Source organism: Mycobacterium sp. 852014-52450_SCH5900713 (assembly GCF_001667075.1).
Taxonomy (GTDB): domain Bacteria; phylum Actinomycetota; class Actinomycetes; order Mycobacteriales; family Mycobacteriaceae; genus Mycobacterium.
Genome location: NZ_LZIL01000032.1, coordinates 1 through 57,671 on the forward strand (window position 1 = coordinate 1; position 57,671 = coordinate 57,671).

Consider the following 57,671-nt stretch of genomic DNA (forward strand, 5'->3'; position numbering starts at 1 on the left):
CCCCCCCCCCTCTTTTTTTTTACATGCACAATCCGCCTTCCGCGATGCAGCGTAGTCTCGTGGGCTGGGAGATGTGTATAAGCCACAGGCACCGGAGGCGGCGCCGGTGCCGGGCTGGGGGGCGGGGTCACCGCCGGCGACTTGCCCATCGCCAACAGCATTTCGCCGGTTCGCCGGGACAACTGCCAACCCCCTTGGAAGGGCGTGAATTCCATGGGGAAGTGAAAGCTGGCGTTTGCCGGCTGGGCGGTGTTGACGTCGATGGTCGCCACCACGTCGGCGGGGGTCTTGTCCGACCAGGCGATGTCGTGCGCGACGAAGTTCATGGGTAGGTAGCCGTTGTCGCGCAACGCGTTGGAAAACTTGCCCAGGGTGTCCGCGCTTTCGGGGGTCGCGCCTTCGACCAGACCCACCTTGTTGATACCGGATACGTTCGGGTCGACGAGCCGGGTCAAGATGTCGGTAAGGGCTTCAGGCGTCGGCAGCGGGGTAGTCGGAAAACTAGCGACCGTGCTCGACGTGGCTGGGGCCGCCGCGGGCACGGAGGAGGCAATTCGGGGTTGCTGATGCGACGAACATCCCGAGAGTCCGACCGCCGCCAGGATGGTGGCGGCGCTCAACGTTGCGGACAGGTGTCGGTGCATCCCGTCGATCAGGCCGGCTGCGGGGTCGGGACGCTGTGCGGAGGGGGCACCCGGCGCGCGGTCGGGCCAACGGGTGCAACTGAACTCACACCCGCGCTCGCCGCGCCGACGTCGGCTGAGCCGACTAGGCCGGTGGCGAGGCTTTTTGCGGTCACAGCGGCCCTTTCGATCAGCGAGATTAGTGGCCGAGATTACCAGCGAGACGAAAATCTTAACTTTTCGTGGGTATTTGACTCCGCACATCATTGGTCAATCGCCGGTAGCTTTGAAGTATCCACCGCGCCAATTCGGTGTGGGAAAGGAGCGCAACATGGGTGGCTCAGAGCGTTCTGAATCATTCGGTACCCCCCGTGAGTCAGGCATGTCCCCCGGCGATGCTGCCGAATTGGAAGAATTACGCCGCGAGGCAGCGCTGCTGCGCGAGCAACTCGAGCATGCGGCCGGGCAAGGCGGCGCCCGCTCCGCGCGCGATGTGCATCAACTGGAAGCCCGCATCGACTCGCTTGCGGCCCGCAACTCGAAGTTGATGGAGACGCTCAAAGAGGCGCGCCAGCAACTACTGGCGTTGCGGGAGGAAGTCGATCGGCTCGGGCAGCCGCCGAGTGGTTACGGCGTATTGTTGGGCGCGCACGAGGACGACACCGTCGATGTGTTCACCTCGGGCCGCAAGATGCGCCTGACCTGCTCGCCGAACATCGAGGTCGCGTCGCTGCGCAAGGGCCAGACGGTTCGCCTCAACGAGGCGCTGACGGTCGTCGAGGCCGGCACCTACGAATCGGTCGGCGAGATCTCCACGTTGCGTGAGCTGTTGGCCGACGGGCACCGCGCGTTGGTCGTCGGTCACGCCGACGAGGAGCGCATCGTCTGGCTGGCGGAGCCGCTGGTGGCCGAGGACCTGCCGGAGGGACACCCCGACGCCCTCAACGACGACACCAGGCCGCGCAAGCTGCGGCCGGGCGACTCGTTGCTGGTCGACACCAAGGCGGGCTACGCGTTCGAGCGCATCCCCAAGGCCGAGGTCGAAGACCTGGTGCTGGAAGAGGTGCCCGACGTCAGCTACCAGGACATCGGTGGCCTGACTCGCCAGATCGAGCAGATCCGCGATGCGGTGGAGCTGCCCTTCCTGCACAAGGAGCTGTACCGGGAGTACGCGCTGCGCCCGCCCAAGGGTGTGTTGCTGTACGGCCCGCCCGGCTGTGGGAAGACGTTGATCGCCAAGGCGGTGGCGAACTCGCTGGCGAAGAAGATGGCCGAGGTGCGTGGGGACGACGCGCGCGAGGCGAAGTCCTACTTCCTCAACATCAAGGGCCCGGAGCTGCTGAACAAGTTCGTCGGCGAGACCGAGCGGCACATCCGGCTGATCTTCCAGCGGGCCCGCGAGAAGGCGTCCGAGGGAACACCGGTGATCGTGTTCTTCGACGAGATGGACTCGATATTCCGCACCCGCGGCACCGGCGTCTCCTCCGATGTCGAGACCACCGTGGTCCCGCAGCTGCTGAGTGAGATCGACGGGGTGGAGGGGCTCGAGAACGTCATCGTGATCGGCGCCTCCAACCGTGAGGACATGATCGACCCCGCGATCCTGCGGCCCGGCCGTCTGGACGTGAAGATCAAGATCGAGCGGCCCGATGCCGAAGCGGCGCAAGACATCTTCTCGAAGTACCTGGTCGAGACGCTGCCGGTGCATGCCGACGATCTCGCCGAGTTCGGGGGCGACCGTTCGGCCTGCATCCGGGCGATGATCGAAAAGGTCGTCGAGCGGATGTACGCCGAGATCGACGACAACCGGTTCCTGGAGGTCACCTACGCCAACGGTGACAAGGAAGTCATGTACTTCAAGGACTTCAACTCCGGAGCCATGATCCAGAACGTCGTCGACCGGGCGAAGAAGAACGCGATCAAGTCGGTGCTGGAAACCGGGCAACCGGGTCTGCGCATCCAGCATCTGCTCGACTCGATCGTGGACGAGTTCGCCGAGAACGAGGACCTGCCCAACACCACCAACCCCGATGACTGGGCACGGATTTCGGGTAAGAAGGGCGAGCGGATCGTCTACATCCGCACGCTGGTCACCGGCAAGAGCTCGAGCGCATCGCGGGCCATCGACACCGAATCCAACCTCGGCCAATACCTGTAAGGCGGCGCGCCGGCGCGGTGCGGTTCAGCGTCAGTCGGTCACCAACGAGTAGCTGTTGGTCAGATTGTCCTGCAGCACTTGGGCCGCCCGGGTCCGGGTGTCCACGCGCAGCTCGTCGGTGAGGACACGGGGCTGGTAGGTCCACCCCGCCGGCAGGTCGAGCCGGTCGGCGAGTCGCGGCAAATCGGCTTGCGACAGGTTGGGGTCGGCGACTTGGCTCAGGGTCTGCATCACCCAGTGCTGTCCCTGGGGGTCGATGAGTTCGTAGATCTGTTGTCCGGCGTTGAAGACGAAGACGGTGTGGCGATTGACCTTGTTGGGGACATAGGGCGCGGGATTCATCGAGGACAACAGGACCGTCGCCTGCTGGATCATCTCGATGCCGCCGAAGGTCTTGGTCACCTGCGGACCTTGGGCTTGTTTCTCGATGGCGTTCATCAGCCAGTACCGCGGACCGTTGAGCAGCGCTGCGGCCACGCCGTTTTCGGCGGCGATGGCGTGCGGGTCGAGCGCGGACCACAGTTCGGCGGGGCAGTCGTTGAGCGGAAAGCTGTTGTAGACCGTTGCCTGCGGGCCGGCCTCGCCGGAAGTTACCAGTAGCACTTCGCCGTAGCGTTTTCCGGCCAGGTCGAGCGAGTGTTTACCGACGTGGTCGGATTCGGGGGCGGACACACGGTGAAGTTAGTCACTACCGTCGGTGCCGTCAACAGCAAGCGCGGACGGCGCGACCGCGCCGCGGTAGCGGTTGCGGGCCGCCAGGGCGGTGTGTAGATCGTCGATCAGCGGGTCGAGGAACATCCCCCGATACTCGGCGTCGTCGACCGCGCGGGCGCTGATGTACATGAACGTCAGCGCGCCCAGGAACAGGCACATGTGGATCAGCGAATCTGGCGCCGGGAACGTGAAGCCGAATACCGTCGAGGTGGTGGCCGTGTTGTGCGCCCATTCCTTGAGTAGTGGTGGCGTCAAGATAATCAGGCCCAGCACCAGATACATCGTCGCGCCGACGGCGGCCACCACCAGGATCTCGATGAGTTGTGAGGTCGCAAGCAGGAACACCACGTTGAGGCGTTCTGCGCGTTTCAGGGGGGTGCCGGCCGCGGGGTCATGCATCGTCGCAAACGGTGTGCCGTCGAGGTTCTCACTACCTTGGGGCAGCGACGCCGTCGACTTCAACAGGGGTCGCACTCGTTCCACGGTCTTGGACACGACGAAGGTCCCCGCAATGCCGAGCAGGAAAACGATTGCCAGCGAAAGTCTTTCGCCGTTGATGTTCGCCGCCATCAGCCAGACGTAGGTGTTGAAGAACACCAACGCGGTCAGCAGCACGATGGGCAGGGCGCGGACCGCCAGCGTGCCAACCGTGGACAGGTGCTCCATCGTCATGCGCACCGCCCACGCGAACACCGACCCAACGCCGCTGCCGGTCAGCACCAACACCAGGACCAGGATGACGGCGTGCCGGGTCAACTGCATGGGGCCGGATTCGATGACACCGCACGCGATCGCGAGGCCCAGTGCCACGGTCGCGACGGTCGCGCGGTTGCGCCCGCTCGACGTCCGCGATACCAGCCAACCGGCCAGGGCGGCCAGCGGGAGAGCGACCGCGAGCAGCGCCAGAATCACCCACTGGTGAGTCGTCGGCGTTCCGCTGATGAAGACCTCTTTGCCGTCGCTGACGAAATAGACGCCCAGCAGGCAGACCTCCACCGCCGCCCAGGCCGCCAGCGCGGGAGCGCACCGCGGCCACAGCCGCCGCCACCGGCCGCGCCGGGTCAGCACCGACGGCAACCCACGCTCTAAGAACCACTGTTCAGCCGCGGCCGCCTGCCTGCGGTCCGGCGTGCGGCGCGGAGTTGGGTCCACATCCGGTCACCCTAGTGGCGCGGCAACCTCGTGCCGGGCGTTTTCCCCCTGCGCGAGGACGGATCGTCGCCCGGCCTACGCTGAACGCATGCAACGGATTATCGGGACGGAGGTCGAGTACGGCATTTCGTCGCCGTCCGACCCGACCGCCAACCCGATCCTCACCTCGACCCAAGCGGTGTTGGCCTATGCGGCCGCCGCCGGCATTCAACGCGCCAAGCGCACCCGATGGGACTACGAGGTGGAATCGCCACTGCGCGACGCCCGCGGTTTCGACCTGAGCCGCTCGGCGGGTCCGCCCCCGGTGGTCGACGCCGACGAGGTCGGCGCCGCCAACATGATCCTGACCAACGGGGCGCGGCTCTACGTCGACCACGCCCATCCCGAGTACTCGGCGCCCGAGTGCACCGACCCGCTCGACGCGGTCGTCTGGGACAAGGCCGGCGAGCGGGTGATGGAGGCCGCCGCCCGGCACGTCGCCAGCGTGCCCGGGGCCGCCAAGCTGCAGCTCTACAAGAACAATGTGGACGGCAAAGGCGCCTCCTACGGCGCGCACGAAAACTACCTGATGTCGCGGCAGACGCCGTTTTCGTCGATCATCGCCGGACTGACCCCCTTTCTGGTGTCCCGGCAGGTGGTGACCGGCTCCGGCCGGGTCGGCATCGGGCCGTCCGGTGACGAGCCCGGCTTCCAGCTGTCGCAGCGCTCCGATTACATCGAGGTCGAGGTCGGCCTCGAAACCACGCTCAAGCGGGGCATCATCAACACCCGCGACGAACCGCACGCCGACGCCGACCGGTACCGCAGGTTGCACGTCATCATCGGCGACGCCAACCTGGCCGAGACGTCGACCTATCTGAAGCTGGGCACCACGGCGCTGGTGCTGGACCTGATCGAAGTCGGCCCGGAGCACGGGATCGACCTGAGCGACTTGGTGCTGGCCAGGCCGGTGCACGCGGTCCACGCGATCAGCCGCGATCCGTCCCTGCGGGCCGTCGTGGCGCTGGCCGACGGTCGCGAATTGACGGCCCTTGCGTTGCAACGGATTTACCTGGACCGGGTGGCGAAGCTGGTCGACAGCCGCGACCCCGACCCCCGCGCCGCCGACATCGTCCAGACCTGGGCCCAGGTGCTCGACCAACTCGAGCGGGACCCGATGGAATGCGCCGAGGTGCTCGACTGGCCGGCCAAGCTGCGGCTGCTGGAGGGCTTCCGGCAGCGGGAGAATCTCAGCTGGTCGGCGCCGCGGCTACACCTGGTCGATCTGCAGTATTCCGATGTCCGGCTGGACAAGGGCCTGTACAACCGGCTCGTCGCGCGTGGCTCGATGAAGCGTCTGGTCACCGAACACCAGGTGCTGGAGGCCGTGGACAACCCGCCGACGGACACGCGCGCGTACTTCCGGGGTGAATGCCTGCGCAGGTTCGGCGCCGACATCGCCGCGGCCAGTTGGGACTCGGTGATCTTCGACCTGGGTGGCGACTCGCTGGTTCGGATTCCGACGCTTGAGCCGCTGCGCGGCAGTAAGGCGCACGTCGGAGCACTGCTGGATTCGGTGGATAGCGCCGCCGAACTGGTGGAACAACTCACCAGCTGAGCCGGTTAAACCGGGGAACGTCGGGGTTGACCGGTAGGGTAGAGATACCAGCGGGGCAGTGTGGCTGACGAACCAAGCAAGCCGCTGAACAAGTTCACATGAAGCAGGAGGCCGGCGATGGCTCAGGAGCAGACCAAGCGTGGCGGTGGTGGTGGCGACGACGACGATTTCGCCGACAGCACGGCCGCGGGCCAGGAGCGCCGCGAGAAGCTAGCCGAGGACACCGACGATCTGCTCGACGAGATCGATGACGTCCTCGAAGAGAACGCTGAAGACTTCGTCCGGGCATACGTCCAAAAGGGCGGACAGTGACCTGGCCCTTCTCTGACCGTCTCTCCGCTAACTCCCCCCTCCCGGCAAATCCCGCCGTAGACCTGTCGTCGTTTGCTGACTTCCTGCGCCGTCAAGCGCCGGAGCTGCTGCCGGCGACTCTCGGCGGCGCGCAAGCCGGCGGGGCCGGCTCGCAGCTGCCGCACGGCACGACCATCGTGGCCCTGAAATATCCCGGTGGCGTTGTCATCGCCGGCGACCGTCGCTCTACCCAGGGCAACATGATCGCCGGGCGTGACGTGAAAAAGGTATACGTCACCGACGACTACACCGCCACGGGCATCGCGGGCACCGCGGCCATCGCCGTCGAGTTCGCCCGCCTCTACGCGGTGGAACTCGAGCACTACGAGAAGCTCGAAGGTGTGCCGCTCACGTTCGCCGGCAAGGTGAACCGGCTCGCGATCATGGTGCGCGGAAACCTGGCCGCCGCGATGCAGGGACTGGTGGCGCTGCCGCTGCTGGCGGGCTACGACATCCACGCGGCCGACCCCGAGGGAGCCGGCCGGATCGTCTCGTTCGACGCCGCCGGCGGCTGGAACGTGGAAGAAGAGGGCTACCAGTCGGTGGGGTCGGGGTCGATCTTCGCCAAGTCGTCGATCAAGAAGTTGTACTCGCGCGTCGTCGACGCCGATTCCGCGGTGCGGGTGGCCGTCGAGGCGCTGTACGACGCCGCCGATGACGATTCCGCCACCGGCGGACCCGACTTGGTGCGCGGTATTTACCCGACGGCGGTCACCATCGGTGCCGAAGGGGCGGCCGAGGTGCCCGAGCGGCGGATCGCCGAGCTGGCCCGCGAAGTTATCGAAAGTCGCTCGCGCGCCGATACTTTCGGCCCCGATGGCGGTGAGAAGTGAGCTTTCCTTATTTCATATCGCCCGAGCAGGCGATGCGCGAGCGCAGCGAGCTCGCACGCAAAGGCATCGCGCGCGGCAAGAGCGTGGTCGCGCTGGTCTACGCCGGTGGTGTGCTGTTTGTGGCGGAGAACCCGTCGCGGTCCCTGCAGAAGATCAGCGAGCTCTACGATCGCGTGGGCTTCGCAGCCGCGGGCAAGTTCAACGAGTTCGATAATCTGCGGCGCGGCGGAATCCAGTTCGCCGACACCCGGGGCTACGCGTACGACCGCCGCGACGTCACCGGCCGCCAGCTGGCCAACGTCTACGCCCAGACTTTGGGCACCATCTTCACCGAGCAGGCCAAGCCGTACGAGGTGGAGTTGTGCGTCGCCGAGGTGGCGCACTACGGCGAGACGAAACCGCCTGAGTTGTACCGCATCACCTACGACGGGTCGATCGCCGATGAGCCGCATTTCGTGGTGATGGGCGGTACGACGGAGCCGATCACCACCGCGCTCAAGGAGTCCTACGCCGAGAACGCCGACCTGCGCGACGCGACGCAGATCGCTGTGAAGGCGTTGCGGGCCGGCAGTGCCGACGGTTCCAACGGGGATCTTTCTCCGGATGTGGGCAGCCTGGAGGTTGCCATCCTGGACGTCAGCCGGCCGCGGCGGGCGTTCCGGCGGATCAACCGGGCCGCCCTGGAAAACCTGTTGCACGAGGGAGATTCGAAGCAGCCGGAAAGCAACGGCGAAGCGCCGGATTCCAACGGCGACTCCGCGGGCTGAATCGGGCGTGTCCGCGCGTGTTCGCTATCGGCAGAACACCGAGCGCACGGGTGCGGTTCTGGGACCGCTGGTACCCAGGGTGCTGGTGAGCCGTCGCCGGAGGCGCTAGCGGGCCGCGGGAAAGTCGTCGGGACCCGTAGGCGCGGCTTCCGCGCCCTCCCGGTCGGACAACCAGTACCCTCGATTACGTGCAGCGACGAATTATGGGCATCGAGACCGAGTTCGGTGTCACCTGCACCTTCCACGGCCATCGCCGCCTGTCCCCGGACGAGGTCGCCCGTTATCTCTTCCGGCGCGTCGTGTCCTGGGGGCGCAGCTCCAACGTTTTCCTCCGCAACGGTGCCCGCCTGTATCTCGACGTGGGCAGCCACCCCGAGTACGCGACGGCCGAGTGCGACAGCCTGGTACAGCTGGTCACCCACGACCGGGCCGGCGAATGGGTGCTGGAAGACCTGCTCATCGACGCCGAACAGCGGCTCGCCGACGAGGGCATCGGCGGCGACATCTACCTGTTCAAGAACAACACCGATTCGGCGGGCAACTCCTACGGCTGCCACGAGAACTACCTGATCGTGCGGGCCGGCGAGTTCTCCCGGATCTCCGATGTGTTGCTGCCGTTCCTGGTCACCCGCCAGCTGATCTGCGGGGCCGGCAAGGTGCTGCAAACCCCCAAGGCGGCGACGTTCTGCCTTTCCCAACGTGCCGAGCACATCTGGGAGGGTGTCTCCTCGGCCACCACCCGCAGCCGTCCGATCATCAACACCCGCGACGAGCCGCACGCCGACGCCGAGAAGTACCGGCGGTTGCACGTGATCGTCGGCGACTCCAACATGTGCGAGACCACCACCATGCTCAAGGTGGGGACCGCGGCGCTGGTGCTGGAAATGATCGAGGCCGGCGTTCCCTTCCGCGACTTCTCGCTGGACAACCCCATCCGCGCCATCCGGGAGGTCAGCCACGATGTCACCGGCCGCCGGCCGGTGCGGCTGGCCGGCGGGCGTCAGGCCAGCGCGCTGGACATCCAGCGCGAGTACTACACCCGCGCCGTCGAACACCTGCAGACCCGCGAGCCCAACGCCCAGATCGAGCAGGTCGTGGACCTGTGGGGGCGTCAGCTCGACGCTGTCGAGAGCCAGGACTTCGCCAAGGTCGACACCGAAATCGACTGGGTGATCAAGCGCAAGCTGTTCCAGCGCTACCAGGACCGCTACAACATGGAGCTGTCCGACCCCAAGATCGCCCAGCTGGACCTGGCCTATCACGACATCAAGCGCGGGCGCGGCGTGTTCGACCTGCTGCAGCGCAAGGGCCTTGCGGCGCGCGTGACCACCGACGAGGAAATCACGGAGGCGGTCGACCATCCGCCCCAGACCACCCGCGCCCGGCTGCGTGGCGAGTTCATCAGCGCCGCCCAGGCCGCGGGCCGCGACTTCACCGTCGACTGGGTGCACCTCAAGCTCAACGACCAGGCCCAACGCACCGTGCTGTGCAAAGACCCCTTCCGGGCGGTCGACGAGCGGGTCAAGCGGCTGATCGCCAGCATGTAGCTCCACCGCTCACCATTGGTCGCACCAGTCACACCAGTCCCGCCAGGGCGGCCCATGCTCCCGCCGGAAACGTGATAGCGCCGGCGCTATCAAATTCTCGAAGGCTGTGGTGCTCGCCGGCTCGTGACTGGTGTGGCGATTGTTAATGGTGCGACTCGCCAGCCGGTGCAGGCGCGGCGCGAGCGCCAGCTATAACCTGGTGCGAATGGCGACCTCGAAAGTCGAGCGGTTGGTCAATCTCGTCATCGCCCTGCTGTCCACCCGCGGCTACATCAGCGCGGAGAAGATCAGGTCCAGCGTGGCCGGGTACGCGGACAGTCCCAGCGCCGAGGCGTTCTCCCGCATGTTCGAGCGCGACAAGAACGAGCTGCGCGATCTGGGCATACCGCTGGAGGTCGGCAGGGCGTCGGCCCAGGATCCCACCGAGGGCTACCGCATCAACCGCGACGCCTACTCGCTGCCGGCAGTCGAGCTGACTTCGGACGAGGCGGCCGCGGTAGCCGTCGCGACGCAATTGTGGGAGTCGCCCGAGCTGATCACCGCCACCCAGGGCGCGTTGCTCAAGCTGCGTGCTGCCGGGGTGGACGTCGACCCCGACGCGCCGGTGGCCATCGCCTCCCCGGCCGGCGTGCCCGGGCTGCGCGGGTCGGAGGAGGTTCTCGGAGTCCTGTTGTCGGCCATCGATTCCCGGCAGGCGGTGCAGTTCCCGCACCGGCCGTCGCGGGCCGAGCCGTACAGCATGCGCACCGTGGAACCGTGGGGCGTCGTGACCCAGAAGGGTCGCTGGTATCTGGTGGGCCACGACCGCGACCGCGACGCCACTCGCACCTTTCGGCTGTCGCGAATCGGCGCCGAGGTCAGGCCGATCGGCCCACCCGGGGTGGTCGTCGTGCCCGAGGACGTGGACCTGCGCCAGATCGTCGCCCGCACGGTGGCCGAGATCCCGACCGGTGGGCAGGCGCGGGTGTGGGTCGCCGACGGGCGGGCCACCGCGTTGCGGCGCGCCGGGACGTCGACCGGCACGCGGCAGCTGGGCGGCCGCGACGGCGACGTGGTCGAAATCGACATCGGATCCAGCGACCGGTTGGCCCGCGACATCGCCGGCTATGGGGCCGACGCCATAGTGCTCGAGCCGCAGTCCCTGCGCGACGACGTGCTGGCGCGGCTGCGCGCCCACGTGGAGGAGGCGAACCAGCCATGACCCCCATATCCACGCGATTGATCCGGCTGCTCAACATGGTGCCGTATTTCCAGGCCAACCCGCGGGTCACTCGGGCCAAGGCGGCCGCCGACCTCGGGGTATCCGCCAAGCAACTGGAAGAGGACCTCAACCAGCTGTGGATGTGCGGCCTGCCCGGTTACTACCCGGGTGACCTGATCGACTTCCAATTCTCCGGCGACACCATCGAGGTGACGTTCTCCGCGGGCATCGACCGGCCGCTCAAGCTCACCTCACCGGAGGCCACCGGTCTGTTGGTGGCGTTGCGGGCACTCGCCGATATCCCGGGCGTCGTCGACCCGGAGGCGGCACGCAGCGCGATCGCCAAGATCGAGGCCGCGGCCGGCGCCATCGGGCACGACGCCACCGGCTCGGTGGCAGCGGTCGACGAGCCCGCGCCCGCGGAAAGCCGCGCGGCGGCCGCGGTCCGCACGGCCGTCCAGCACAAACGCGCGCTGGCCATCGACTATTACTCCGCGTCGCATGACACCCTTACCAGCCGGATCGTCGACCCCGTCCGGGTACTGCTGATCGGTGGCCACAGCTACCTGGAGGCCTGGTCGCGGGAATCGGACGGTGTGCGGCTGTTCCGCTTCGACCGGATCGTCGATGCCACCGAGTTGGACGAGCCGGCGGCCCCGCCCGAACTGGCGCTGCAGGCCCCGCCGGACACGTCGTTGTTCGACGGAGATCCGTCACTGCCGTCGGCCAAACTGCGGGTCGCGCCCTCGGCGTCGTGGATGTTCGAGTACTACCCGATGCGTGAGGTGCGGGAGTTGCCGGACGGATCCTGCGACGCGGTGATGACCTACGCCTCCGAGGACTGGATGACGCGCCTCGTGCTGGGCTTTGGGTCGGACGTGCGGGTGCTTGAACCGGAATCACTCGCGAGACGTGTCCGGGATGCGGCGGCCGCGGCGTGCGAGTCCTATCAGGCGCTTACCCACTGAGGTCACGGCGCGGGCGCCCCGGGGGACCGTCGCACTGCGGTAGCATCGGGTAGACGTCTGGAGGTAATCAAAGTGGGCAGTCTTAGTCCGTGGCACTGGGCGATCCTCGCCGTGGTGGTGATCCTGCTTTTTGGTGCCAAGAAGCTCCCCGATGCAGCACGTTCGTTGGGCAAGTCGATGCGCATCTTCAAGTCTGAGCTGCGCGAAATGCAGAGCGAGAACAAAGCGGAGTCGTCGGCCCTGGAGACGAACAGCGCGACCAACAGTGCCCCCTCCGCCGCGAACCCCACTCCCGTGCAGTCGCAGCGGGTCGACGCCCCGGCGGCGGCTCCCGAGCAGGGGCACTCCGAAGCTCGCCCGGCGTAGCCGGCCATCGTCGTCGCGGTGCCCGAACGCCACTGAACGAGCGTCGTGAAAGTTTTCAAGGTTTCAGCGCGCACTGCCGGCGTGCTGAGGCGCCTCAATCCGCGTAACAGGCGCAGCCGCACCAATCCCGACGCGACGATGTCGCTCGTCGACCACCTGACGGAGCTGCGCACGCGTCTGCTGCTCTCGCTGGCCGCCATCCTGGTCACCACGATCTTCGGGTTCGTCTGGTACTCGCATTCGATCTTCGGGCTGGAAAGCCTCGGCGAGTGGCTGCGCCATCCGTACTGCTCGCTGCCTCAATCCGCACGCGCGAGCATCAGTGCCGACGGTCAATGCCGGCTGCTGGCCACGGCCCCGTTCGACCAGTTCATGTTGCGGCTCAAGGTCGGGCTGACCGCCGGGGTCGTGCTGGCCTGCCCTGTGTGGTTCTACGAGCTGTGGGCGTTCATCACGCCGGGGCTCTACCAGAAGGAGCGGCGCTTCGCGGTCGGGTTCGTCGTCCCCGCGGCCGTGCTGTTCGTCGCTGGCGCGGTGCTGGCGTACTTCGTGCTGTCCAAGGCGCTGGGCTTCTTGCTGACCGTCGGCAGCGACGTGCAGGTGACCGCGCTGTCCGGGGACCGGTATTTCGGATTCCTGATCAACCTGTTGGTCGTGTTTGGGGTCAGCTTCGAATTTCCGCTGCTGATCGTCATGCTCAACATGACGGGCATGCTGCCCTACGAGCGGCTCAAGTCGTGGCGGCGCGGCCTGATTTTCGCGATGTTCGTGTTCGCGGCCGTCTTCACCCCCGGGTCCGACCCGTTCTCGATGACCGCCCTCGGCGTGGCGCTGTCGGTGCTCCTCGAGTTCGCCATCCAGATCGCCCGCCTGCACGACAGGCGGAAGGCCAAGCGCGAAGCCCAGGCGGTGATCCCGGACGACGAGGCATCGGTCATCGAGCCGCCCGCACCGGTACAGGACCCGGTCTGGGAGCCGTCGTTCACCGGCCAGCATGACGATGTCACCTAACCCGTCGGTGCCACAGGACGTGACGGAGCTCGTCGAGCTGACCCGATTCACCGCGGAACTGCCCTTTGCGCTTGACGGCTTTCAGCAGCGGGCGTGCGCCGCGCTCGAGCGCGGTCACGGCGTGCTGGTCTGCGCGCCGACGGGGGCGGGCAAGACGGTGGTGGGCGAATTCGCCGTGCACCTGGCGCTGGCCGCGGGCGGCAAGTGCTTCTACACCACGCCACTCAAGGCGCTGAGCAATCAGAAGCACACCGACCTGACCGCGCGCTACGGGCGCGACCGGATCGGCCTGCTGACCGGTGACATGTCGGTGAACGCCGACGCTCCCGTGGTGGTGATGACCACTGAGGTGCTGCGCAACATGCTCTACGCCGATTCGCCTGCGCTGCAAGGGCTTTCCTACGTGGTGATGGATGAGGTGCATTTCCTGGCCGACCGGATGCGCGGCCCGGTATGGGAGGAAGTGATCCTGCACCTGCCCGACGAGGTGCGAGTGGTCAGCCTGTCGGCGACGGTGAGCAACGCCGAGGAATTCGGCGGCTGGATCCAGACGGTGCGGGGCGATACGACCGTAGTGGTCGACGAGCATCGGCCGGTGCCGCTGTGGCAACACGTCTTGGTGGGCAAGCGCCTCTTCGACCTGTTCGACTACCGCGGCTCCGAAGCCGGCGGACAGCCGATCGCCGGCCACGAGTCGCGCGTGAGCCCGGACCTGGTGCGCCACATCGCGCATCGCCGGGAGGCGGACCGGATGTCGGACTGGCAGCCGCGCAGGTCGCGGGGCGGGCGCGGTGCGCCTGGCCGGCCGCGGTTCTATCGTCCGCCCGGCCGGGCGGACGTGATCGCGACGCTGGACTCCGAGGGGCTGCTGCCGGCGATCACGTTCGTGTTCTCCCGCGCCGGCTGCGACGCCGCCGTCCAGCAGTGCCTGCGCTCGCCGCTGCGGCTGACCACCGAGGAGGAGCGCGCGCAGATCGCCGAGGTGATCGAGCACCGGTGCGGTGATCTTGCCGACGCCGACCTGGCGGTGCTCGGCTACTACGAGTGGCGCGAGGGGCTGTTGCGCGGTCTGGCGGCCCACCACGCCGGGATGTTGCCTGTTTTCCGGCACACCGTCGAGGAGCTGTTCACCGCCGGGCTGGTCAAGGCGGTCTTCGCTACCGAGACCTTGGCGCTCGGCATCAACATGCCCGCCCGCACGGTGGTGCTCGAACGTCTGGTGAAGTTCAACGGCGAGCAGCACATGCCGCTGACGCCGGGGGAGTACACGCAGCTGACCGGGCGCGCCGGGCGGCGCGGCATCGACGTCGAGGGCCACGCGGTGGTGCTGTGGAATCCCACCGACGAGAACACCGAGCCGGCCGCCGTGGCGGGCCTGGCGTCCACCCGCACCTTCCCGCTGCGCAGCTCGTTCGCCCCGTCGTACAACATGACGATCAACCTCGTGCAACAGATGGGTCCCGAGCAGGCCCATCGGCTGCTGGAGCAGTCGTTCGCCCAGTATCAGGCCGACCGCTCGGTGGTCGGCCTGGTCCGCGGCATCGAGCGCGGCACGGCGATGCTCGGCGAGATCGCCGCCGAGCTCGGCGGGCCGAAGGCGCCGATCCTGGACTATGCCCGGATGCGTGCGCGCATCACCGAGATGGAGCGCGCGCAGTCCCGCGCGTCGCGGCTGCAGCGGCGGCAGGCGGCCAGTGACGCGCTGGCCGCGCTGCGGCGCGGGGACATCATCAACATCACCCACGGCCGGCGCGGCGGGCTGGCGGTGGTATTGGAATCCGCCCGCGACGGCGACGATCCGCGCCCGCTGGTGCTCACCGAAAACCGCTGGGCCGGCCGGATTTCGACGGCCGACTACTCGGGAGCGGCGGCCCCGGTCGGTTCGATGCCGTTGCCCAAGAGGGTCGAGCACCGGCAACCGCGGGTCCGTCGTGACCTGGCGTCCGCGCTGCGGTCGGCGGCCGCCGGGTTGGCCGTTCCGGCGAGGCGGCGCAGCGGTCGCGGCGACGACGACGGCTTCCACGACCCCGAGCTGGCGTCGTTGCGCGAGGAGCTTCGTCGGCACCCGTCGCACAACGAACCCGGCGTGGAGGCCCAGGTCCGGCAGGCCGAGCGCTACCTGCGCATCGAACGCGACAACGCCCAATTGGAGAAAAAGGTTGCCGCCGCGACCAATTCGCTGGCGCGGACGTTCGACCGGATCGTCGGCCTGCTCACCGAGCGTGGCTTCATTCGAGGCCCGGAAACCGATCCCCACGTCACCGACGACGGCCGGCTGCTGGCTCGCATCTACAGCGAGAGCGACCTCCTGGTCGCCGAATGCCTGCGCACCGGCGCGTGGGCCGATCTGAAGCCCGCCGAGCTGGCCGCGGTGGTCTCGGCGGTGCTGTACGAGAGCAGGGGCTCTGAGGGCCCGCGGGCGGCCTTCGCCGCCGAGGCGCCCACCCAGCACGTGCGGCAGGCGCTGCAGCAAACGTCGCGGTTGTCGTATGCGTTGCGCACCGACGAGCAGACACACCGGATCGCACCCAGTCGGGAGCCCGACGACGGTTTCGTCAACGTCATGTATCGCTGGGCCAAGACCGGCGACCTGGCCGCCGCGCTGGCGGCCGTCGACCCGGCCGGCACCGGCTCGCCGCTGCTGGCGGGGGATTTCGTGCGCTGGTGCCGGCAGGTGCTCGATCTGTTGGACCAGATTCGCAACGCCGCCCCGGACCCCGAGCTGCGCGCCACCGCCAAGCGCGCCATCAACGACGTTCGGCGCGGCGTCGTCGCTGTTGACGCCGGGTAGGCTGAGCCGAAGCTACCGTAGATGCGGAAATCACAACGCCGATGATTCGTGCCGAGACACAAGGGGCTGAGGAGAGACGATGAGCGGACCGCAGGGACCGGAACAGCAGTGGCAACCGCCCGGCCAGGGCGATCACTCCTCCGAGCCGACCCAGGTCGGCTCGCCCTGGCAGCAGCAGCCGGGCCAGGAGGCGACCTGGCAGGCCCCGGCTTACACGCCGCCCGCCGATTACCCGCAGTACCAACAGCCGGCCGAGCAGGCCTACCCTCAGCAATACCCGCAGCAGCCCGGATATCAGCAGCCCGGGCAATACGGGCAGCCCGGTCAATATGCGCAGCCCGGCCAGTACGGGCAGCCGGGGCAATACGGCCAGCCGGGTCAGTACCAGCAGCCGGGGCAATACGGTCAGCCGGGACAGTACGGTCAGCCCGGACAATACGGTCAGCCGGGCCAGTACCCGCAGCAGTACCCGCCGTACGAGCAGCAGCCGGCCAAGAAGCGGTCGGTCGGCGTAATCGCCGGCGTGGGCGGGGTGATCGCGTTCCTGCTCATTGCGGTCGTACTGATACTCGGCTTCTGGCAGCCCGGGTTCTTCGTCACCACCAAGCTGGACGTCAACAAGGCGCAGACCGGTGTGCAGCAAGTCCTGTCCGACGAGACCAACGGCTATGGGGCCAAGAACGTCCAGAACGTCAAGTGCAACCACGGCCAGAACCCCACCGTCAAGAAGGGTGCCACCTTCGACTGCGACGTCAGCATTGACGGCGCCCCCAAGCACGTGACGGTGACCTTCCAGGACAACAAGGGCACCTACGAGGTCGGCCGCCCGCAATAGCCGGCTACGTCGGCAGCGCGTCGAGCGCTTTCTGCAACCGGGCTATCGAGGACCCGACGCCCAGTTTGGTCGCCAGCTTCGCCGTGCGTTGCGGGTCGTCGGCCACCAGTGGTAGCGCGTCGGTCGGCGTCGACAAGCTGACGGGCGCGTCGGTGGCCACCCGCACCACCTGCCCCGCGGCCTCGATGTAGTCGGTCGCGCCCAGCAGTTTCGAGCGCAAACCCTTGGCCATCTTCGATTTCGGATCGTAGGCGGCCGCCAGGATTTGTTCCAGCGATCCGTGCTGAGCCAGCAGGGTCGCCGCCGTCTTCTCGCCGACGCCCGGGACGCCCGGCAGGCCGTCGGACGGATCGCCGCGCATCAGCGCGAATTCGGCGTAGGCCGGCCCCGCCCGATCCTCCGGCACACCGTAGTGTTCGGCGACCTCAGGCGGCCCGAACAGGGTGGCTTTGGTCAGCCCGCGGCCCAGGTAGAGCACCCGGACCGGAACGGGATCGTCCGACACCACCTGCAACAGGTCGCGGTCGCCACTGACCACCACCACCGGGTCACGGCGTTCTCGGGCGGCGAGCGTGCCGAGCACATCGTCGGCCTCGAATCCTTCGGCGCCCGCGGTCGGGATCCCGAAGGCGTCCAACAGGTCCATGATCATGTCGATCTGCGGTGTCAGGTCGTCGGGGACCTCCTCGACGTCCGGCTCACCTGCGGGCTCTGGCTGCGCGACACGATGCGCCTTGTAGGAGGGGACGAGGTCCACCCGGAACTGCGGTCGCCAATCCAGGTCCAGGCACACCACCAGCCGACTGGGGCGTTGTTGGTTGATCACCACGGCCATCGAGTCGATGAATCCGCGCACGGCGTTGACGGGCCGGCCATCTGGGGCGGTGATCGAGGACGGCACCCCGAAATACGACCGGAACCACATGCTGGCCCCGTCGAGTAGCAGTAGCGGCGATCGCAAGCGCGGCGAAGCCGGGCGTAGCGGGTCGCCGCTCGTAGCTGAGGCCGCAGGCATGCTGGCTATCCTGCCAGCGCCGACGCCAACCGGTTAGCCTGGCTGCCATGGAATCTCATCGGTTCGGCGCCGGGGTGTATGCCCGCCGGCTGGCGGCGGCGGCCGCGGCGACCGCAGACGCGGGGTTGTCCGGGCTGGTAATCACGCCTGGGTACGACCTGCGTTACCTCGTCGGTTCGCGCGCCCAGACCCACGAGCGTTTCACGGCACTGGTTCTGCCGGCGTCCGGTGACCCGACGGTGGTCGTCCCGCGGCTCGAGCTGGCCTCGCTCAAGGGGTCGGCCATCGCGGAACTGGGGCTGGCGGTGCGGGATTGGGTGGACGGGGACGACCCTTACCAACTGGTCGGAGCGGCGTTCGGCGGCGGTCCCGCGGCCGCAGCCGTCACCGATTCCATGCCGGCCCTGCACCTGCTGCCGCTGGCCGGCGTGCTCGGAGTGCTGCCCGTCCTGGCCACCGACGTGATGCGCACGCTGCGGATGGTCAAGGAGGAAGGCGAAATAGACGCGCTGCGCAAAGCAGGCGCGGCCATCGATCGCGTGCATGCCCGGGTGCCGGAGTTTCTGGTCCCCGGCCGCACCGAGACCGACGTGGCCGCCGACATCGCGGAAGCGATTGTCGCCGAAGGGCATTCAGAGGTATCTTTCATCATCGTTGGCTCCGGACCGCACAGCGCCGACCCGCACCACGGCTACTCGGATCGCGAACTGCAAGTCGGTGACATCGTCGTCGTCGACATCGGCGGGGCGTACGAGCCCGGGTATCACTCCGACTCGACCCGCACCTACAGCATCGGCGAGCCGAAACCCGAGGTGGCGCAGCGCTATTCGGTGCTACAGCGCGCCCAACGCGCGGCCGTCGACGCGGTGCGTCCGGGCGTGACGGCCGAGCAGGTCGACGCGGCCGCACGCGACGTGCTGGCCGACGCCGGGCTTGCGGAGGCTTTTGTGCACCGCACCGGCCACGGCATCGGGCTGTCCGTTCACGAGGAGCCTTACATCGTCGCGGGTAATGACCTGCCGCTGGCCGCGGGCATGGCCTTCTCTATCGAGCCCGGCATTTACTTCCCGGGCCTATGGGGTGCCCGCATCGAGGACATCGTCGTCGTGACCGACGACGGCGGCCTGGCCGTCAACAACCGGCCGCACGACTTGATCGTGGTGCCGGCGGCTTAGCATCCGGGCCTCTGCGGCGCGTACGTTTGGGCTTGATGTCACTTCTCGATTTGACTCTGCTTCCGATTCGCATCGCACGCCACATCGCCGACACACTGGTGCATCCCGCCGCACCGGCACCCGCGCCACCGGGTGAGCTCGTCGCGGTCGGCGGGATGCCCGAGGGGGTGCCGCCGGCGGCCCTACGCCCCGAGCCGCAACTTCCGGTGCCGTCGGGATGGCCGTTCGGCGAGGAGTTTCCGCGGACCTGTGGCACCGGCCGCATGGCCGGCGGTGCCCTCTTTTGGACCGATTTCCTGTACGACGACCACGGGGCGACCGGCCTGCCGATCGGCGACCTGAAAGTGCAGGCGCCGCCGCGCGGCACCTACATCTATCCCGATGGTCCCGCTGCCCGCAACGGCGCCGACATCTTCCGGGTCGCGATCGGGCTCACCGCGACCCACACGTGGTGGCGGATCGACTGGAACACCTTGCTCGACGCGTCGGTTCCCATCGCGCTGTTCACCCTCGACACCGACCCAGCCCGAAACGCGCCCCAGCAGTGGCCCGCCGGGGCCGGGGTGCGCTCGGCCGGAATCGACATGGCCCTGCTGATTTCGGGCAGTGGCGCCGCGCTGATCGACCTGACCACCCAGTCCGCCACGCCCGTACAGCACAGCGTCGACATGGGCTCGCGATCGTTTCTGGCGCAGGTGCCGCGGACCTTGCTGGAGCCGGCCGGCACCTGGACGGTGCGGCTGGCATCGGGGCTGGCCAATGGGTCGGGTGACGCGTTCGTCGACGTGCCCGCCGAGCATGGTGCGCTGCCCGGGCAGCCCAACGTCTACAACGTCGCGTTCCGCACCGACGAACAGGAGCCGCCGCACCTGAACTTCTGGTCGGATTCCGCCCAGGCCGAGGCCTTGACCGGCGGCGACGTGTCGAAGTTCGCCGTTAAGGTGGCGTGGGATCGGCTGGCGGTCGGCGAGACCGCCGCCGAGCCGGTGATCACCGGCCCGTCGACGCGGTGGTACGTGTCCTCGGTCGAGTTGGGCCAGGGTGTCGCCGCGGACGACATCTTGAGCACCAAGCCGCAGTTCCTCGGCCGGGTGCAGCCGTATTCGGTATGCCTGCCCTCGACTTTCAAGCCGGGCCGCACGCTGCCCTTGACCCTGTTGCTGCATTCGCTCGCCCTGGGACAGAGCCAGTTCGCCGCCATCGACCCCCGTTTGCTGCATCAAGTGTGCGAGGGCCGCGACTCGGTGGTGGTCACGCCGCTGGCCCGAGGCCCGTCGACGTGGTATTTCGACACCGGAGAACTCGACGTATGGGAAGTGTGGGCGCGCGTCGCCGAACAACTGGGCACCGATCCCAATCGCACCGTGATCTCGGGCTACTCGATGGGTGGTTATGCGGCCTACAAGTTGGGATTGACTTATCCGCAAGTGTTTTCGCAGGCGGTCGTGCTGGCCGGTCCGCCGGCGTGCGGGGTGCGGCTGCTTCCCGACGTCGACATCCCGGCCGATCTCGACCCGGACTCGCCGTGTGCCCGCGAGGGCGATACCTGGAAGCTGCTGGTGAACGCCCGCTGGCTGCCCTATGTCATCGCGCACGGGCTGGTCGACGAGCTGGTGCCGTTCCCGTCGGCCGCCGAACAGGTGCTCGAACTCGACAGGCTGGGCTACCGGCACCGATTCACCGTGTATCCGCTCGAGGATCACATCGCCTGGGTGTTGCAGGACAAGTTCGAAGACCCGATCGCCCACATGGAAACCGGCTTACGCCAAGCGGATCCGGGACACATCACGTTTGCGTGGCATCCGCAATTGGTGCGCGATGACCTGGGTATCGGGCCGCATCGGGTGTGGTGGCTGTCGGATCTGACGGCGGACCCCGCTGTGACGGCGCGGCGCGGGGCCGTCGCCGAAGTCGACGCACGTTCGTATGCGCGCCCGGACCCCACCCACACCGTTCGGCATCATCGCGGGTTCATCCTGAACTTCGACCCGACCCCGGGTGTGTACAGCGAACTGGACTGGCGGGTGGGCCCGCCGGTCGGTCCGTTGCCGTATCTCACGCTGCGGCTCACCGGCGTAGCCGGGATCACGGTTGATGTCCAGCGGGCCGGACTGGCCGCCTTGCCGGCATCGACGATCACGGTGGCCACCGACACCGCCGCCCGGATCACCCTGCATGGGCTGCCTGGCGGGCTCAGTGTGCAATTTGACGGTCGGCCAGCCGGACCGGCCTTCGCGGTGCCGGCGGGACGGCACCGCATCACGTTGGCCGCACGGGTTGTTGACGAATGAGTTGTGGCTCCGTTGTGAGCGCGGCTAGCTTGGCAAAGCCATCACTGGGTGAATAGCGCCTGCGTGCGGGCTGGACGAGAATTTCGCGCGTGGCTCCGTTAGCGGTGGATCCCGAGGCGTTGTACGCCGCGGGTAGCGCGGTGGCAGCCGCTGGCGACTCTCTGGCGGCGAACCTGTCGATCTTGACGGCCGGCTTTTCGGCCCACACCGGTGTTGACCGAGCCGGCGAGGTGTTCGGCTTGACGTATCAGGAGAAGGCCGAGTCGGTGCTGAAGGCGGCCGCTGCCGCCGTCAACGCCTGCCGGAAAAGCGGGGCCGTCATACAGCAAGGCGCGTCGAACTACTCCCACGTCGACGCGGCGTCGACGCTGGGCGGCGGACGTGGTGCTTTGACGCCACCGTCCCCGCCGGCCGAGCTTGCCGCGCCAGGGCCGCCTGGGACGTGGGGGCCCGGCCAGCCGCCTCCTCCGCTGTGGGCGCTCGTGCAATCGTTTGTCCTCGAGGCATGGCCCGACGGCGACGTGGCGGGTCTGCGTGCGGCTGCATCTCGTTGGCGCGCCTTCGGTGCGGCAGCCACCGGTGTGAAGGGGACCCTCAACGCGTCCAAGATGCTGTTCGACGGCCAACACATTCCTGAAGGCGAGAAGATCGACCACGCGTTGACCGAAATCGGCTCGTCGACAGCGACTATCGGCGACCTGTGCGACGCATTGGCCCGCACCATCGACACGTTCGCGAATAAGGTCGACCACGCCCAAACCGCGATCCGGGATCTGTTGCGTCGCATCGAGTCCCTGGGCGACCTCGGTCACGACGTGATGCTCATCATCGACGGCGACGCGTGGGACGAGATCAAACAGATCGTCAAGGACATCAATGCAGTGCTGCAGCATCTTGGGCAGGAAGCCAGGGCCTGCGAGGACGCGATCAGGTTCGTCATGCAAGAGGCCGATCGCGCGGTCACCACATGCGAGAAGTACGCGCGCCGCGGGCTCGTCCAATTCCTCGGGGACGACGTCGGTAACCCCATCGCGACGATAGCCGACACCTGGATCAATGCCCCGGAGGGCGTCCTCAAAGGTGTGGTCGGCATGGGGTTGGGCCTCGTCGACCTGAGCCCGCATTGGATCGCCGCCGATCCCCAGGGTGCGGCCGCCACGTGGACCGGCTTGGTGAAAAACGCCTGGAAAGAAAGTTTGATCAATGCCGCGGTCAATCCCAACGAATTCGCAGAAGCGAGGCTGCAGGAGCTGAAAGGCCTTGTGCATGCGAAGGATTGGAGTACGGCTCGGCCGGGATTGGCCGCCGGTGAAGTCGCATTCGACGGCTTCACGCTGATCGCCCCAGGCCTCGGCGAGGCAGGTGCAGCGGCCGATGGTGCGGGAGCGGCTGCACGTGGCGCAGGGGAAGAGGCCGAGGCCGCGGGTGGCGCTGCTGGGCGCGCCGGTGGGGAAGGCGCAGCGGGAGCGCGCGCCGCGCTGACTGACATCACCAAGGCCGGCGGCGACGTGACCAAGAACCTCGAAGGCGTTGCGGGTGATCTGCCGGAAATCAAACCGCCCGCTGGTGGTACGCCGGTGGGTCTGCCATCCGGCAAACCGTTTGAGCCGCCGGTCGAGTCGGCGCCACGGCCGCCCGACGTCGCAGCGGGTGCGCCAGGACCAACTGCCGCGCCCGAGCCAACGCCCTCGGATGCTCCGGGACCGGGGACTGGTCCGCATGATCCGGCGGGGGGTGGACCACACGATCCCGCAGTGGCTCCACCAGCAGCACCAGCGCCGGCGGGTGGTGTTCCCGATTCGCCCGGTGAGCCGGCACCCGCTGCGGCGCCAGCGTCAGCTCCTCCGCCTGGCGACCTCCACGAGCCGTTGTTCGCGCCGGCGGAGTCTGCGCCGGCTCCGGCGGCGGGTGGTCCCCACGATCTGCCGCCGATGGAAGCTGCGCCGGCTCAGCCAACGGGCGCGGATAGTTCGCACGAAGGGGTATCGGTACCGGCTGAGGCTCGCGTTCATTCAGCTGATGCTGCGCCTATGGGCGGTCCGCATGAACCAGGATCGGTTCCTGCCGGCGGCCCCCATGACCCGACGTCGGCGCCGCAGAGTCGTCCCCATGAGCCAGTGCCGGCGCCGGTGAGTGATCCGCGGGAACCGGTACCGGCCGGCTCAGCTACGGCCGCCGTACCCGCTGCAGCGGGCGATCGAGTGCCAGCGAACGTGGCGCAACTGGCCGAACATTCACCCGCGCGTGCGCCGGTAGCGCCGTGGGGACCGCCAGTGGAGTCCGCGCCGGTCAGCGCCAGCGCGCCAAGACCCGCGCTTGCTGCCGCCCCCGCGGCTTCTACACCACATTTCAGCGCACCGGCAGGCCGCCCGGTCGAGATGCCAGCGCCGGGTCGCGCATGGCATAGTCCTGGCGACGGGGAGCCGCCAATCGGTGAGCCGCCGCATGACGGAAGACCGAGCGGTCCCGGCGACGGCCATCCGGCCGGCGGTAAGACAGATGGGCAGCCACACGACGGCGGCGGTCGGCGAGGGCATGGCGACGGGGATGCACCTGGTGGCCGCAGAGAAGGGCACCCGCCGGACGGCGAGGGTCCAGCAGGACCGGAGAGTGGAGATTCTCCGGGTGGCGAACGTCAGGACCCCGTACATCCACATGAGCCCGCTGGTGATGGATGGCATCGGTTATCGGACGAGGCGCTTGACCCCAACTACGGAAATCCGCTGGACGACCACTGGGATTTCGGTGACGATCCGGTCGATCCCACGAAGATCGACGATGCCGTCGCCAAGCTGGTTCATGACCCTCGAGCACCATATGGTCGTGATCCAGAAGGGCGCCCGTATACCGAGCAAGAGTATGCAGAACGCTTCAATCAGCTAGGCAAGGACGGACAACATTGGGCTAACTTCCCGCTGAATGACGGCGCGGTTCCGGGAACACGGGTTTCCTATGAAAATCTCAGATCCTTCGTACGCGACTATGGCTCGCTTCTTGATCGGGTCGGCAAGACCAATGGTAAGTACTTAGCCGTGATGGAAGATGGCCTACCAGCTTCATGGCAGGAGCGTGCGCTCCACGTCATGAATCTCCGCGATCCCTACCACAGTTATGCCTTAGGAGAACTCCCGGAAGGCTGGACTATCGAAGTATCGGAGGTGGCGCCCGGAGTCGGTCAACCGGGTGGATCGATCCAAGTCCGAATATTCGATGCTGATGGCAAAGCGCAGATAATTGACAAGCTCAAGGTCCGAGGAGTGCTTAAGTAATGGCAAGCGTCGTCGATCTTTCTCCTGATTTACAACGGTGGGTCCGTGTCGCCGGATTAGACATGCTTCAGGGCAGTCAGACGAATGACGGTCGAACCATTATCTGGAACACCGGTGGGGAGTCACGTTACTTCATCGGAGGTGTCGACGAATGGTTTGTCGTGACTTCATCTGATCGCATGGGACCTGAGGCATTCGAGTTTGCCGGGCGAACAATGGCGACAGTAGAAAAGTATCTCTACGGACTGTTCGGTTTATCTGCCCGAGGTGAAGAATTACCTATCGTAAGAATCCCTTTTCAGCGTAGCCAGTTACGTGCAGGCTATAGCATCGGTAAACAGACATTCGCCGGACGAGAGCGCCACGCGCTGATTGATGACCGGGGTATCTATGTCGCTATCGCAGGAGTAGAGGATCTCGTCGAGCTGTCTCATTACATCGATGCTACGGGAAAGGCGATAGAAGAATCTTTTTTGTCCGCCGACGGCGAACCTCTGTTTGGGCATAGGGATTGATGGTGATAAACGGTATCGATGCTCCATCTTCTGTCAAGCAGGTGAGGCATCGTTCATCAGAGGTCTGATCATAGTTCATCACGGGTTCCTGGTCCCCGGTGCGAGAGGTTGAGACGAAATATTGGTCGTCAGGCGGCACAGCGAGGAAGAAATGGATGCGGACACGCTTAATGCCGCAATTGTAGCGGCCATCAAAGATACGGTTGTACCGCATGTCGACAAAGAAAAAGTGTCGGAAATCTTCGGAGCTGCTGAGGCTGAGCTCATCGCAGCACGAGTTTCTGATTTGGTTCACGAGGCGGCCAGCACGCCTATCGTATGGGGAGATGTGACCTTGCAGGAAGGAGTGAACGAAATTCTCCGTCGATTTCACGACAAGCATCCGGATTTGACTCGGGAGGCGCTGCATGAGATTGGACGTTGCGTCGGATGGAACCTGCGCTGATGCCGTCATTCAGTAGCGGCTTGCGGCCTGCCCGACTCGGCCGCTACTGCTCGCCCCGGTCCAGCAATCCCGACGATCCCAACACCCGCTCCACCCGCACCTCGATAACCACCCGCCGCGGGTTGGGACGCGGGGTGCGATACCGCTGGGCGTACCGCAGTTCGGCATCGCGGACGGCGTCGCCATCGCTGTTCACCTTGGACCGGCCCTCGAGCGACAGCCACCGCGCGCCGTCGACCTGACTGAGTACCGCCACCCCGCCACGATCGGCGTTTACCGCCTTCTGCGAACCGCCGGTGGTGATGACCCGCGCGATGTGCGTCTTGGGATCGAACGTGAAGCCCACCGCCACCACATGGGGCGAATTGTCGGCTCGCAGCGTGGTCAGCATGGCCAGATGCCGTTCGGACAGAAACGCCAGCGCATCGTCGGTGAGCCGGGTAGTGGTATTCGCCATCACCGCCCACGCTAGCGCAGGCGATAATCGCACCCGTGGACGACACGGGCGCAGGACCAGTACTAATCCTGGGCGGACGCAGCGAGATCGGCATCGAGCTGGCGCGGTTACTGGCGCCCGGGGCGACCGTGGTGCTGGCCGCCCGCAAGGCCGATCAACTCGACGAGCAGGTCGCTGCGCTCAAAGCCGCCGGCGCGACGGCGGTGCACACCGAGGAGTTCGACGCAGACGACCTGGGGTCGCACGGGCCGCTGGTCGCCTCCGTCGTCGCCGATCACGGACCCATCGCCACGGCCGTGCTGGCGTTCGGAATCCTCGGCGACCAGTTCCGCGCCGAGACTGACGCCGCGCACGCGGTGGCCATCGTGCACACCGATTACGTCGCCCAGGTCAGCATGCTCACCCACTTGGCCACTGCCATGCGCAAAGCCGACAAAGGCGAACTGGTGGTGTTCTCCTCGATCGCCGGCGCGCGCGTGCGTCGCGCCAACTACGTCTACGGCTCGGCCAAGGCCGGCCTGGACGGCTTCGCCAACGGCCTGGCCGACGCCCTGCATGGCACCGGGGTCAAACTGCTGATCGCCCGTCCGGGCTTCGTGATCGGACGCATGACGCACGGTATGGATCCGGCGCCGCTGTCCAGCACCCCCGCGCAGGTGGCCAAGGCCACGGCGCGAGCGCTGGCGAAGGGCCGGCGGACCGTATGGATCCCGTGGGCGCTGGGGCCGGCCGCCGCCGTGATGCGGCTGCTGCCGCAGTTCATCTGGCGCAGGATGCCGCGATGATCATCGTGGTCGGCATCGGAGCCGACGGCATGGCTGGGCTCGCTGAAACGTCGTGTCGTGAATTACGAAGGGCCACAGTCATTTACGGGTCCAAGCGGCAACTCGACCTGCTCGACGACACCATCACCGCGCCGCGCCGGCAGTGGCCCTCCCCGATGCTGCCCGCCCTGCAGACCCTGCGAGACCGCCACGCCGAAGACATCCACGTGGTGGCCAGCGGCGACCCGCTCCTGCACGGCATCGGGGGCACGTTGATCCGGCTGTACGGACCGCAACAAGTCAGGGTGTTGCCGCATGTGTCCTCGGTGACGCTGGCCTGCGCGCGGATGGGCTGGAACCTTCACGACACGGAGGTGATCAGTTTGGTCACCGCGCAGCCGCACACCGCGGTTCGCCGCGGCGGCCAGGCCATCGTGCTGTCGAAAAACGCGGCCACACCCCAAGAACTCGCCGCACTCCTCGACGTGCATGGCCGCGGCGACTCCGAGTTCACCGTTCTGGAAAACCTCGGCGGCCCAACGGAACACCGTCGTGACGGCACCGCACGCCACTGGGCAGACAGCGCGTCGGCGGACGTCGACGACCTCAACGTCGTCGCCATCCGCTACCTGCCCGACGATCGCCTGTCGCCGCTGCCAGACGACGCGTTCGCCCACGACGGGCAGATCACCAAGCACGGAATCCGCGCGGTGACGCTCGCGGCGCTGGCCCCACGTCCGGGCGAACGGCTCTGGGACGTCGGTGCGGGCTCGGGCAGCGTCGGCGTCGAGTGGTGTTTGAGTTGGAGCGGTTGTAGCGCGGTCGCATTCGAACGTGACGAACAGCGGCGCCGCAACATCGGTTACAACGCAGCGGCGTTCGGCGTCGACATCGAAGTCCGCGGCGACGCCCCGGGAGCGTTTGACGGGCTCGAGCCACCGGCGGCCATCTTCATCGGCGGCGGCCTCACCCAGCCCGGTCTGCTCGATGCATGCCTCGACCACTTGCGCACCGGTGGTCGCCTCGTCGCCAATGCGGTCACCGCGGAATCCGAAGCGGCTCTAGCGCAGTCATATTCGCGTCTGGGGGGTCGGCTGCGGCGCTTCCAGCACTATCAGGGCGAGCCGCTCGGGGACTTCACCGGATGGCGCCCGCAGATGCCGGTCACCCAGTGGGCGGTGACGACATGACCGTGTATTTCATCGGTGCGGGTCCGGGCGCGGCCGACCTGATCACCGTCCGCGGCCAGCGGCTCCTTCAGCGATGCCCGGTGTGCCTGTATGCGGGTTCGATCATGCCCGACGACCTGTTGGCCCTGTGCGCACCCGGGGCGAAAGTCATTGACACCGGCCCGCTGACGCTGGAGCAGATCATCGCCGAACTGGCCGACGCCGACGCCGACGGCCATGACGTGGCGCGGCTGCACTCCGGTGACCCGTCGCTCTACAGCGCGCTGGCCGAGCAATGCCGCCGGCTCGACGCGCTGGGCATCGACTACGAAATCGTGCCCGGTGTACCGGCGTTCGCCGCGGCGGCGGCCGCGCTCAAGCGCGAGCTCACCGTTCCCGGTGTCGCGCAGACCGTAACCCTGAGCCGGGTCGCCACCCTGTCGACCGCCATGCCGCCCGGTGAAGACCTGATCGCGCTCGCCCAATCCGGCGCCACGCTGGTCCTGCATCTGGCCGCGGCCCAGATCGATGCCATCGTCCCGCAACTCCTTGAAGGCGGCTACCGACCCGAAACACCGGCTGCCGTTGTGGCTTTCGCCAGCTGGCCGCAGCAAGTGGTGCTGCGCGGCACGCTCGCCGACATCGCCGGGCAGATGCGGGGGGCCGGCGTCACCAAGACGGCGGTGATCGTCGTCGGCGATGTGCTGGCCGCCGAGGGATTCACCGACAGCTATCTGTATTCGACTGGGCGATCGCGGGGGAGCGGGCACTGATGCGGGTACTGCTGCTCGGCGGCACGGCCGAAGGGCGTGCGCTGGCGAAGGTCCTGCACCCACGCGTCGACATCGTCAGTTCCCTCGCCGGCCGGGTGCCCGACCCCGCGCTGCCGGTCGGCCCGGTCCGCGTCGGCGGCTTCGGCGGCGTCGACGGGCTACGGCGATGGCTGCTCGATGAACGCGTCGGCGCCGTCATCGATGCAACCCACCCGTTCGCGGCCACCATGACCGCACACGCTGCACAAGCCTGCGCTGAGCTGCAGATCCCGCATCTGGTGCTGGCCCGACCGGCGTGGGATCCCGGCGACGCAATAGTCGTCGACTCGGACACCAAAGCGGCGGAAGCCGTTGCAAAGCATGACTTCTCGCGGGTGTTTCTCACCACGGGACGCTCCGGGACGAGGGCATTCGCGGGCAGCGACGCATGGTTTCTGATCCGGGCGGTCACCGAACCCGACCCCGCGTCGCTGCCGCGCCGCCACCAGTTGGTGCTCTCCCGCGGCCCGTATCGTTACGACGACGAGCTCGCGCTGTTGCGCGAACACCGCATCGACGCCCTGGTCACCAAGAACAGCGGCGGGCAGATGACGCGGGCGAAATTGGATGCCGCTGCGGCACTGGGCATTCCGCTGGTGGTGGTGGCGCGCCCGCCGCTACCGGCAGGGGTGACGGCGGTCGGCAGCGTCGACGAAGCCGCGAAATGGCTAGCGGCGCTGCACAACTAGCCCGTCAGATCGTCGCGCTCGGCGTCGGCGGCCAGCAGCGCGTCGCGGGCGCGCGCGACGCGGGACCGGATGGTGCCCACCGGGCAGCCGCACACCGCGGCGGCGTCGGCGTAGGGCAGTCCGAGCAATTGGGTGAGCAACAAAGCTTCTCGTTGCTCGGGGGTGAGGCTCGCGATCATCGTCGTCACCTCGACCAGGTCTTCGAACCCCCGGGCGTGGCGGTCACCGCGCAGAACGTGTTCCGGGTCGGCGCCGAGGGCGGCGCGCGGCCGCGACTGCACGTGGCGGATGTGGTCGGCCACGACGCGGCGCGCAATGGAGAGCAGCCAGGTCCGGGCGCTCGAGCGCCCGGAGAACCGTTCGATGGCGCCAATCGCGCGCAGGAACGTCTCCTGGGTGAGGTCGTCGGCGCTGCCCGCGTCGGACAGATATGTGACAAACCGCCACACGTCTTGCTGGGTGGCTTTGATGAAACTCTCTAGCGCCCGGTCATTCCCACGCGCGGCGGCCAACGCGAGTTCGGTAACGGCCTCGTCATCGCTGGGCGCGACCATGGCGAACCACCTTTGTTTCGCGGGCGGACTGAGTCTACGACGGCCTGTCGTAGGGGCTGCGGTGGGGTCGAGGGCCGCCCGGTTGATGGGCCAGAGGTGACCGCGTCGCCGGGCGACCGGGGAGTCCGCCGACCAGTCGGCGTCGTCCGCCGTGTCGGAGGCGCCGGCTCGGTCTGATCGGACCCGTTCCCGCGCCACCAGCAGCGCGAACGCGAGGCCCAGGAGCAAGGGCATGTGGCTGGCGATCCGCGTTGCCGTGACGTCGCCCGCGAAGGCGTCGACGATTACGTATCCCAACAGTGCGACGGAATAGACCCCCGTAATCGCCGCCACGCCAATCGCGGTGACGGGCCAGACACCCGCGGCAACCATCGCCAGGCCCAGGGCCAGCAACCAGGCGGTGGACTCGTGCATCAGGTGCTCACCGGACATCGCGCCGTGCATGTGGCTAGACACCATCCCGAAATCGATGCCGCTGATCTGGGCGGCAGCGATCGCCACCTGGAACACGCCGACACCGATCAGGCCCCATCGCCGGTAGTGCGAGCGAAGCCAGCGCATCCGGCGCTGGCGCCCGGACGACTCCTCGCCGATGCTCGCCATGATCTTCGTGACCAGGTCGGGCCCGTCGGCCGGCTCGACCGTGGCCAGCCGGCGAGTCTGGGCCGCGGCGCCGATGAGCCAGGAGCGGCAACGTCGGCACGATTCGAGATGGGCGTCGACCTGCTGCGCGAGCACCTGGGGACGTTCGCCGTCCAGTCGAGCCGAAAGCGCCTCACGCACCGCGTCACACCGCATCCCTGCATCGTTGCGCATGCCCGGTCCGCGCGCAAAGACCAGGGAAATCAGACGGCGGGAACTAAACCGTCCGGCAAACCGACCACTGAACGTCAACAGCCCCGACATTCACCGAAGAGGTATTCGTGTTCGTGCCCGAAGGCCACCGACGATGACCGCCCCGATCTGGATCGCCTTCCCGCCTGAGGTGCACTCGACGTTGCTCAGCAGCGGCCCCGGACCCGGGCCGCTGCTCGCCGCCGCCGCGACATGGTCGGAGATGGGCACTCAATACGGCGAGGCGGCAGACGAACTCACCGGCTTACTGGGCGCCGTGCAGGGCGGTGCATGGGAGGGCCCCAGCGCCGAACAGTACGTCGCGGCCCACGCCCCGTACCTGGGCTGGCTGCTTGAAAGCTCCGCCAAGAGCGCGACCGCGGCAGCGCTGCACGAGACGGCGGCCGACGCTTACACCGCGGCCCTGGCCGCCATGCCGACGATGCCTGAGCTCGCCGCTAACCATGCGACCCACGCGGCGTTGGTGGCGACGAATTTCTTCGGCATCAACACCATCCCCATCGCCGTGAACGAAGCCGAATATGCGCGCATGTGGGTGCAAGCCGCCGCGACCATGACCACCTACCAGGCCGTCAGTGAATCGGCCCTCGCGGCGGTTCCTGCCACCGCGCCGGCGCCGGCGATCGTCATCCCGGGAGCGGAGGCGAGCGTCGCGAGTCTGCAGGCGGCCGACACCCAGCAGCAGGCGACGCAGACCTATCCGTCCTGGCAGGACCAGCTCACGGCGTGGCTGCAGCAGTACACCAAGAATTTCGCCTGGCCGGTGTCCAAAGACCTCAATCCCGGTGGCTGGCCGTTCCCGCCGATGCCTTTCGTCAACGGTCTCGCCTCCTTCTTCGGTCAGTTGGGTTTCTCGCCGGCCCTCTCCAGCGCGCTCGGCTGGGCGATTTTCCACACGCTGATGATCTTCTGGCCCTTCATGCAGGCCGCGATCCAGATGGCCGTGGTGCTGGCCCCAATGGTCGTCTCCGTCCTGGGCGCCGCCGCGGCAGGGGGAGCGGCGGCGGCGGTCACCGCGGTCAGTGTCGCGGCCCCGCTCTCGGTCGCCCCGCCGCTGCCCGCTTCCGGGCCGGCACCGGCGCCGATGGCGTCCGCGGCGAGTCCGACCATCAGCACCGCGCCGGCAAGCGTGAGCAACGCTCCGACGATGTCCAGCTCGCCGGCACCGACGGTGGCCTCGCCGGCCGGCGCCGGACCCGTCGGCGGCGGGCCGGGCGCCGGTTTCAGTCCCACGGCCACGGACGGCATCGGCGCGGGCATGTCCGATGCCTTGTACGCGGTGGGACTGTCGGGGCTTGCGGCGCGCGGCAGCGCGAGCGGGCGGGCGCGCCGCAAGTCCGAGGAGCCCGTGCCCGACGACGTCGACGCGCCCGCCGCCGCCGCGGCGGCGGCAGCGGCCAAGAAGAAGGCAAGGGCGCGTCGGCGCCGCGCCGGGACCGCCACGGACCGCGCGTACCGCTACGAATTCATGGACCTCGACGAGGACTCGGGCGTGGAGGGCGAAGACGCGGACACTGTGCGCGACTCGGGTCAGGGCGCGGGACCGCTCGGATTCGCCGGGGCGGCAACGAAATCCGGTGTCACCCAGCCCGCCGGGTTGGCGACGCTGACCCGCGACGGGTTCAGCGATGGCCCCACCGTACCGATGCTGCCCAGCAGCTGGGGCAGCAAGGATTAACCGACCGGATAGCGCCTTGGTGTGAACACCCGGTCGCCGGAATCGCTTGCGTGCCACTGGGTTTGCGAGGAACCGACGATCAGCAGACAGCGCATGTCCACCTCGCCGGGGTCGAGATCGGCCAGCCGCACCACGCGGACGTCCTCGTCGGGCCCAGAAACACTGCGGCCGATCACTACCGGCGTCCCGGGCTCGCGATGTTCCAGCAGCAGGTCGCGCATCGCGCCGACCTGCCAGGTTCGCGTCTTGGACGCCGGGTTGTAGATGGCCAGCACGAGATCGGCGGCGGCCGCGGCGGCCAGGCGCTGCGAGATGATTTCCCACGGCTTGAGCCGGTCGGACAGCGAGATCACCGCGTAGTCGTGGCCTAACGGAGCGCCGACGCGGCTGGCGACGGCCTGTGCGGCCGTCATCGCCGGAATGACCCGGACCCGCACTCCCGGCCACTCTTTGGCCTCTTCGAGCACGGCGGTGGCCATCGCGAAGACTCCCGGATCGCCGGACGACACCACCGCCACGGCCCGCCCTTGCTCGGCCAACGTGCACGCCAGCCGGGCGCGCTCCGGTTCGTCGGTGTTGTCGCTGGGGTGCCGCCGCTGGCCGTCGCGCACCGGGACGCGGTCCAGGTAGCCGCCGTAGCCGATCAGGTCGGTGGCGGTGGCCAGCTCGCGCCGGCTCTGCGGCGTCATCCAGTCGCTGTCGCCGGGCCCCAGACCCACCACCGCGACGGTGCCGGCATGGGGCGACCGCCGTCCGCGGCGCCCACCCGGCAACATGGCCAGCGAGAAGTACGGCACGCCCGCCTCGTCGACGTCGGCGGCGGGCATGATGCGCTGCCCGCCGGTGCTGGCGCGCTCGACGTAATAGGCGTCGTCAAGCTGCCCAGACGCCGAAAGCGCTTCGCGCACAGCATGATACGAACGACCCAGCTTTAGCACCACGGCGGCGTCGGCGTCGGCCAGGCGGCGGGTCAGGTCGGCGACGGGCAGGGTGCCCGGCAACACTGAGAGCACCTCGTCACCGGCCACCAACGGCGTCGCGATGGCCGCCGAGGCGGCGCTCACCGACGTCACTCCCGGCACGATGATGGCGTCGAACCGCTGCGTCAGCCGGGTGTGCAAGTGCATGTACGAGCTGTAAAAGAGCGGATCGCCCTCGGCGAGCAGCGCCACATTGCGGCCCGCGTCGAGGTGGGCGGCGATGCGGGCGGTCGCTTCGACGTAGAAGTCCTCCAGCGCCCCCGCGTAGCCGCCGGGGTGGTCGGTCACCTCGGTGGTCACCGGGTAGACCAGGTGCTCCTCGATCTGGCCGGGCCGCAGGTACGGTTCGGCGATGCCGCGCGCGATGCTGCGGCCGTGCCGGGCGCTGTGGTAGGCCACCACATCGGCCTCGCCGATCACCCGCGCCGCCTTGACGGTCACCAGTTCCGGGTCGCCGGGACCCAGCCCGACTCCCCATAGCGTTCCCCGGGCGGTCATTCGCGGTCGCTCGCGATCGCGTTGACGGCCGCGGCGGCCATGGCGCTGCCGCCGCGGCGGCCCCGCACCACCAGATAGGACATCCCGCGCGGATGGTTGATGAGCTCCTGCTTGGATTGGGCCGACCCGACGAATCCGACCGGACCGCCCAGCACCCCGGCCGGCGGGGAAACCCCTTCGTCGATCAGCTCGAGCAGCCGGAACAGCGCGGTCGGTGCGTTGCCGATCGCGAGCACGGCGCCGGGTAGCCGGTCGGCCCACAGCTCCACCCCGGCCGCCGATCGAGTGGTGTTCCGGCGCGCCGCCAGCTCGGCTGCGCGCGGATCGGCCACCAGCGACACCACCTCGTTGCCGGCCGGCAGCCGCGCACCGGTGACTCCAGCCGCCACCATCGACGAATCGCACAGCACCGGGGCGCCGCCGCGCAGGGCGGCACCGACGCGCGCGACGACGTCGTCCGTATAGGCGACATGCTCAGCGACATCGACCTGTCCGCAGGTGTGGATCAACCGGACCACCACCCGCGCGATGTCATCGGGGAACGGGGTCAGGTCGGCTTCGGCGCGAATGGCCGCGAACGACTGGCGGTAGATCTCAGCAGCGTCGCGGATGTAGTCGAGCACCCGATTACCGTAGCTGGCGGTATCCGTCGCCAGTCGCCAGCAACACCTCGCCGGTCAACGGACTGCCGCAGGCGCGGTCGCAGCCGACGAAGTGGCGATGTACCCCCGAGTCCGCGTCCAGCGCCTGGGCGGCGTCGGCCCGCACATCGGCGACCGAATGCGCGCACCCGGGACTGCCGGTGCAGGCGCTGACGTTCAGCCAGGGGGAGTTCTCGTCGAAGACCAGACCCAATGGCGCCAACACCCTCAGCGCGACGTCGGCGACGGCCTCGTCGAGATCGCACACGAACACCGATCGCCACGGCGTGATCACCAGCGGGGCCTCGATCGCCGCCAGGTATTCCGCGACGCTCGCGGACAGCACTCCCAGCGGCACCGCGGCGCCGAGCGCCACCCGGCCGTCATCCTGGTTGATCCAGCCAACCGGGGGTCTGGTGACCGCGGGAAAGCGGGCGGCACCGAGCTCGACTCCGGGCAGCAAGGCTTCGGTATCTTCCAATTCCTTGATGCGCCAAGCGGTTCCGCGCGTGGTTGCAAAGCGGTTCGCGATGACGATCAGCGTCTCGACCACCTCGCTGGCCGCGAGCCGGACACCCGTGTCGCGTCCGGTAAGCAGCAGCGCGCAGCCGTCGGGGAGGGCGTGCACGCCGACATCGGCGCACAGGCCCGATACGTCGGCGCGCCCGTCATCGAAGCTGAACCAGAATCGGCCGCCCATCTCGGCAAGGCCGGGCTCGGCGCGGATGGCCGCGTCCAGCTCGGCCACCCACGGCCGGACGTCGAGATTCCCGCCGGCGCGGCCGGACAGCGGCGACGCGACGATATTGCGGACCCGCTCGTGGGTCTCCGACGGCAACAGCCCGGCGTGGGCGATCGCCTCGGCGGCCGCCGCCACGTCGGTGATGCCGCGCACCTGCACGTTGCCGCGCGCGGTGAGCTCCAGCGTCGACGAGCCATATGCCCTCGCCACGTGTGCCAGCGCCGCCAGCTGAGCGGCCGTCAGCATGCCGCCGGGCAGCCGGATCCGCGCCAAGGCACCGTCGGCCGCCCGGTGCACCTGCAGCGCACCTGGGCAAGCGTCGGCGTCGCGGGCTCTGGCCATGTGCCCACGGTACCGAGGGGTCCCGATCTCGCGCCGAACGTGCACTCACGGCGAGATTTCGGCGGTTTTTCGCCCTGAGTGCACGTTCGAGATTGAAGCCTCGCCGACCTGGGCACCCTCGTGCCCGTGCAGACAGTGGAGTACGCACCAACACGTTTCGCGGATGTCTACGGCGACTCGACCCGGCCCACCGTCCTGTTGTGGCACGGCATGCAGACCGACGCCCGCGCCGCATTCGGCCCTCTGGCCGGCATGCTTGCCGACCGCGGCGCGGCGGTGGTTGCGCCGGACTGGAACTCGCACGCCGACGACGGCGGGCGCGGGGATCTGCTCCGATCGCTCGACTTCGCCCGCAACTTCGCCGACGCCCCCGACAACATCGTCCTCGTCGGGTGGTCGATGGGAGGTGTCGCCGCGGCGGCCCTGACGCTGCGGGGCGACGCGCAATTGGCGCACACCGTGTGCCTGGCGGGCGCATTCATGGTCCCCGACCCGATCTTCGGTCGGCGCGTCGACGACGACCTGTCGGCCGGCCCTGTCGGCGCACCGTTCACGTTGCTGCACGGCCTGGCTGATGACGTGGTTCCCGTGACGGCCAGCAGGGAGTTCGCCGAAAGCCTGCAACGGGTCGGGTGGCCGGTCGAGTTGGTGGAGCTGGCGGCCGACCACGGCTCTATCGCCGGCGCCGACTACGACCCGGTCGCCGACCGCTATGAGCCCGGCACCAGCGACGAGGCATTGCGGGTGGCCGGAGAGGTCGCCGCCCGCATCGCGGCGACGCTGCTGTACGAATGAGGGGTGGCTGAGCCGACCGTCCTGCTGCTGTCGACATCCGATACGGACCTGATCAGCGCCCGTGCCAGCGGCAAGAACTATCGGTGGGCCAACCCGTCACGCCTGGACGAGAGCGAGCTCCCGGCGCTGCTGGTCGACGCCTCGATCGTGGTGGTCCGGATCCTCGGCGGTTACCGCGCCTGGCAGAGCGGCATCGACGCGGTCATCGCCAGCGGGGTGCCGACGGTGTTGGTCAGCGGCGAGCAGGCTGCGGACGCAGAATTGACCGGCCTGTCCACGCTGGCCGCCGGCATCGCGGTGCAGGCGCACATCTACCTGGCGCACGGCGGCGTGGAAAACCTGCGCCAGCTGCACGCCTTCCTGTCCGACACCGTGCTGATGACGGGTTTCGGGTTCAGCCCGCCGGTGGTCACGCCGACCTGGGGCGAGCTGGAGCGGGCCGCGGGCGACGGCGACGGTCCCACGATCGCCGTGCTGTACTACCGCGCGCAGCAACTGGCCGGCAACACCGGCTACGTCGAGGCGCTGTGCCGGGCCATCGAGGACGCCGGCGGGCGCCCGATGCCGGTTTACTGCGCATCGCTGCGCACCGCCGAACCCGAACTGCTGCAACGGCTGGGCGACGCCGACGCCATGGTGGTCACGGTGCTGGCCGCCGGGGGACTGAAGCCGGCCGCGGTGTCGGCCGGCGGCGACGACGACAGCTGGAACGTCGAACACCTTGCGGCCCTGGACATTCCGATCCTGCAGGGACTCTGCCTGACCAGCTCCCGCGCACAGTGGAGCGAAAACGACGACGGGCTCAGCCCACTCGACGTCGCCACCCAGGTGGCGGTGCCCGAGTTCGACGGCCGCATCATCACCGTCCCGTTCTCCTTCAAAGAGATCGACGACGACGGGCTGATCTCCTATGTCGCCGACCCGGAGCGATGCGCGCGGGTCGCAGGCCTGGCCGTCCGGCATGCGCGGCTGCGCGACGTCGCCCCGGCCGACAAGCGGGTGGCCCTGGTGTTTTCGGCCTACCCCACCAAGCACGCGCGGATCGGCAACGCGGTCGGCCTGGACACGCCCGCCAGTGCGGTCGCGCTGCTGCGGGCCATGCGCGAGCGTGGGTACCAGGTGGGTGAACTGCCCGGGGTCGATGCCAACGACGGGGACGCGCTGATCCACGCCTTGATCGAGCGTGGCGGCCAGGACCCCGACTGGCTCACCGAAGGGCAGCTCGCCGGCAACCCGATCCGGTTGTCCGCCAAGGATTATCGCGATTGGTTCGCCACCCTGCCCGCCGCGCTGACGGACGCGGTGACACAGCATTGGGGCCCGCCGCCCGGCGACCTGTTCGTGGACCGTACCGGCGACCCCGACGGTGAAATCGTCATCGCCGCAATGCAAGCGGGCAACCTGGTGCTGATGGTGCAGCCGCCCCGCGGCTTCGGGGAGAACCCGGTGGCGATCTACCACGACCCGGACCTGCCGCCCAGCCACCACTATCTGGCCGCCTATCACTGGCTGGACACCGGATTCGGCTCGCACGCCGTGGTGCACCTGGGCAAGCACGGTAACCTGGAATGGCTACCCGGCAAGACACTGGGCATGTCGGCGGCCTGCGGGTCCGATGCCGCGTTGGGCAACCTGCCCCTGATCTACCCCTTCCTGGTCAACGACCCAGGAGAGGGCACCCAGGCCAAGCGACGGGCGCACGCGGTGCTCGTCGACCACCTCATCCCGCCGATGGCGCGTGCCGAAACCTACGGCGACATCGCCCGTTTGGAACAGCTGCTCGACGAGCACGCGAACGTCGCCGCGCTGGACCCCGGCAAGCTGCCCGCCATCCGCCAGCAGATCTGGACGCTGATCCGGGCCGCCAAAATGGACCACGATCTCGGGCTGACCGAGCGGCCCCCGGAGGACTCGTTCGACGACATGCTGCTGCATGTCGACGGCTGGCTCTGCGAGATCAAGGACGTCCAGATCCGCGACGGCCTGCACATCCTGGGCCAAAAGCCCTCCGGGGAAGTCGAACTCGACCTCGTGCTGGCAATACTGCGGGCCCGCCAACTGTTCGGTGGCGAGCAGACCCTCCCCGGGTTGCGGCAGGCACTGGGCCTCGCGGAGGACGGCACCGACGAACGCACCTCGGTCGACCAGGCCGAAGCCACGGCGCGCGAACTCGTTGCCGAGCTGCAGGCCAGCGGCTGGGATCCCGAAGCCGCCGAACGCATCACCGAGGAGACCGAGGTGGCGGCCGTGTTGCGGTTCGCGGCCACCGAGGTGGTGCCCCGGCTCGCCGGAACGGCCGCCGAGATCGAGCAGGTGCTCAACGCGTTGGACGGCCGGTTCATCCCGGCCGGCCCCTCCGGCTCCCCGTTGCGCGGCCTGATCAACGTGCTGCCCACCGGCCGCAACTTCTACTCCGTCGATCCCAAGGCGGTTCCGTCGCGGCTGGCCTGGGAAGCCGGTGTGGCCCTGGCGGATTCGTTGCTGAGTCGCTACCGCAACGACCACGGGCGATGGCCGCAATCGGTGGGACTCTCGGTGTGGGGCACCTCGGCGATGCGCACCTCCGGCGACGACATCGCCGAAGTGCTTGCGCTGCTGGGTGTCCGACCGGTCTGGGACGACGCGTCGCGTCGAGTCGTCGACCTGACGCCGATCCCACTGGCGGAGCTGGGCCGGCCCCGCATCGACGTAACCGTGCGGATCTCCGGGTTCTTCCGGGACGCCTTCCCGCACGTCGTGACGATGCTCGACGACGCGGTACAGCTGGCCGCCGGTCTTGAAGAGCCCGCCGACGACAACTACGTCCGCGCGCACGCACAGGCCGACCTAGCCCAGCACGGCGATCAACGTCGCTCCACCACAAGAATTTTCGGATCCAAGCCGGGCACCTACGGCGCCGGGCTGCTGCAGCTGATCGACAGCCGCAACTGGCGCGACGACGCCGACCTGGCGCAGGTGTACACGGCGTGGGGAGGGTTCGCCTACGGCCGCAACCTGGACGGCCGCGAGGCGGTCGACGACATGAACCGCCAATACCGTCGGATCGCCGTGGCCGCCAAGAACACCGACACCCGCGAACACGACATCGCCGACTCCGACGACTACTTCCAGTACCACGGCGGCATGGTGGCCACGGTCCGCGCGCTGACGGGGCAGGCGCCCGCCGCTTATATCGGCGACAACACCAGACCGGACGCGATCCGCACCCGCACGCTGTCCGAGGAGACCACCCGGGTGTTCCGGGCCCGCGTCATCAATCCGCGCTGGATGGCCGCGATGCGGCGGCATGGTTATAAGGGCGCGTTCGAAATGGCGGCGACCGTTGACTACCTGTTCGGCTACGACGCCACCGCCGGGGTGATGGCCGACTGGATGTACGAGCAGCTCACCGAGAGTTACGTGCTGGATCCCGAGAACCGAAAGTTCATGGCCGAGTCCAACCCGTGGGCGCTGCACGGCATGGCCGAACGCCTGCTGGAGGCAGCCGGCCGCGGTATGTGGGAACAGCCGCAACCGGAGACCCTCGACGGGCTGCGGCAGGCGCTGCTGGAGACCGAGGGTGACCTCGAGGGCTGGCGCTCAGTCAGGAGTTTGCGCGAGTCGGCAGCGAGGTGACCGGGACCGGCGGCAGCGGTGTCGTCGGCAATGTCCACCCATGCCACCTTCACCAAGAACGGCCTGCCGAAGCCGACGCCAATCTGCGTCGCCACCGAACGTGCGGTTGGCCGCACCTTCGGCATCGAACGTGCGGCTGGCCGCACACTCGGCACGGCTGAAACCTCAGATGAAGTCCGATCCGCCGTCGACGTTGACGGTGGCCCCGGTGACATAGCCGTTTCGCCGCGACACGAGGTAGGCGGTAATCGAAGCGACCTCTTCGGGAAGTCCGGCGCGGCCGAGATCGCAGGGCTGGTGAAAGTTGTTGTCGATCCAGCTCATGACGTCGACCGGGTCGGTGGCGTCGAGGCCCTCGGCGGCAAGGATGTCTTTGAGCGCCTCGGTGAAGCTGGCCGTCACGATCGTCCCAGGACATATGCAGTTGACTAGAATGCCGTCCTTGGCAAGGCTTTTCGACAAGTTCTTGGTGACGCTGGCAAGTGCCGCCTTCGACGCCGTATAGGCGACGATGCGCGGGTTCTGGCGCTGAATCGAATGTGCGGCCAGCGTCACGATGCGGGCCCAATCCGCGGTCCGCAGCAGCGGCAACGATGCTCGGATCGATCTGACGCCCGACATGGTGCCGAGCGCAAACGCCTCGTCCCACTCCGCGTCGTCCATCTGCTCGAAATAGCCGTCGCCGGGTCCAATGGTGTGGACCAGACAATTCAGTCGACCCCAACGCTCCGAGATCGTCGCAAAGGCATCACTGATGGACTGGGCATCAGCCATGTCGACGCTGATTCCCACGGCGTCCGGGGCGCCGGCCGCGCGCAGTGCTGTGACCGCGGTGTCGAGCGCACCGCGGCCCCTGGCCATCACGGCCACGCTGGCTCCCTCGGCCGCAAGGGTTTCGGCAATGGCCAGACCCATCCCTTTGCTCCCGCCGGTGACCACGGCGGTCGACCCCACGAAACCGAGATCCATCATCGACTCCTTCGCTACGAGTTTTTGGAGCAAATCCGCTCGATCGCTTCCGCCGTCACGCCCAGCCCGCTCAGGCAGAAGCGCACACTGCGCCGGCGGAGATCGTCGCGGTCACAATCGCCGGCCGCCCACTGTTGGTGAATGCCCGCCCAGACCACCCCGTGAATGAATTGGGCGTCGGTCGCCGGATCGATGTGGTGAAACATTCCGTTGTCCATGCCGCGCTGAAGTGTGTCGCTGAGTGGTTCGAGGATCTCGGCGTATGCGGGCCGAACGAGAATGGGGGAGGCGAACATCTGGGATTGAGCCTCCATCGACAGGCGGCGCAAGTCAGCACCGATGGTTTCGTCGAACGCCAGGTCGAGTCGGCCGTCAATCCACGCCGCCACCGCCTCGATGTCCGTGGTGGCACGGCTCATTCGGCGCCGTAGGCGCCGTTTCTCGACGCGCGCGTTCTCCAGGAAGACGGCGGCAATCAATTCGTCTTTGGAGGCGAAATGCCGATAGAACGCGCGTGTGCTCAATCCTGCCCGTTCCAGCACGGCGGTGATACCGAGCCCGCGAACTCCATCCTCGCGCAAAGCGATCGACGCGGCCTGCAGGATCTCGCGGCGTACGGCCGGGTCGGGGCCCAGCTTGTCGCGTCGCCGCGTGCGGGGAGCGGTCATGTCGTCAGCCGGTCGCATCGTAGCTGGCGAGGTAGTCGGCGAACCGTTCGCGAACGCCGTCGGGTGTCAAGCCGTAGTCGGTCAGCTCATAGTCATGCGCGCCACGGGAGCCGGGTCTGTGCCCTTTGGCCCATTGCTCTACGGAAGCCATCGTGGCGTCGGTGAAGCTCAAACCCAAGGCCTCGTAGCTGGTTCGCAGGGTGCGCACGGGATCGGTCTGCAGATCGGCGAACGAGACGTCTGCGAATCGGTCGTCACCGGCGCGGCCGCGGAAATCCATTGCCCGCCGGACGGCTTCAACCCAGCTGTTGACTTGTTCGGCACCGAGTTCGTTAGCGTCGTTGCGGTCGCTGCTCCAGCTGCGCACGTACTGAATGAGGCTGCATACCGACCCCATCACCTTCGCCGGGTCACGGTGGCTCCAAAGGAATTTCGCGTTCGGGTAGGCCTCGACGAGCGCGTCGAGTGCGAACATGTGCACGGGCGTCTTGAGGTGCCATAGCACCGGCGGACAATGCCATTGCAACAGCTTGAGCACTCGCCGGTGAAAGGTGTAGGTCCCGCGCATGTCGCAGTCCATCAACCACGCGAGATAACCGGGCGCGCGAACGGCGCCGTCGAAGTGAAAGGTGCGAAAGCTCATTCCCATCAGGTCCTGGCATTCGGTCGGTGCCGTTGGCTCGGAGTTGTACAGCGTCTTCATGAGCGGGAACATGTCATCGAGCATCTTCAGGCCGGCCTCGGCCTGTGCGATCCGCGGATCGGTGTGTTGGGTCGCGGCCTCCGGCGGCGGGGTGGGGGCTTGCGATTCCCACATCCGTAGCGACCGGAATTGCGGGTCGGCGGCCACCAGCTGACTCAAAGCGGTGGTCCCGGTGCGGGGTAACCCGATCACGAATACGGGGCCGTCGACCACCTCGTCGTCGAGCTCGGGGTGGCGGGCGTAGGTGTCCTCGATCTTGAGGCGCTGAATCAAGGCGTTACTGATGGTGGCGTGCTGGATGATCCGGCCCATGTCGTTGAGGTCGGCCTCGGTGTTCAGCGCATCGACGATGCGTTCGAGCCCCTCGCGATAGTAGGGCGAACCGAAATCCTCGAGACCCGTTGCGGCGCGGGCGCCGTCTTCCAACTTGTCGGCATCGAACATCATTGTGCAAACCTCTTGTGCACGGCTTGGCGACGCGCCGCGAGGACGGACCGGCGCTCTTCTGGAGTGACTTTTGCGGTATTCGGAGGTAACTCCGAATCAATCTCGCCGAAGGGCACGACGCGGGTGGTCGGCGTCGGCGCCGTCTCGGTGCGCACACAGCGCAGGATGATCGGGCCGTTGCTGTGGCCGGCGGTGTCGAGCCAATTGGCGACGCCCGGATCGTCAGAGCACAGCACCAAGCGCACGATGCCATCGTCGTCCACTACGGCCTGATGGGCATTGAGGCTGGACTGGTGGCGCCCGTAATGGATCGTCTCCCACCACGGATTGCCGATGGAGAAGCTCCAGTAAATACCTTGGGGCGGCTTCACTTCCACGATGAGCGCCTCATTCGGGCCCAGCTCCCACCGGCCGATTACCGGCCTGTTCTCCGCCGCCGCACCTATATCTGTGCGGTCGATCGGCGGCAGGAATCCGTTGGGCGGTGCCGCGGCGCCGAATTGCAGGAAGAACGCCAGATTGTCGCCGACGAAGTCACCGAGCGCAGTGATCTGCCGCGACACCACCATGTCCGGATCAACTGATGGGCCGTCGGTTTGCACCGCGTCGCCGATTCGCTCGATGCGCAGCGACGAGGCCACCTCGGTGTCCCAGTCGTAGAAGAAGTGCCGCACCGTCAACGTGGGATGGTCTCCCTCGATGCGCATCCAATTGCCTGGTCGGTCATCGGCTGACAGCACGACCTCGAAGTTGCCATCCGCATCCACGTCGAGCTCATCCACCAGTTCGTTCGCTGTCGCGGCGACGCCGTTCATTGTCTGCAGCCCGACGTACCTCGCGGTCCCTCGATTCCCGAACAGCCGATAACTCTCGCCGCCGCGCAACACCGCACGGGTGTAGAGGCAGTCGGGGCACTCCATGCCCCAGGTCACCAGGTCGTCAGTGCTGGTACGGCGCACGCTCAGAACCGGGTGCGGATCGAACCGCAGCACCTCGTCGATTCCGGCGGCAAGCAACACCAACAGATGCCGGATGCCGGCAGCGACGTCGATTCGGTTTCGACTTGCCGGGTCGGATTCGACGGTCTGTGCGGCTGCCCGTAGCCGGACCAGCAGATGGGACCACGCCTGAGAAAGGTCTACATTGCCGACTTCTTCCGACAACGCCGCCTCTGCGATTGAGAACGGCAGCCACGCCAGCGGTGTTCTCGGCTCGCTCACGTTCTCCGCTTCCGTCGTGCCGGCAGTCTTAACTGAAAATAATATTTTCGGTTAAGGGTGCCATGACTATCGCAGTGACCGCTCACGATGTCAATGACGGGTCGTGCAGCGTAGGTTGTTACCGTGACGCCCGCATTCGCCGATCTCGCCAAGGCGCAGTACATCCTGTTGACCACCTTCACCAAAGACGGCAAGGCCAAGCCGACGCCGATTTGGGCGGCCGCCGACCAAGACCGGCTCCTGGTCATCACTCAGGAAAAGTCCTGGAAGGTCAAGCGGATTCGCAACACTCCGAGGGTCACGCTGGCCACCTGCACCATGCAGGGCCGCCCGACCAGTGAGGCCGTCGAAGGCACCGCCGCGATACTGGACAAGTCGCAAACCGCCGTGGTGTACGACGCGATCGGAAAGCGTTACGGCATCGTCGGCAAGGTGTTCAATCTCTTCAGCAAGCTGCGCGGCGGCATGGAGAACAATGTCGGTCTCGAGCTGAGGGTGGCGCAGGCCTAGGGCGCCTCATGGGCACCGTTCTCGTTCCGATCCCGGACCGCGATTTCGACCCGACCGAGGTCGCCGTCAGCTGGCGCGTCTTGATCCGCAACGGTCATCGGGTGGTGTTCGCCACCGAAAGCGGATCGCCCGGTGCGGCGGACGACATCATGGTGAGCGGCCGCGGTTTGGACGTGTGGTCCGCCCTGCCGGTGCTGGGCGCCATCCCGGCGGTCGGGCTGATGCTGCGCGCGAACAAGGACGCGCGTAGCGCATACCGGGACATGTTGGCGTCAAACGAGTTTCAGCACCCAATCGCGTGGGCGCAAGCCGGTCTCGACGGAGTCGACGCCCTGCTGCTGCCCGGCGGGCATCGCGCCCGCGGCATGCGCAGCTATGTCGACAGCGACGTCCTGCACCGGCTCGTCGTCGACGCCTTCAAGCGGGGGGTCGTCGTCGCCGCCATATGTCACGGCGTGCTCCTAGCCGCGCGCAGCGTCGACCCCGCGACGGGTCATTCGGTGCTCTACGGACACAAGACCACCGCGTTGACATGGGCGATGGAGGGCCTGGCGTGGCGATTGACGCGGTTCACCCGATTCTGGGATCGAAACTACTACCGCACCTACACCGAGCAGCCCGGCCAGCCCCGCGGCTACATGTCCGTGCAGTCGGAAGTGACTCGCGCACTTGAAAATCCGACGGATTTCTGCGACGTCGTGCGCGGTTCGCCGGGCTGGCGGCGCAAATCCTCCGGGATGTCACGCGACACCGCGACCGACTCGCGGCCTGCGTTCGTCGTCGACGACGGCAGCTACGTGTCGGCGCGTTGGCCGGGAGATACGCACACGTTCGCGACGGTTTTGTCGCGAAAGCTGGTGTGACGCAATTACGTCGTCGCGCCCGATGCCAAATGTTCGCCGAAGAACGCGAAGACCCGGCGCCAGGCGTCCTCGGTGGCGTCCGCGTCGTAGCCGAAACCGGTAATCCGCAGTAGTGGCTGGGCGGGCAGTTCGTTGGCGAAGCTGTGGCCGACACCGGGGTAGACCTTCACGTCGGCGGTGATGTTCTTGTCGGCGATGGTCTCGCGCAGCTTCTCGGGCGCGCCCCGTCCCAGCGGGTCACGGGCGCCGAAGCTGGCCACTATGGGGCACGCCCCATCGAGCGTCCTGTCGAGGTTGCGGGGCAGGGGAGCGCCGTAGAACGGCGCCGAGGCGCCGAAACCCTTGGGCGACATGACCAAAGCGAACTGGCCGCCCATGCAGAAACCCGCGATGCCGACCTGACCGGAACATTCGGGCATGGCTTTCACGTGGTCGCGGGCCGCGAGGATGTCGTCCAGGGCACGGCCGCGCTGTGTCTGCAGCTCCTTCATCACCCGGGTGATGCAGCGGATGCGGCCGCCCCGCGCGTACATGTTCGGGGTGATCGCCACGTAGCCGGCCTGCGCGATGCGCTTGTTCGTCGACTCCTTGTCCCTGCCGTATCCGAACGCGTCGTGAATCACGACCACGCCGGGCCACGGGCCTTCACCGCTGGGAAGGTCCAGCAGCGCGTCGATCGGTCCGGCGGGCGTGTCGATCTCAATCGTGGTCATAGCGTCATCTAACTGCAATCGCCCCGGACACCACCATGGGAACTTCGACGCAGTTGGCGGACGTTGGCTGTACATGCTGTCACGGCTGTTTCTCGTCTACGCCGCCGTCGAGCTGGCGGCGACCATCGCCCTGGTTGCGACGATCGGTTGGGGTTGGACGCTGCTGGCGCTGGCGGGCACCTTCCTGCTCGGATGGAGCCTTCTGGTGCCGGTGATGGGCTCGCACCTGGCCCGTCAGATCGGGCACCTGCGCTCCGGCCTGGCCGAACCGCGCACCGCGGTGCGAGACGGGACGTTGGTCACGCTGGCCACCCTGCTGGTCCTGGTGCCCGGACTGGTCACCACGGCCCTGGGGCTCCTGCTGCTGATGCGGCCCGTCCGCGCTGCGGTCGGCCCCGGTCTGGCCGCGGTCGCGATGCGTGGCCTACGACGGCGGGTGCCGCTGTTCGCCGACACGACGTTGTTCGCCGCAGGCGTGCGTCAGCGCGGCGGTGCTGCGGCGGACGACTACATCGACGGCGAGGTCGTGGACGTCCACGACATCAGGCCGCCCGCCCTACCGAACGAGCCGGTGCGGGGCGGATACCCGGGCCGGCCCGCCTGGGACTAACCACCGGCCCGCCACCACACGTAGTTTTGCCCTGTGAGCGACACGTTGCTGGTCAACGGCCGGGTGCACAGCCCGACCCATCCAGACGCCACCGCCATGGCGGTGCGCGACGGCGTGGTCGCCTGGCTGGGCAGCGATGACGTCGGCCGCAGCACGTTTCCGGGCGCGGACGTCGAGGACTTGAACGGCGGTTTCGTGGCGCCCGGCTTCGTGGACAGCCACATTCATCTGACCGCGACGGGCCTGACGCTCAGCGGGCTCGATCTACGCGCGGCGAGCTCGCGCGCGCAGTGCATCCAGATGCTCGCCGAGTACGCGGCAGCCCACCCCGGCCGTCCGGTGTGGGGGCATGGCTGGGACGAGACGTCGTGGCCCGAGAACTCCCCGCCGAGCACCGCCGACCTCGATGCCGTCCTCGGCGACCGCGCCGCCTACCTGTCCCGGGTCGACGTGCACTCGGCGCTCGCCTCGACGGGGTTGCGCCGGCTGGTCGCGGACCTACCGGCGGCGGTCGGCTTCGCCGCCGACCGGCCGCTTACCGGCGACGCCCACCACTTGGTCCGCGCCCTAGCCCGCGGCCTGTTGACGCCCGAGCAGCTGGCCGAGGCCCGCGCGGCCGCCCTGCGGGCCGCCGCGGCGGCCGGCATCGTCGCGGCGCACGAATGCGCGGGGCCCGAGATCGGCGGGCTGGACGACTGGCTGCGGCTGCGTTCCCTCGTTGCGGGTGTTCGAGGCGTCGAGGTGACCGGCTACTGGGGCGAGGCGGTGACCACGCCCGCACGGGCGCGCGCGCTCATCGAGGAGACCGGAGCCCGCGGGCTGGCCGGCGATCTCTTCGTGGACGGCGCGCTCGGGTCGCGCACCGCCTGGCTGCACGCGCCGTACGCCGACGCCGAGGACCGGCTCGGCACCTGCTACCTGGACCCCGACGCCATCGAGGCGCACGTGCGGGCGTGCACCGAGGCGACGGTGACCGCGGGCTTCCATGTCATCGGCGACGCCGCCGTCTCCGCGGTGGTCACTGCCTTCGAGCGGGTCGTCGCGCAACTCGGAGCCGTCGCCGTCGCCCGGTGCGGGCACCGCCTGGAGCACGTCGAAATGGTCACCGCCGAGCAGGCCGCCCAGCTGGGGCACTGGGGCGTCATCGCCAGCGTGCAGCCCAACTTCGATGCGTTGTGGGGTGGCCCCGAGGGCATGTACGCGCGCCGCCTCGGCGCCGAACGAGGCAGTCGGCTCAATCCGTTAGCGCTGTTAGCATCCCAAGGCGTGCCCCTCGCGCTTGGTTCCGACGCACCGGTAACAGGCCTCGACCCCTGGGCGAGCGTGCGCGCGGCGGTCAACCATTGGACCCCTGGCAGCGCGGTCTCCGCGCGCGCCGCGTTCGCCGCAGCAACCCGTGGTGGCTGGCGGGCCGCAGGCGTCCACGACGGCAAGATGGGGACACTGGTGCCCGGTGCGCCGGCCTCCTACGCCGTGTGGGACGCCGGGCCCCTCGACGTCCACGCACCTCGCGACGCCGTGCAGCGCTGGTCGACCGACCCGCGCGCCCGGGTGCCGGCCTTGCCGCGCCTGGGCCCGAACGACGCCCTGCCGCGGTGCCGGCGAACGGTGCATCGGGGCGCTGTCATCCATGGCTGAGGACTGGCCCGGCCGAAAGGACCGCGCTGAGGAAGCCGCTGAGGCCGACCCGACGGACGATGATCTTGCGGCGCGCCCCGATACCGAACCGGCCAGTGGCGACGCGGCTTCGGAGCGCGATGACAAGCCCGGAGAAGATGTCGACCCCTCGGAACCCGGCGCGCCACCGCTGACGAGCCGCATCGCGGCCGCAGCACGCCGGGTGGGCGCCGGAGCGCTCGCGCGGCTGCCTGCCGTCCGGGCCGCGATGCTGCCGCGGCTGACCCGCTTGGCCTGCGCCATAGCCGGCGGTGTCCTGCTCTTCACCAGCTTCCCGTCGCTGAACTGGTGGTGGGGCGCGGTCGTCGCGGCCGCGCTGCTGGCTTGGGTGCTCAAGCATCCGGCGACGACGCCGGCGGGCGGTTTGGGCTACGGGTTCCTTTTCGGGCTGGCGTTCTATCTGCCGCTGCTGCCCTGGATCAGCATGCTCGTCGGTGCCGTGCCCTGGATGGTGCTGGCCATGACGTGTGCGCTGTTTCCCGCCCTCTTCGGCCTTGGCGCCGTGCTCGTGCGGCAGCTGCCGGGCTGGCCGGTGTGGTTCGCGCTGGTGTGGACGGCCCAGGAGTGGCTGAAATCGATCGTCCCGTTCGGCGGCTTCCCATGGGGGTCGGTGGCATTCGGCCAGGCGCAGGGCCCCTTCTTGCCGTTGGTCCAGCTCGGCGGCGCCGCGTTGCTCTCGATGGCGATCGTGCTGGTTGGGTTCAGCGCGACCGCCATCGAGCTGGAGATCGTGAAGTGGTTGCACGCCGGTAAGCGGGCGCACCGCGGCGCCGACGAATCGGCGAACGCCGGTGCTGAACCGCCCGCGGTGGTGCTGCCGGGCGTCTGCATCTGCCTCGTGCTGTTCGCGTCCGTCGTCGTCTGGCCGCAGGTTCGGCACGCCGGCACAGGATCGGGCGGCGAACCGTCGGTCACCGTCGCGGTGGTGCAGGGGAATGTGCCGCGGCTGGGTCTCGACTTCAACGCGCAACGTCGGGCCGTGCTCGACAACCATGTCCGCGAGACCCTGCGGCTGGCGGAGGACGTGCGAGCGGGACAGGCGCCGCAACCCCAATTCGTCATTTGGCCAGAGGACTCCTCGGACATCGATCCACTGGTCAATGTCGACGCCGCGCTGGTGATATCGCAGGCCGCGACCGCGATCGGCGCACCGATCCTGATCGGCACCGTGTCGGAACTGCCCGGCAGCCCGCCGGAGAATCCGCAGTACACCAACACCATGATCGTGTGGAACCCGTCGACCGGACCGGCCGACCGGCACGACAAGGAAATCGTGCAGCCCTTCGGCGAATACCTGCCAATGCCGTGGTTGTTCAGCCATCTCTCCTCGTACGCCAACCGCGCCGGGAACATGGTGCCCCGGCCGGGCACGGACGTCGTGCACATCGCCGGGGTGCCGGTCGGGGTGGCCACGTGCTGGGAAGTGATCTTCAACCGCGTCCCGCGCAAAGCGGTCCTCAACGGTGCCCAGTTGCTCGCCGTGCCGAGCAACAACGCCACCTTCAACAAGACGATGAGCGAACAGCAGCTGGGATTCGCCAAGGTGCGCGCCGTTGAGCATGACCGATACGTGGTGGTCGCGGGCACCACCGGGATCAGCGCGGTGATCGCGCCGGACGGCGCCGAGCTGGTTCGCACCGACTTCTTTCAGCCCGATTACCTGGACATCCAGGTGCGCCTGAAGACGAAACTGACACCGGCGACACGTTGGGGTCCCATCCTGCAATGGCTCCTGGTCGCGGCGGCCGGAGCGGCAATCCTGGCCGGGATACGGCACAATGGATGGTTCCCGCGTCCGATTCGTCGGAGGTCCGAGCCCCCGGACGAATCCCCGAACGCCGGTACGCCCCCGGGCGAAACCCCGCCTGACGAGGGCGGCGACCAGGCGCCGCCGGAGGACGGCGGTGACTACACTCCGCTCCACGAGGGGGGCGAACGACCATCGCGACACATCGGGCGACACAGAGGAGCTACATGACCACCGGCCAGCCGGCGCCCCGGAACCCGGGGAATCGTCCCAGCGAGCGCGTCCTGGTGATCATCCCGACCTACAACGAGCGGGAGAACCTGCCGGTGATCCACCGGCGGCTGAAGGACGCCTGCCCGCACGTGCACCTACTCATCGTCGACGACAGCAGCCCCGACGGCACCGGCGATCTCGCCGAGGAACTGGCCGCCGCCGATGCGGGTCGCACCCACGTGATGCACCGCACCGCCAAGGACGGCCTGGGCGCGGCGTACCTGGCGGGCTTCGCCTGGGGTCTGAGCCGCGACTACTCGGTGCTGGTGGAGATGGATGCCGACGGCAGCCACGCGCCCGAGCAGCTCCACCGTCTGCTGGACGCGGTCGACGCCGGAGCCGACCTGGCCATCGGATCCCGCTACGTCGAGGGCGGGTCGGTGCGAAATTGGCCGTGGCGGCGCTGGGCGCTGTCGTGGACGGCCAACACCTATGCGCGGCTTGCCCTGGGAATCGGCGTCCATGACATCACCGCCGGCTACCGCGCCTACCGCCGAGAGGTCCTCGAGGCGATCGGCCTCGAGGCGGTGGACTCCAAGGGCTACTGCTTCCAGATCGACCTGACCTGGCGCACCGTGTGCAACGGGTTCGTCATCGTCGAGGTGCCGATCACCTTCACCGAGCGTGAACTCGGCGTCTCCAAGATGAGCGGATCCAACATCCGCGAGGCGCTGATGAAGGTCACCCGATGGGGCATAGAGGGCCGCAAGGCCCGCGCCGGCACCCAGCGCGCCGACAACCGCAGCTAAAGCGGTCGGGGGTCAGCCGCGGCGGCGTGACCGGATGATTTCGAGCCGCTCCTTGAGCAGCTCTTCGAGCTCCTCGACCGAACGGCGCTCCAGCAGCATGTCCCAGTGCGTACGCGGCGGCTTGACCTTCTTCGGCTCGGGCAGGTCGCCGTCGATCAGCGTGCCGTCCAGGCCGTTCTTGCAGGGCCAGGTGCCGGGAATCTCGGCGTCGTCGGCGAACGGAACCTCGAATTCCTCGCCGTTGTCCGTGCGGTACCGCGCGATCTGACGCGGCGCCAGGTCGTGGTTGCGGTCGGTCTCGTAGCTCACGGCTCCGAGGCGGCTGCCCCTAAGGACGCGATCAGCCATGTTGCTACTCCTCTAGGTCTTTTGAATTTTCGGGCTGCTGTAATGCAATTCTGTCCGCTTGGCAAACGTTGCGGCGGTCCGTGTAGTTCCCCGGTCGGCGGGGCGGCGTACGCGACGCGACCTTCAATGATACCGGGATGGCCGGGCAATCCCGACTAAAGTCGGCAGGCGTGAGCCGCCGTCCCCGCCCGCAGCCGTGTCGTTGGTGCGGTCGAGACGTCTCCGACGCCGGGATGGGACGGCGACGCCAGTACTGCCGCCAGTCGTGCCGGCAACGGGCATACGAACAACGTGCCTCGTTGACCCGGGGCGGCGCGGGGGCCTCACTGGCCTTGCCTCCCGACGCGGTGGTTCTCTCGGCCGACGACGCCGCCGACCTGTCCGACCGGGTCTACCAGGTGCGGTGCGCGGCCGAGGATGTCGCCACAGCCCTCGACGAGGGAGCGCAGGCGACCGAACTGCGCGAATTGTGCGACCAGCTGATCAGGGCCGCCCGGGCGGCAGACGGCTGGCGCCGGGTGGGCGTCTGAGCCGTCCTGACCACTGTCGATGCATAGCCGGGTACAGTCGCGCCATGGATGGCGCGTCAGTTGTATCCCGGCGTACCGGGGTCACGAGATGCCTCGACACCCGCGGGCGCAACGGCGCGTTCCGGATCCCCTGGGACAAGGCGTGCCTCACGCCGAAGCCGGTTCTCCTGTAGCAGCCGGGAGCATCGGACGTTTTGAAATACCGTCAGAGTTGGCCATACTCACCAGCGACATTCTTGGGCCGGAGAGCGGCACGGCATCGCATCGTGCAGCAAATTCCGTGACTCGGCGAGAGTCGCATCGAGGCAGCTGACGGCCAAGTTAGGCGAGAGGTAGTGATGGTGGATCAACTCCAGCATGCGACCGAAGCGCTGCGCAAAGCGCTGGTCCAGGTCGAGCGCCTGAAACGCACCAATCGTGCGCTGCTGGAGCGGTCGAGCGAGCCGATCGCGATCGTCGGTATGTCCTGCCGCTTCCCGGGCGGAGTCGAGACACCGGAAGAGCTGTGGCAGATGGTGGCCGACGGCCGCGATGTGATCACGGAGTTCCCCAACGATCGCGGCTGGGACCTGGCGAGCCTGTACGACCCCGACCCCGACGCCCGCCACAAGACATACGCGCGGACCGGCGGTTTCGTGGACGGTGTCGCCGACTTCGATCCGGCGTTCTTCGGCATCGCGCCGAGCGAGGCGCTCGCGATGGACCCGCAACATCGGATGTTGCTGGAACTGTCGTGGGAGGCATTGGAAAGGGGCGGCATCGACCCCAGCGGGCTGCGGGGCAGCGCGACCGGCGTGTTCGCCGGGCTCATCGTCCAGGGCTACGGCATGCTCGCCGAGGAGATCGAGGGCTACCGGCTGACCGGCATGACATCCAGCGTCGCTTCCGGTCGGGTGTCGTATGTGCTGGGGCTCGAGGGCCCGGCGGTGTCGGTGGACACTGCGTGTTCGTCGTCGTTGGTGGCGTTGCACATGGCGGTGCAGTCCTTGCGTTCGGGGGAGTGCGATCTGGCGCTGGCCGGCGGCGCGACCGTCAACGCGACCCCGACGGTCTTCGTCGAATTCAGCCGCCACCGGGGGTTGGCCCCCGACGGACGGTCCAAGGCTTACGCCGGAGCGGCCGACGGCGTCGGCTGGTCGGAGGGCGGCGCGATGCTCGTCGTCGAGCGGCTCTCGGATGCCCGGCGGTTGGGTCATCCGGTGCTGGCGCTGGTGCGCGGCTCGGCGGTCAATCAGGACGGTGCATCCAACGGGCTGACCGCGCCGAACGGTCCGTCGCAGCAGCGGGTGGTGCGTGCGGCGCTGGCCAATGCCGGTTTGTCGGCGGCCGACGTCGACGTGGTGGAAGGCCACGGAACCGGAACCACGTTGGGCGACCCCATCGAGGCCCAGGCGTTGTTGGCCACGTACGGCCAGGACCGGTCCGAGCCGCTGTGGCTGGGGTCGATCAAGTCGAACATGGGTCACACGCAGGCCGCGGCGGGCGTGGCCGGTGTGATCAAGATGGTGCAGGCCATGCGGCACGAAATGTTGCCGGCGACATTGCATGTGGACATGCCCAGCCCGCATGTCGATTGGTCGGCGGGAGCGGTCTCGTTGCTGACCGAGGCGCAGCCGTGGCCGGCGAGTCGGCGCGTGCAACGGGCGGGCGTGTCGTCGTTCGGGATCAGCGGCACGAATGCACACGTGATCATCGAGGCGGTCCCGTCGCCCGAGCCGCTGGCGGACCGCCCGCAGCCCGTTGCGGTGCCGTGGGTGGTGTCGGCAAAATCGTTGCCGGCGTTGAGGTCTCAGGCGGCCCGGCTCGCCGGACATCTGCGCGGCCATGGCGAGCTGGACGTCGCCGACGTGGCCTGGACGCTGGCGGGGCGCGCGACCTTCGAGCATCGGGCCGTCGTGGTCGGTGGCGACCGGGAGCGGTTGCTCGCCGGGCTGGACGAGCTGGCCGGTGACGACCCGGCCGGCACGGTCATTCAGGGCAGCGCGGTGCCGGCGGGCAAGAACGTCTTCGTGTTCCCCGGCCAAGGTTCCCAATGGCTGGGCATGGGCATCGAATTGCTGGACACCGCACCGGTATTCGCGCAGCAGATCGACGCGTGCGCGGAGGCGTTCGCGGAATTCGTCGACTGGTCGCTGGTCGATGTCCTGCGTGGCGTCCCGGGCGCCCCCGGCATGGATCGCGTGGACGTGGTGCAGCCGGTGCTGTTCGCGGTGATGGTGTCGCTGGCAGAACTGTGGAAATCGGTCGGAGTCAACCCGGACGCGGTGATCGGCCATTCGCAGGGGGAGATCGCCGCGGCGTATGTCGCGGGCGCGCTGTCGCTGCGCGATGCCGCTCGGGTGGTCACGCTGCGCAGCAAGTTGTTGCGGTCGCTGGCCCACTCCGGTGGCATGCTCTCCATTGCTTGCAGCACCGAACGCGCACGGGAACTGTTGGCGCCCTATGGCAATCGCGTCAGCATCGCCGCCGTCAACGGCCGCTCGGCGGTAGTGGTATCGGGCGAGGTGGCCGCGCTTGACGAACTCGTCGGGTTCTGCGCCGACCTGGAGCTGCGCACTCGCAGGATCGACGTGGACTATGCGTCGCATTCGGTCGAGGTCGAGGCCATCCGGGATGAGCTGGCCGAGGCACTGGCCGGCATCGAGCCGAGTTCCTCCCGCATTGCCTTCTTTTCCACGGTGACCGGAAACCGTTTGGACACCGCCGGTTTGGATGCAGCGTACTGGTACCGCAACATCCGGCAAACCGTGCAGTTCGACCAAGCGGTGCGGGCCACATGCGAGCACGGGTATCGCACGTTCATCGAATCCAGTCCGCATCCCGCGCTCATCGCCGGCATAGAAGACACCGTGAACGACTGCCTGAAAAACTCGGTCGGCGACCCCGAGGTCATCGTGGTTCCCACCCTGGGCCGCGATGACGGCGGCCTCGAGCGGTTCGTCACGTCGGCCGCCGCCGCATTCGTGGCCGGTGTGAGCGTGCACTGGCGTGGTGTGTTGTCCGGGGCGGGCTTCGTGGAGCTGCCGACGTACGCCTTTGACCGGCGCAGGTTTTGGCTGTCCGGCGAGGGCATCGGAGCCGACGCCGCGGGCTTGGGGCTCGAGACCAGCAAGCATGCGTTGCTCAGCGCGGTCGTCGAGCTGCCGGCTTCCGACGGGGTGCTGCTGACGGGCCGTATGTCGCCCAGCCTGCAGGGGTGGCTGGCCGATCACGCGGTCTCCGGCGCGGCCGTGTTCCCGGGCGCGGGGTTTGTCGAGTTGGCGATCCGGGCCGGCGACGAAGTCGGCTGTTCGGTGGTCGACGAATTGACGATGCAGGCGCCCCTGATGCTGCCTGCCTCCAGTTCGGTTGCCCTGCAGGTCGTCGTCGGTCCCAGTGACGATTCGGGACGGCGCGCAGTCTCGGTGTTTTCCCGCGCCGACGCCGGTTCGGGATGGATTTGTCACGCGGAGGGGGTCTTGAGCTCCCGATCGATCGAGCCCGGCGCCGATCTGTCAGTGTGGCCGCCCGAGGGCTCGGTCGCGGTGGACGTGGCCGACGGCTACGACCACCTGGCAGCGCATGGGTACGGCTACGGCCCGGCGTTCCGGGGATTGACCGCGACGTGGGTCCGCGGCGACGAGGTGTTCGCCGAGGTGCGACTGCCGGACGCGGCCGGAGGCGCCAGCGGGTTCGGCGTGCACCCGGCCCTGCTCGACGCGGCGATGCACGCCGTCATCATGGCCCAGCAGGCGGCGGGCCAGCCCGTCGATGTGATGTTGCCGTTCTCGTGGCAGGACGTCTCGCTGCACGCCGCGGGTGCGACCGCGGTCCGCGCCCGGATTGCGCCCACCAGCCGGGGCACACAGACCGGTGGGGGCGCCTCCATCTCGATCGAGCTCGCCGACGGGCTGGGCCTGCCGGTGTTGTCCGTGGGCGCGATGGTTGCCCGCCCGGTCAGTGAGCGGCAACTGCGCGCGGCGGTGTCGAGCTCGGGGCCCGAGCGACTGTTCGAACTGGCGTGGTCGCCGGCAACCGTGCCGGCCACGGCGAACCCGGCAGCGGCCTACGAGATTCTGGAATCGGTTGGCACCGAACAGGATCCGGTCACCGCAACGTATGAGCGTACCCACCGGGCGCTGGCCGCCGTGCAGTCGTGGCTGACCGAGCGCGACGCCGGTGTGTTGGTCGTGGTGACCCGCGGCGCCGTGGGATTGGCGGGGGAGGACGTCACCGATCTGCCCGGCGCGGCGGTATGGGGTCTGGTGCGCTCGGCGCAAACCGAGCATCCGGGTCGCATTGTCCTGGTGGATTCCGATGTGCCGCTGGATGCTCAGGCGGTCGCTTCAGTGCTCGCGGTCGGGGAGCCGCAGGTATTGCTGCGCAACGGTCAGGTCCATACGGGGCGGGTGCGGCCCAGCCGCGCGGTCGACGATCTCTTGGTTCCCCCGGACGAGGGACCCTGGCGCCTGGGTATCAGCAACGCCGGCACGTTCGAAAACCTGCGGCTGGAGCCGGTTCCCAACGCCGACGCGCCATTGGAGCCGGGTCAGGTTCGGGTGGCCTTGCGCGCTATCGCCGCCAACTTCCGCGACATCATGATCACCCTGGGCATGTTCACCCACGACGCGCTACTCGGCGGCGAAGGCGCCGGCGTGGTGGTCGAGGTCGGCCCGGGTGTCACCGAATTCGCCGTCGGCGACTCGGTTTACGGTTTCTTCCCCGACGGAAGCGGCACGTTGGTCGCCGGCGACGTACGCCTGCTGCAGCCTATGCCTGCGGACTGGTCATACGCCGAGGCCGCCGCCATCTCGGCCGTCTTCACCACCGCTTACATGGCCTTTGTCCACCTGGCCGATGTCAAGCCGGGCCAGCGGGTATTGGTGCATGCGGCCGCCGGCGGGGTCGGCATGGCCGCGGTCCAGTTGGGCCGGCATCTGGGTCTCGAGATATTCGCGACTGCCAGCCGGGGTAAGTGGGACACGTTGCGGGCCATGGGCTTCGACGACGACCACATCTCGGACTCCCGCAGCCTGGAGTTCGAGGACAAGTTCCGGGCGGTGACCGGTGGCCGCGGGATGGATGTGGTGCTGGATTCACTGGCCGGCGACTTCGTCGATGCCTCCCTGCGGCTGGTCGCCCCCGGCGGCGTGTTCTTGGAGATGGGCAAGACCGACATCCGCGATCCGGGCGTGATCGCCCAGGAATATCCGGGCGTGCGCTACCGCGCCTTCGACCTCTTCGAGCCCGGCCGTCCCCGCATGCATCAGTGGATGATCGAGTTGGCCGGGCTGTTCGACGCCGGTGTGCTGCGACCATTGCCGGTGACCACCTTCGACATTCGACGCGCCCGCGCGGCGTTGCGGTACCTGAGCCAGGCCCGCCACGTCGGCAAGGTAGTCATGACGGTTCCCGACACCTGGGCGGCCGGCACCGTGCTGATCACCGGT

General features: G+C 68.1%; 44 protein-coding genes and 3 pseudogenes (1 of these 47 running past the window's edge). 31 read left to right on the plus strand and 16 right to left on the minus strand.

The genetic code is table 11. The features are described 5' to 3' along the window. Positions 1-86: 86 nt before the first annotated feature. A pseudogene (locus A5773_RS07120) lies at positions 87-644 on the minus strand (hypothetical protein); the annotation flags it as partial. Positions 645-954: 310 nt separating this feature from the next. On the opposite strand from A5773_RS07120, the gene arc reads away from it, so the two are divergent. Beyond that, positions 955-2,781, plus strand: coding sequence for a proteasome ATPase (gene arc, locus A5773_RS07125; protein ID WP_066949164.1), 1,827 nt, complete (start codon positions 955-957; stop codon positions 2,779-2,781). A 30-nt stretch (positions 2,782-2,811) separates the two neighbouring features. Here arc and A5773_RS07130 read toward each other — a convergent pair whose 3' ends face one another. Beyond that, positions 2,812-3,453, minus strand: coding sequence for a hypothetical protein (locus tag A5773_RS07130; protein WP_066949089.1), 642 nt, complete (start codon positions 3,451-3,453; stop codon positions 2,812-2,814). Positions 3,454-3,462: 9 nt separating this feature from the next. Next, positions 3,463-4,647 (minus strand): hypothetical protein, encoded by a 1,185-nt coding sequence (locus tag A5773_RS07135; RefSeq protein ID WP_067790327.1) that lies wholly within the window; start codon positions 4,645-4,647, stop codon positions 3,463-3,465. Positions 4,648-4,735: 88 nt separating this feature from the next. On the opposite strand from A5773_RS07135, the gene dop reads away from it, so the two are divergent. From dop to A5773_RS07190, 11 genes are all read left to right on the plus strand, one after another. After that, entirely contained in the window at positions 4,736-6,244 is a 1,509-nt protein-coding gene (gene dop / locus A5773_RS07140) for a pup deamidase/depupylase (RefSeq protein WP_066949085.1), read from the plus strand. Positions 6,245-6,361: 117 nt separating this feature from the next. Beyond that, positions 6,362-6,556: a ubiquitin-like protein Pup gene (locus tag A5773_RS07145; protein ID WP_007170369.1), complete on the plus strand. Its 195-nt coding sequence runs from the start codon at positions 6,362-6,364 to the stop codon at positions 6,554-6,556. After that, complete coding sequence (gene prcB / locus A5773_RS07150) at positions 6,553-7,428, plus strand: proteasome subunit beta (RefSeq protein WP_066949083.1); 876 nt, start codon at positions 6,553-6,555, stop codon at positions 7,426-7,428. The genes A5773_RS07145 and prcB overlap by 4 nt, the downstream gene beginning before the upstream one ends. Next, positions 7,425-8,195, plus strand: a complete 771-nt coding sequence (gene prcA, locus A5773_RS07155) for a proteasome subunit alpha (RefSeq protein WP_066949081.1) — start codon at positions 7,425-7,427, stop codon at positions 8,193-8,195. Before prcB ends, prcA begins: the two co-directional genes overlap by 4 nt. 188 nt (positions 8,196-8,383) lie before the next feature. Then, complete coding sequence (pafA, locus tag A5773_RS07160; protein WP_156622714.1) at positions 8,384-9,742, plus strand: Pup--protein ligase; 1,359 nt, start codon at positions 8,384-8,386, stop codon at positions 9,740-9,742. Between the two features lie 205 nt (positions 9,743-9,947). After that, positions 9,948-10,943 carry a YafY family protein gene (locus tag A5773_RS07165; protein WP_066949162.1) on the plus strand — a complete coding sequence of 332 codons (996 nt, stop codon included), beginning with the start codon at positions 9,948-9,950 and terminating at the stop codon, positions 10,941-10,943. After that, entirely contained in the window at positions 10,940-11,911 is a 972-nt protein-coding gene (locus A5773_RS07170) for a YafY family protein (protein ID WP_066949075.1), read from the plus strand. The genes A5773_RS07165 and A5773_RS07170 overlap by 4 nt, the downstream gene beginning before the upstream one ends. Before the next feature lie 72 nt (positions 11,912-11,983). After that, positions 11,984-12,277 (plus strand): Sec-independent protein translocase subunit TatA, encoded by a 294-nt coding sequence (gene tatA / locus A5773_RS07175; RefSeq protein WP_066949072.1) that lies wholly within the window; start codon positions 11,984-11,986, stop codon positions 12,275-12,277. Positions 12,278-12,322: 45 nt separating this feature from the next. Continuing rightward, positions 12,323-13,288 carry a twin-arginine translocase subunit TatC gene (gene tatC / locus A5773_RS07180; RefSeq protein WP_156659271.1) on the plus strand — a complete coding sequence of 322 codons (966 nt, stop codon included), beginning with the start codon at positions 12,323-12,325 and terminating at the stop codon, positions 13,286-13,288. Positions 13,289-13,307: 19 nt separating this feature from the next. Next, the gene (locus A5773_RS07185; RefSeq protein WP_066949061.1) at positions 13,308-16,079 is read left to right on the plus strand and encodes an RNA helicase; all 2,772 of its coding nucleotides are present in this window, start codon (positions 13,308-13,310) and stop codon (positions 16,077-16,079) included. A 79-nt stretch (positions 16,080-16,158) separates the two neighbouring features. Continuing rightward, the gene (locus A5773_RS07190) at positions 16,159-16,914 is read left to right on the plus strand and encodes a DUF4333 domain-containing protein (RefSeq protein WP_067790330.1); all 756 of its coding nucleotides are present in this window, start codon (positions 16,159-16,161) and stop codon (positions 16,912-16,914) included. A gap of 4 nt (positions 16,915-16,918) precedes the next feature. Here the strand turns inward: A5773_RS07190 and A5773_RS07195 are convergent, their stop codons facing one another. Then, on the minus strand, positions 16,919-17,875 hold the full coding sequence (locus A5773_RS07195) for a 5'-3' exonuclease (protein WP_067790333.1): 957 nt from the start codon (positions 17,873-17,875) through the stop codon (positions 16,919-16,921). A gap of 101 nt (positions 17,876-17,976) precedes the next feature. Between A5773_RS07195 and A5773_RS07200 the strand changes: the two genes are divergently transcribed. The 5 genes from A5773_RS07200 to A5773_RS25470 all read left to right on the plus strand — a co-directional run bounded on the left by A5773_RS07200 (position 17,977) and on the right by A5773_RS25470 (position 25,624). Beyond that, positions 17,977-19,104 (plus strand): Xaa-Pro peptidase family protein, encoded by a 1,128-nt coding sequence (locus tag A5773_RS07200; protein ID WP_067790336.1) that lies wholly within the window; start codon positions 17,977-17,979, stop codon positions 19,102-19,104. Positions 19,105-19,139: 35 nt separating this feature from the next. Next, the gene (locus tag A5773_RS07205) at positions 19,140-21,395 is read left to right on the plus strand and encodes an alpha/beta hydrolase-fold protein (protein ID WP_067790339.1); all 2,256 of its coding nucleotides are present in this window, start codon (positions 19,140-19,142) and stop codon (positions 21,393-21,395) included. A gap of 89 nt (positions 21,396-21,484) precedes the next feature. Then, positions 21,485-24,664, plus strand: coding sequence for a TNT domain-containing protein (locus A5773_RS26695; protein WP_082948132.1), 3,180 nt, complete (start codon positions 21,485-21,487; stop codon positions 24,662-24,664). Further along, positions 24,664-25,179, plus strand: coding sequence for a TNT antitoxin family protein (locus tag A5773_RS25465; protein WP_082948133.1), 516 nt, complete (start codon positions 24,664-24,666; stop codon positions 25,177-25,179). Before A5773_RS26695 ends, A5773_RS25465 begins: the two co-directional genes overlap by 1 nt. A gap of 151 nt (positions 25,180-25,330) precedes the next feature. Continuing rightward, the gene (locus tag A5773_RS25470; RefSeq protein WP_082948134.1) at positions 25,331-25,624 is read left to right on the plus strand and encodes a hypothetical protein; all 294 of its coding nucleotides are present in this window, start codon (positions 25,331-25,333) and stop codon (positions 25,622-25,624) included. A 43-nt stretch (positions 25,625-25,667) separates the two neighbouring features. On the opposite strand, the gene A5773_RS07230 is transcribed toward A5773_RS25470, so the two are convergent. Next, complete coding sequence (locus tag A5773_RS07230) at positions 25,668-26,081, minus strand: F420-dependent biliverdin reductase (RefSeq protein WP_066949040.1); 414 nt, start codon at positions 26,079-26,081, stop codon at positions 25,668-25,670. Positions 26,082-26,116: 35 nt separating this feature from the next. Between A5773_RS07230 and A5773_RS07235 the strand changes: the two genes are divergently transcribed. Genes A5773_RS07235 through A5773_RS07250 form a run of 4 tightly spaced genes read left to right on the plus strand, consistent with a single transcriptional unit; the run spans position 26,117 to position 29,515 of the window. Next, positions 26,117-26,866 (plus strand): SDR family NAD(P)-dependent oxidoreductase, encoded by a 750-nt coding sequence (locus A5773_RS07235; RefSeq protein ID WP_067790355.1) that lies wholly within the window; start codon positions 26,117-26,119, stop codon positions 26,864-26,866. Beyond that, positions 26,863-28,035 carry a bifunctional cobalt-precorrin-7 (C(5))-methyltransferase/cobalt-precorrin-6B (C(15))-methyltransferase gene (locus A5773_RS07240; RefSeq protein ID WP_066949027.1) on the plus strand — a complete coding sequence of 391 codons (1,173 nt, stop codon included), beginning with the start codon at positions 26,863-26,865 and terminating at the stop codon, positions 28,033-28,035. Before A5773_RS07235 ends, A5773_RS07240 begins: the two co-directional genes overlap by 4 nt. Beyond that, positions 28,032-28,787: a precorrin-4 C(11)-methyltransferase gene (cobM, locus tag A5773_RS07245; protein ID WP_066949157.1), complete on the plus strand. Its 756-nt coding sequence runs from the start codon at positions 28,032-28,034 to the stop codon at positions 28,785-28,787. Before A5773_RS07240 ends, cobM begins: the two co-directional genes overlap by 4 nt. After that, the gene (locus A5773_RS07250) at positions 28,784-29,515 is read left to right on the plus strand and encodes a cobalt-precorrin-6A reductase (RefSeq protein ID WP_197507861.1); all 732 of its coding nucleotides are present in this window, start codon (positions 28,784-28,786) and stop codon (positions 29,513-29,515) included. Before cobM ends, A5773_RS07250 begins: the two co-directional genes overlap by 4 nt. On the opposite strand, the gene sigC is transcribed toward A5773_RS07250, so the two are convergent. After that, positions 29,512-30,069: an RNA polymerase sigma factor SigC gene (gene sigC / locus A5773_RS26475; RefSeq protein ID WP_231989093.1), complete on the minus strand. Its 558-nt coding sequence runs from the start codon at positions 30,067-30,069 to the stop codon at positions 29,512-29,514. The genes A5773_RS07250 and sigC overlap by 4 nt on opposite strands. A 129-nt stretch (positions 30,070-30,198) precedes the next feature. After that, positions 30,199-30,975: pseudogene (locus tag A5773_RS26640) on the minus strand (DUF2275 domain-containing protein); the annotation flags it as partial. A 43-nt stretch (positions 30,976-31,018) separates the two neighbouring features. On the opposite strand from A5773_RS26640, the gene A5773_RS07260 reads away from it, so the two are divergent. After that, positions 31,019-32,602 carry a PPE family protein gene (locus A5773_RS07260; protein ID WP_067790361.1) on the plus strand — a complete coding sequence of 528 codons (1,584 nt, stop codon included), beginning with the start codon at positions 31,019-31,021 and terminating at the stop codon, positions 32,600-32,602. On the opposite strand, the gene A5773_RS07265 is transcribed toward A5773_RS07260, so the two are convergent. From A5773_RS07265 to cobG, 3 genes are read right to left on the minus strand one after another with little or no spacing between them, the layout of a single operon-like run. Further along, the gene (locus tag A5773_RS07265; RefSeq protein WP_067790364.1) at positions 32,599-34,080 is read right to left on the minus strand and encodes a precorrin-2 C(20)-methyltransferase; all 1,482 of its coding nucleotides are present in this window, start codon (positions 34,078-34,080) and stop codon (positions 32,599-32,601) included. The two genes, A5773_RS07260 and A5773_RS07265, sit on opposite strands and share 4 nt — an antisense overlap. Next, positions 34,077-34,703 (minus strand): precorrin-8X methylmutase, encoded by a 627-nt coding sequence (locus tag A5773_RS07270; RefSeq protein ID WP_067790367.1) that lies wholly within the window; start codon positions 34,701-34,703, stop codon positions 34,077-34,079. The genes A5773_RS07265 and A5773_RS07270 overlap by 4 nt, the downstream gene beginning before the upstream one ends. 4 nt (positions 34,704-34,707) lie before the next feature. Continuing rightward, positions 34,708-35,805: a precorrin-3B synthase gene (gene cobG, locus A5773_RS07275; RefSeq protein WP_067790370.1), complete on the minus strand. Its 1,098-nt coding sequence runs from the start codon at positions 35,803-35,805 to the stop codon at positions 34,708-34,710. A 126-nt stretch (positions 35,806-35,931) separates the two neighbouring features. On the opposite strand from cobG, the gene A5773_RS07280 reads away from it, so the two are divergent. Together A5773_RS07280 and cobN are read left to right on the plus strand one after the other, a co-directional pair. Next, a complete protein-coding gene (locus tag A5773_RS07280) occupies positions 35,932-36,600 on the plus strand; it encodes an alpha/beta hydrolase (protein ID WP_067260888.1) in 669 nt (222 codons plus the stop codon). Positions 36,601-36,603: 3 nt separating this feature from the next. Then, complete coding sequence (gene cobN, locus A5773_RS07285) at positions 36,604-40,215, plus strand: cobaltochelatase subunit CobN (RefSeq protein WP_067790373.1); 3,612 nt, start codon at positions 36,604-36,606, stop codon at positions 40,213-40,215. Between the two features lie 165 nt (positions 40,216-40,380). On the opposite strand, the gene A5773_RS07290 is transcribed toward cobN, so the two are convergent. From A5773_RS07290 to A5773_RS07305, 4 genes are read right to left on the minus strand one after another with little or no spacing between them, the layout of a single operon-like run. Next, a complete protein-coding gene (locus tag A5773_RS07290) occupies positions 40,381-41,184 on the minus strand; it encodes an SDR family NAD(P)-dependent oxidoreductase (RefSeq protein WP_066949004.1) in 804 nt (267 codons plus the stop codon). Between the two features lie 14 nt (positions 41,185-41,198). Further along, a complete protein-coding gene (locus tag A5773_RS07295; RefSeq protein WP_066949154.1) occupies positions 41,199-41,852 on the minus strand; it encodes a TetR/AcrR family transcriptional regulator in 654 nt (217 codons plus the stop codon). A 4-nt stretch (positions 41,853-41,856) separates the two neighbouring features. After that, entirely contained in the window at positions 41,857-43,002 is a 1,146-nt protein-coding gene (locus A5773_RS07300; protein WP_066948994.1) for a sulfotransferase, read from the minus strand. Next, the gene (locus A5773_RS07305; protein ID WP_197505318.1) at positions 42,999-44,222 is read right to left on the minus strand and encodes a DUF1214 domain-containing protein; all 1,224 of its coding nucleotides are present in this window, start codon (positions 44,220-44,222) and stop codon (positions 42,999-43,001) included. The genes A5773_RS07300 and A5773_RS07305 overlap by 4 nt, the downstream gene beginning before the upstream one ends. A gap of 123 nt (positions 44,223-44,345) precedes the next feature. Between A5773_RS07305 and A5773_RS07310 the strand changes: the two genes are divergently transcribed. Next, entirely contained in the window at positions 44,346-44,732 is a 387-nt protein-coding gene (locus A5773_RS07310; protein WP_066948991.1) for a PPOX class F420-dependent oxidoreductase, read from the plus strand. A gap of 8 nt (positions 44,733-44,740) precedes the next feature. After that, positions 44,741-45,595 carry a type 1 glutamine amidotransferase domain-containing protein gene (locus A5773_RS07315; RefSeq protein ID WP_067260639.1) on the plus strand — a complete coding sequence of 285 codons (855 nt, stop codon included), beginning with the start codon at positions 44,741-44,743 and terminating at the stop codon, positions 45,593-45,595. A gap of 5 nt (positions 45,596-45,600) precedes the next feature. Here A5773_RS07315 and A5773_RS07320 read toward each other — a convergent pair whose 3' ends face one another. Beyond that, positions 45,601-46,308, minus strand: coding sequence for a dienelactone hydrolase family protein (locus tag A5773_RS07320; RefSeq protein WP_066948983.1), 708 nt, complete (start codon positions 46,306-46,308; stop codon positions 45,601-45,603). Positions 46,309-46,381: 73 nt separating this feature from the next. Between A5773_RS07320 and A5773_RS07325 the strand changes: the two genes are divergently transcribed. From A5773_RS07325 to lnt, 3 genes and pseudogenes are all read left to right on the plus strand, one after another. Then, complete coding sequence (locus A5773_RS07325) at positions 46,382-46,918, plus strand: FxsA family protein (RefSeq protein WP_066948975.1); 537 nt, start codon at positions 46,382-46,384, stop codon at positions 46,916-46,918. A 96-nt stretch (positions 46,919-47,014) separates the two neighbouring features. Then, positions 47,015-48,556 (plus strand): amidohydrolase, encoded by a 1,542-nt coding sequence (locus tag A5773_RS07330; protein ID WP_066949148.1) that lies wholly within the window; start codon positions 47,015-47,017, stop codon positions 48,554-48,556. 247 nt (positions 48,557-48,803) lie between these two features. After that, a pseudogene (gene lnt / locus A5773_RS07335) lies at positions 48,804-51,402 on the plus strand (apolipoprotein N-acyltransferase). On the opposite strand, the gene A5773_RS07345 reads toward lnt, so the two are convergent. Beyond that, a complete protein-coding gene (locus tag A5773_RS07345) occupies positions 51,377-51,712 on the minus strand; it encodes an RNA polymerase-binding protein RbpA (RefSeq protein WP_066948966.1) in 336 nt (111 codons plus the stop codon). The pseudogene lnt and the gene A5773_RS07345 overlap by 26 nt on opposite strands. A 170-nt stretch (positions 51,713-51,882) precedes the next feature. On the opposite strand from A5773_RS07345, the gene A5773_RS07350 reads away from it, so the two are divergent. Beyond that, the gene (locus A5773_RS07350; RefSeq protein WP_082975613.1) at positions 51,883-52,242 is read left to right on the plus strand and encodes a hypothetical protein; all 360 of its coding nucleotides are present in this window, start codon (positions 51,883-51,885) and stop codon (positions 52,240-52,242) included. 338 nt (positions 52,243-52,580) lie between these two features. Beyond that, positions 52,581-57,671, plus strand: partial view of a type I polyketide synthase gene (locus A5773_RS07355; RefSeq protein WP_067790378.1) — the 5' end (the start) only. It continues 7,413 nt past the right edge of the window; 5,091 of the gene's 12,504 nt are visible here — the first part of the coding sequence; it begins with the start codon at positions 52,581-52,583; its stop codon lies off the right edge, out of view.

Coding starts and splice junctions, on each gene's coding strand:
- A5773_RS07205 (WP_067790339.1), top strand. CDS start 19,140: ATGTCACTTCTCGATTTGACTCTGCTTCCGATTCGCATCGCACGCCAC.
- A5773_RS07345 (WP_066948966.1), bottom strand. CDS start 51,712: ATGGCTGATCGCGTCCTTAGGGGCAGCCGCCTCGGAGCCGTGAGCTAC.
- A5773_RS07265 (WP_067790364.1), bottom strand. CDS start 34,080: ATGACCGCCCGGGGAACGCTATGGGGAGTCGGGCTGGGTCCCGGCGAC.
- A5773_RS07145 (WP_007170369.1), top strand. CDS start 6,362: ATGGCTCAGGAGCAGACCAAGCGTGGCGGTGGTGGTGGCGACGACGAC.
- A5773_RS07325 (WP_066948975.1), top strand. CDS start 46,382: ATGCTGTCACGGCTGTTTCTCGTCTACGCCGCCGTCGAGCTGGCGGCG.
- sigC (WP_231989093.1), bottom strand. CDS start 30,069: ATGGTCGCGCCCAGCGATGACGAGGCCGTTACCGAACTCGCGTTGGCC.
- dop (WP_066949085.1), top strand. CDS start 4,736: ATGCAACGGATTATCGGGACGGAGGTCGAGTACGGCATTTCGTCGCCG.
- A5773_RS25470 (WP_082948134.1), top strand. CDS start 25,331: ATGGATGCGGACACGCTTAATGCCGCAATTGTAGCGGCCATCAAAGAT.
- cobM (WP_066949157.1), top strand. CDS start 28,032: ATGACCGTGTATTTCATCGGTGCGGGTCCGGGCGCGGCCGACCTGATC.
- arc (WP_066949164.1), top strand. CDS start 955: ATGGGTGGCTCAGAGCGTTCTGAATCATTCGGTACCCCCCGTGAGTCA.
- A5773_RS07300 (WP_066948994.1), bottom strand. CDS start 43,002: ATGATGTTCGATGCCGACAAGTTGGAAGACGGCGCCCGCGCCGCAACG.
- A5773_RS07290 (WP_066949004.1), bottom strand. CDS start 41,184: ATGGATCTCGGTTTCGTGGGGTCGACCGCCGTGGTCACCGGCGGGAGC.
- A5773_RS07320 (WP_066948983.1), bottom strand. CDS start 46,308: ATGACCACGATTGAGATCGACACGCCCGCCGGACCGATCGACGCGCTG.
- A5773_RS07165 (WP_066949162.1), top strand. CDS start 9,948: ATGGCGACCTCGAAAGTCGAGCGGTTGGTCAATCTCGTCATCGCCCTG.
- A5773_RS07170 (WP_066949075.1), top strand. CDS start 10,940: ATGACCCCCATATCCACGCGATTGATCCGGCTGCTCAACATGGTGCCG.
- A5773_RS07190 (WP_067790330.1), top strand. CDS start 16,159: ATGAGCGGACCGCAGGGACCGGAACAGCAGTGGCAACCGCCCGGCCAG.
- A5773_RS07315 (WP_067260639.1), top strand. CDS start 44,741: ATGGGCACCGTTCTCGTTCCGATCCCGGACCGCGATTTCGACCCGACC.
- A5773_RS25465 (WP_082948133.1), top strand. CDS start 24,664: ATGGCAAGCGTCGTCGATCTTTCTCCTGATTTACAACGGTGGGTCCGT.
- A5773_RS07330 (WP_066949148.1), top strand. CDS start 47,015: ATGGCGGTGCGCGACGGCGTGGTCGCCTGGCTGGGCAGCGATGACGTC.
- cobG (WP_067790370.1), bottom strand. CDS start 35,805: ATGGCCAGAGCCCGCGACGCCGACGCTTGCCCAGGTGCGCTGCAGGTG.
- A5773_RS07200 (WP_067790336.1), top strand. CDS start 17,977: ATGGAATCTCATCGGTTCGGCGCCGGGGTGTATGCCCGCCGGCTGGCG.
- A5773_RS07240 (WP_066949027.1), top strand. CDS start 26,863: ATGATCATCGTGGTCGGCATCGGAGCCGACGGCATGGCTGGGCTCGCT.
- A5773_RS07295 (WP_066949154.1), bottom strand. CDS start 41,852: ATGACCGCTCCCCGCACGCGGCGACGCGACAAGCTGGGCCCCGACCCG.
- A5773_RS07260 (WP_067790361.1), top strand. CDS start 31,019: ATGACCGCCCCGATCTGGATCGCCTTCCCGCCTGAGGTGCACTCGACG.
- A5773_RS07230 (WP_066949040.1), bottom strand. CDS start 26,081: ATGGCGAATACCACTACCCGGCTCACCGACGATGCGCTGGCGTTTCTG.